Annotated in this window: 52 protein-coding genes (2 of these 52 running past the window's edge); 17 read left to right on the top strand and 35 right to left on the bottom strand. The window is 69.6% G+C overall.

The features are described 5' to 3' along the window. The 5 genes from OG241_RS37250 to OG241_RS37230 all read left to right on the top strand — a co-directional run. Nucleotides 1–1688 carry the 3' portion of a prolyl oligopeptidase family serine peptidase gene (locus tag OG241_RS37250; protein ID WP_405821804.1) on the top strand. Its footprint begins 430 nt before the window's first position, so 1688 of the gene's 2118 nt are visible here — the last part of the coding sequence; the start codon falls outside the window, past its left edge; it ends in the stop codon at nt 1686–1688. A 389-nt stretch (nt 1689–2077) separates the two neighbouring features. Next, nucleotides 2078–3106 carry an ABC transporter permease gene (locus OG241_RS37245; protein WP_405821802.1) on the top strand — a complete coding sequence of 343 codons (1029 nt, stop codon included), beginning with the start codon at nt 2078–2080 and terminating at the stop codon, nt 3104–3106. Nucleotides 3107–3269: 163 nt separating this feature from the next. Beyond that, complete coding sequence (locus OG241_RS37240; RefSeq protein WP_405821800.1) at nt 3270–5054, top strand: ABC transporter substrate-binding protein; 1785 nt, start codon at nt 3270–3272, stop codon at nt 5052–5054. Between the two features lie 144 nt (nt 5055–5198). Continuing rightward, entirely contained in the window at nt 5199–6182 is a 984-nt protein-coding gene (locus OG241_RS37235; RefSeq protein WP_405821798.1) for an ABC transporter permease, read from the top strand. An 18-nt stretch (nt 6183–6200) separates the two neighbouring features. Further along, on the top strand, nt 6201–7265 hold the full coding sequence (locus tag OG241_RS37230; protein WP_405821796.1) for an ABC transporter ATP-binding protein: 1065 nt from the start codon (nt 6201–6203) through the stop codon (nt 7263–7265). Here OG241_RS37230 and OG241_RS37225 read toward each other — a convergent pair whose 3' ends face one another. The 8 genes from OG241_RS37225 to OG241_RS37190 form a co-directional block, all read right to left on the bottom strand. Further along, nucleotides 7266–7643: a VOC family protein gene (locus OG241_RS37225; protein ID WP_405821794.1), complete on the bottom strand. Its 378-nt coding sequence runs from the start codon at nt 7641–7643 to the stop codon at nt 7266–7268. It lies immediately after the preceding gene. A 154-nt stretch (nt 7644–7797) separates the two neighbouring features. After that, nucleotides 7798–8916 carry an ABC transporter ATP-binding protein gene (locus tag OG241_RS37220; RefSeq protein ID WP_405821793.1) on the bottom strand — a complete coding sequence of 373 codons (1119 nt, stop codon included), beginning with the start codon at nt 8914–8916 and terminating at the stop codon, nt 7798–7800. 13 nt (nt 8917–8929) lie between these two features. Then, the gene (locus tag OG241_RS37215; RefSeq protein WP_405821791.1) at nt 8930–9991 is read right to left on the bottom strand and encodes an ABC transporter ATP-binding protein; all 1062 of its coding nucleotides are present in this window, start codon (nt 9989–9991) and stop codon (nt 8930–8932) included. A 16-nt stretch (nt 9992–10007) separates the two neighbouring features. After that, entirely contained in the window at nt 10008–10985 is a 978-nt protein-coding gene (locus tag OG241_RS37210; RefSeq protein ID WP_405821789.1) for an ABC transporter permease, read from the bottom strand. Between the two features lie 111 nt (nt 10986–11096). Continuing rightward, entirely contained in the window at nt 11097–12890 is a 1794-nt protein-coding gene (locus OG241_RS37205) for an ABC transporter substrate-binding protein (RefSeq protein ID WP_405821787.1), read from the bottom strand. Between the two features lie 102 nt (nt 12891–12992). After that, nucleotides 12993–14039, bottom strand: a complete 1047-nt coding sequence (locus OG241_RS37200) for an ABC transporter permease (RefSeq protein WP_405821785.1) — start codon at nt 14037–14039, stop codon at nt 12993–12995. Between the two features lie 406 nt (nt 14040–14445). Further along, the gene (typA, locus tag OG241_RS37195) at nt 14446–16353 is read right to left on the bottom strand and encodes a translational GTPase TypA (RefSeq protein ID WP_405821783.1); all 1908 of its coding nucleotides are present in this window, start codon (nt 16351–16353) and stop codon (nt 14446–14448) included. Between the two features lie 147 nt (nt 16354–16500). Beyond that, entirely contained in the window at nt 16501–18825 is a 2325-nt protein-coding gene (locus tag OG241_RS37190; RefSeq protein ID WP_405821781.1) for an ABC transporter substrate-binding protein, read from the bottom strand. Between the two features lie 284 nt (nt 18826–19109). Here OG241_RS37190 and OG241_RS37185 point away from each other — a divergent pair, with 284 nt between their 5' ends. From OG241_RS37185 to OG241_RS37170, 4 genes are read left to right on the top strand one after another with little or no spacing between them, the layout of a single operon-like run. After that, complete coding sequence (locus OG241_RS37185) at nt 19110–19400, top strand: hypothetical protein (RefSeq protein WP_405821780.1); 291 nt, start codon at nt 19110–19112, stop codon at nt 19398–19400. A gap of 20 nt (nt 19401–19420) precedes the next feature. Continuing rightward, entirely contained in the window at nt 19421–20257 is an 837-nt protein-coding gene (locus OG241_RS37180; RefSeq protein ID WP_405821778.1) for a hypothetical protein, read from the top strand. Further along, on the top strand, nt 20257–22221 hold the full coding sequence (locus OG241_RS37175; protein ID WP_405821776.1) for a fumarate reductase/succinate dehydrogenase flavoprotein subunit: 1965 nt from the start codon (nt 20257–20259) through the stop codon (nt 22219–22221). The genes OG241_RS37180 and OG241_RS37175 overlap by 1 nt, the downstream gene beginning before the upstream one ends. 8 nt (nt 22222–22229) lie before the next feature. Beyond that, the gene (locus OG241_RS37170) at nt 22230–23021 is read left to right on the top strand and encodes a succinate dehydrogenase/fumarate reductase iron-sulfur subunit (RefSeq protein WP_405826649.1); all 792 of its coding nucleotides are present in this window, start codon (nt 22230–22232) and stop codon (nt 23019–23021) included. 9 nt (nt 23022–23030) lie between these two features. On the opposite strand, the gene OG241_RS37165 is transcribed toward OG241_RS37170, so the two are convergent. Together OG241_RS37165 and OG241_RS37160 are read right to left on the bottom strand one after the other, a co-directional pair. Beyond that, nucleotides 23031–24053 (bottom strand): phosphotransferase family protein, encoded by a 1023-nt coding sequence (locus tag OG241_RS37165; protein ID WP_405821774.1) that lies wholly within the window; start codon nt 24051–24053, stop codon nt 23031–23033. Continuing rightward, complete coding sequence (locus tag OG241_RS37160) at nt 24050–24358, bottom strand: hypothetical protein (RefSeq protein ID WP_405821772.1); 309 nt, start codon at nt 24356–24358, stop codon at nt 24050–24052. The genes OG241_RS37165 and OG241_RS37160 overlap by 4 nt, the downstream gene beginning before the upstream one ends. Before the next feature lie 171 nt (nt 24359–24529). Between OG241_RS37160 and OG241_RS37155 the strand changes: the two genes are divergently transcribed. Next, on the top strand, nt 24530–26089 hold the full coding sequence (locus tag OG241_RS37155; RefSeq protein ID WP_405821770.1) for a hypothetical protein: 1560 nt from the start codon (nt 24530–24532) through the stop codon (nt 26087–26089). Between the two features lie 63 nt (nt 26090–26152). Here OG241_RS37155 and OG241_RS37150 read toward each other — a convergent pair whose 3' ends face one another. The 6 genes from OG241_RS37150 to OG241_RS37125 all read right to left on the bottom strand — a co-directional run bounded on the left by OG241_RS37150 (nt 26153) and on the right by OG241_RS37125 (nt 33040). Beyond that, nucleotides 26153–28891 carry a SpoIIE family protein phosphatase gene (locus OG241_RS37150; RefSeq protein ID WP_405821768.1) on the bottom strand — a complete coding sequence of 913 codons (2739 nt, stop codon included), beginning with the start codon at nt 28889–28891 and terminating at the stop codon, nt 26153–26155. Nucleotides 28892–29201: 310 nt separating this feature from the next. Continuing rightward, nucleotides 29202–29633: an ATP-binding protein gene (locus OG241_RS37145; protein ID WP_405821766.1), complete on the bottom strand. Its 432-nt coding sequence runs from the start codon at nt 29631–29633 to the stop codon at nt 29202–29204. Between the two features lie 178 nt (nt 29634–29811). Further along, complete coding sequence (locus OG241_RS37140; RefSeq protein ID WP_405826647.1) at nt 29812–30210, bottom strand: (deoxy)nucleoside triphosphate pyrophosphohydrolase; 399 nt, start codon at nt 30208–30210, stop codon at nt 29812–29814. A 98-nt stretch (nt 30211–30308) separates the two neighbouring features. After that, nucleotides 30309–30491: an SPOR domain-containing protein gene (locus OG241_RS37135; protein ID WP_405821764.1), complete on the bottom strand. Its 183-nt coding sequence runs from the start codon at nt 30489–30491 to the stop codon at nt 30309–30311. 355 nt (nt 30492–30846) lie between these two features. Continuing rightward, the gene (locus OG241_RS37130; protein WP_405821762.1) at nt 30847–31599 is read right to left on the bottom strand and encodes a GntR family transcriptional regulator; all 753 of its coding nucleotides are present in this window, start codon (nt 31597–31599) and stop codon (nt 30847–30849) included. A 175-nt stretch (nt 31600–31774) separates the two neighbouring features. Further along, nucleotides 31775–33040, bottom strand: coding sequence for a DUF4190 domain-containing protein (locus tag OG241_RS37125; RefSeq protein WP_405821760.1), 1266 nt, complete (start codon nt 33038–33040; stop codon nt 31775–31777). 133 nt (nt 33041–33173) lie between these two features. Here OG241_RS37125 and OG241_RS37120 point away from each other — a divergent pair, with 133 nt between their 5' ends. Next, complete coding sequence (locus OG241_RS37120; RefSeq protein ID WP_405821758.1) at nt 33174–34289, top strand: threonine synthase; 1116 nt, start codon at nt 33174–33176, stop codon at nt 34287–34289. A 48-nt stretch (nt 34290–34337) separates the two neighbouring features. On the opposite strand, the gene OG241_RS37115 is transcribed toward OG241_RS37120, so the two are convergent. The 13 genes from OG241_RS37115 to OG241_RS37055 form a co-directional block, all read right to left on the bottom strand. Beyond that, nucleotides 34338–35180 (bottom strand): SDR family NAD(P)-dependent oxidoreductase, encoded by an 843-nt coding sequence (locus tag OG241_RS37115; RefSeq protein WP_405821756.1) that lies wholly within the window; start codon nt 35178–35180, stop codon nt 34338–34340. 152 nt (nt 35181–35332) lie between these two features. Further along, nucleotides 35333–35563, bottom strand: coding sequence for a DUF5133 domain-containing protein (locus tag OG241_RS37110; RefSeq protein WP_405821754.1), 231 nt, complete (start codon nt 35561–35563; stop codon nt 35333–35335). Between the two features lie 195 nt (nt 35564–35758). Beyond that, on the bottom strand, nt 35759–37150 hold the full coding sequence (locus tag OG241_RS37105; RefSeq protein WP_405821752.1) for an alpha/beta hydrolase: 1392 nt from the start codon (nt 37148–37150) through the stop codon (nt 35759–35761). 280 nt (nt 37151–37430) lie between these two features. Beyond that, nucleotides 37431–37931 carry a flavin reductase family protein gene (locus tag OG241_RS37100; RefSeq protein ID WP_405821750.1) on the bottom strand — a complete coding sequence of 167 codons (501 nt, stop codon included), beginning with the start codon at nt 37929–37931 and terminating at the stop codon, nt 37431–37433. Further along, nucleotides 37928–38065: a hypothetical protein gene (locus OG241_RS37095; protein ID WP_405821748.1), complete on the bottom strand. Its 138-nt coding sequence runs from the start codon at nt 38063–38065 to the stop codon at nt 37928–37930. The genes OG241_RS37100 and OG241_RS37095 overlap by 4 nt, the downstream gene beginning before the upstream one ends. Then, on the bottom strand, nt 38062–39480 hold the full coding sequence (locus tag OG241_RS37090; RefSeq protein WP_405821746.1) for an MFS transporter: 1419 nt from the start codon (nt 39478–39480) through the stop codon (nt 38062–38064). The genes OG241_RS37095 and OG241_RS37090 overlap by 4 nt, the downstream gene beginning before the upstream one ends. 1 nt (nt 39481) lies before the next feature. Then, the gene (locus OG241_RS37085) at nt 39482–40807 is read right to left on the bottom strand and encodes an NtaA/DmoA family FMN-dependent monooxygenase (protein WP_405826645.1); all 1326 of its coding nucleotides are present in this window, start codon (nt 40805–40807) and stop codon (nt 39482–39484) included. A gap of 5 nt (nt 40808–40812) precedes the next feature. Beyond that, entirely contained in the window at nt 40813–41472 is a 660-nt protein-coding gene (locus OG241_RS37080; RefSeq protein WP_405821744.1) for a cysteine hydrolase family protein, read from the bottom strand. Then, nucleotides 41472–42533 carry an LLM class flavin-dependent oxidoreductase gene (locus tag OG241_RS37075; protein WP_405821743.1) on the bottom strand — a complete coding sequence of 354 codons (1062 nt, stop codon included), beginning with the start codon at nt 42531–42533 and terminating at the stop codon, nt 41472–41474. The genes OG241_RS37080 and OG241_RS37075 overlap by 1 nt, the downstream gene beginning before the upstream one ends. A 77-nt stretch (nt 42534–42610) precedes the next feature. Then, the gene (locus tag OG241_RS37070; RefSeq protein WP_405821741.1) at nt 42611–43726 is read right to left on the bottom strand and encodes an ABC transporter substrate-binding protein; all 1116 of its coding nucleotides are present in this window, start codon (nt 43724–43726) and stop codon (nt 42611–42613) included. A gap of 159 nt (nt 43727–43885) precedes the next feature. Further along, complete coding sequence (locus tag OG241_RS37065) at nt 43886–44803, bottom strand: ABC transporter permease (RefSeq protein WP_405821739.1); 918 nt, start codon at nt 44801–44803, stop codon at nt 43886–43888. A gap of 14 nt (nt 44804–44817) precedes the next feature. Further along, a complete protein-coding gene (locus OG241_RS37060) occupies nt 44818–45639 on the bottom strand; it encodes an ABC transporter ATP-binding protein (protein ID WP_405821737.1) in 822 nt (273 codons plus the stop codon). A 160-nt stretch (nt 45640–45799) separates the two neighbouring features. Next, the gene (locus tag OG241_RS37055) at nt 45800–46828 is read right to left on the bottom strand and encodes an ROK family protein (RefSeq protein WP_405821735.1); all 1029 of its coding nucleotides are present in this window, start codon (nt 46826–46828) and stop codon (nt 45800–45802) included. Between the two features lie 437 nt (nt 46829–47265). On the opposite strand from OG241_RS37055, the gene OG241_RS37050 reads away from it, so the two are divergent. Further along, nucleotides 47266–48117, top strand: coding sequence for an alpha/beta fold hydrolase (locus tag OG241_RS37050; RefSeq protein WP_405821733.1), 852 nt, complete (start codon nt 47266–47268; stop codon nt 48115–48117). Here the strand turns inward: OG241_RS37050 and OG241_RS37045 are convergent. Further along, nucleotides 48033–49169 (bottom strand): Fic family protein, encoded by a 1137-nt coding sequence (locus OG241_RS37045; protein WP_405821731.1) that lies wholly within the window; start codon nt 49167–49169, stop codon nt 48033–48035. The two genes, OG241_RS37050 and OG241_RS37045, sit on opposite strands and share 85 nt — an antisense overlap. 163 nt (nt 49170–49332) lie before the next feature. Continuing rightward, nucleotides 49333–50421 carry a redox-regulated ATPase YchF gene (ychF, locus tag OG241_RS37040; protein WP_405821729.1) on the bottom strand — a complete coding sequence of 363 codons (1089 nt, stop codon included), beginning with the start codon at nt 50419–50421 and terminating at the stop codon, nt 49333–49335. A 177-nt stretch (nt 50422–50598) separates the two neighbouring features. On the opposite strand from ychF, the gene OG241_RS37035 reads away from it, so the two are divergent. Then, entirely contained in the window at nt 50599–51168 is a 570-nt protein-coding gene (locus OG241_RS37035; RefSeq protein WP_405821727.1) for a DUF6542 domain-containing protein, read from the top strand. 22 nt (nt 51169–51190) lie between these two features. On the opposite strand, the gene ppgK is transcribed toward OG241_RS37035, so the two are convergent. Both ppgK and OG241_RS37025 read right to left on the bottom strand, forming a co-directional pair. Then, complete coding sequence (gene ppgK, locus OG241_RS37030; protein ID WP_405821725.1) at nt 51191–51937, bottom strand: polyphosphate--glucose phosphotransferase; 747 nt, start codon at nt 51935–51937, stop codon at nt 51191–51193. Between the two features lie 29 nt (nt 51938–51966). Continuing rightward, nucleotides 51967–53007 carry a 4-hydroxy-3-methylbut-2-enyl diphosphate reductase gene (locus OG241_RS37025; RefSeq protein ID WP_405821723.1) on the bottom strand — a complete coding sequence of 347 codons (1041 nt, stop codon included), beginning with the start codon at nt 53005–53007 and terminating at the stop codon, nt 51967–51969. A 146-nt stretch (nt 53008–53153) separates the two neighbouring features. Between OG241_RS37025 and xseA the strand changes: the two genes are divergently transcribed. The 3 genes from xseA (at nt 53154) to OG241_RS37010 (ending at nt 55382) form a co-directional block, all read left to right on the top strand. Further along, complete coding sequence (xseA, locus tag OG241_RS37020; protein WP_405821721.1) at nt 53154–54380, top strand: exodeoxyribonuclease VII large subunit; 1227 nt, start codon at nt 53154–53156, stop codon at nt 54378–54380. Between the two features lie 9 nt (nt 54381–54389). Next, on the top strand, nt 54390–54647 hold the full coding sequence (locus OG241_RS37015; protein ID WP_405821719.1) for an exodeoxyribonuclease VII small subunit: 258 nt from the start codon (nt 54390–54392) through the stop codon (nt 54645–54647). A gap of 144 nt (nt 54648–54791) precedes the next feature. After that, nucleotides 54792–55382, top strand: coding sequence for a malonic semialdehyde reductase (locus OG241_RS37010; RefSeq protein WP_405821717.1), 591 nt, complete (start codon nt 54792–54794; stop codon nt 55380–55382). A 110-nt stretch (nt 55383–55492) separates the two neighbouring features. Here OG241_RS37010 and OG241_RS37005 read toward each other — a convergent pair whose 3' ends face one another. After that, nucleotides 55493–56023, bottom strand: coding sequence for a DUF4245 domain-containing protein (locus OG241_RS37005; RefSeq protein WP_405821715.1), 531 nt, complete (start codon nt 56021–56023; stop codon nt 55493–55495). A 128-nt stretch (nt 56024–56151) separates the two neighbouring features. Here OG241_RS37005 and glpX point away from each other — a divergent pair, with 128 nt between their 5' ends. Continuing rightward, a complete protein-coding gene (glpX, locus tag OG241_RS37000) occupies nt 56152–57186 on the top strand; it encodes a class II fructose-bisphosphatase (RefSeq protein WP_405821713.1) in 1035 nt (344 codons plus the stop codon). Nucleotides 57187–57328: 142 nt separating this feature from the next. On the opposite strand, the gene OG241_RS36995 is transcribed toward glpX, so the two are convergent. Then, on the bottom strand, nt 57329–57671 hold the 3' portion of the coding sequence (locus OG241_RS36995; RefSeq protein WP_059072941.1) for a WhiB family transcriptional regulator. Its footprint extends 29 nt past the window's final position; the window shows 343 of its 372 coding nt (coding positions 30–372); the start codon falls outside the window, past its right edge — the gene reads right to left on this strand; it ends in the stop codon at nt 57329–57331.

Below are 57671 nucleotides of genomic sequence, written 5' to 3'. Positions count from 1 at the left end.
GGCTCGTCGCGTACGTCGCGGACGGCGCCCTGCGCCTCGCCGACCTGGCCGGCGAGCAGTCACGCGTACTCGCGGAGCCCGAGTCGGAGACGGTGACGTACGGGCTGGCCGAGTTCATCGCGGCCGAGGAGATGGACCGTTCACGCGGCTTCTGGTGGTCCCCGGAGTCGGACCGGCTGCTGGTCGCGCGGGCCGACGACGCGCCCGTGGACCGGTGGTGGATCGCCGATCCGGCGCATCCGGAACGGGAACCGCAGCGGGTCGCGTATCCGGCGGCGGGCACCCTGAACGCGGATGTGCGGCTCTTCGTACTCACCCTTGAGGGGGTGCGCACCGAGGTTGTCTGGGATCGGAAGACGTATCCGTATTTGGCGCGTGTGCACTGGTCAGGGGCGGGGGCGCCGCTGATTCTGGTGCAGTCGCGGGACCAGCGCGGGCAGCTCTTCCTGGCCGTGGACCCGGACACGGGGGCGACCCGGATGGTGCACGCCGAGGAAGATCCACATTGGCTTGATCTTTTCCCTGGTGTGCCCTGCTGGAGCCCCTCCGGACAGCTCGTGCGGATCGCCGACGAGGGCGGCGCCAGGGTGCTGGCGGTCGGTGAACGGCCCCTGACAGGCGCCCAGTTGCACATCCGGGCGGTGCTGGACGTCACCGCCGACGACGTCCTCGTGTCGGCGTCGGCAGGTGAGGCGGCGGTCGGCACCGAGATCGGCGAAGTTCACGTCTATCGAGTGAACGAGCTCGGACTGGAGCGCGTCTCGCAAGAGCCCGGCGTGCACTCGGCAGTTCGCGCCGGGGGCGTGACCGTGCTCGTGTCGGCGGCGCCCGACCGGCCGGGGGCCCAGGTACAGGTGCTGCGCGACGGGAAGAAAGCGGCGACCGTCACCTCGTACGCCGAAGATCCCGGTTTGTCCCCGCGCATCACCCTCACCGAGGGGGGCGCACGACGAATTCCATGCGCCCTGCTTATGCCGACCGACTACGACGGCGTCACACCCCTCCCTGTCCTCATGGACCCCTACGGTGGCCCGCACGGCCCCCGTGTGGTCGCCGCGCACAACGCGCACCTCACCTCGCAGTGGTTCGCCGACCAGGGTTTCGCGGTGGTCGTCGCGGACGGCCGGGGCACCCCGGGACGCTCGCCGGCCTGGGAGAAGGCGCTGCACGGGGACTTCACCGTCTCCCTCGACGACCAGATCGAGGCCCTGCACAGCCTCGCCGAACGCCACCCGCTCGACCTCTCCCGGGTGGCGATCCGGGGCTGGTCGTACGGCGGCTGGCTCGCGGGGCTGGCGGTGCTGCGGCGCCCTGACGTCTTCCACGCGGGCATCGCGGGCGCCCCGGTGACGGACTGGCGGCTGTACGACACGCACTACACGGAGCGGTACCTGGGCGACCCGGCCACGGCACCGGAGGCGTACGCCAACAGCTCACTGGTGACGGAGGCCGGGCTGTCCTCGCCCGCCGAGCCGCACCGCCCGCTGATGGTCGTCCACGGCACCGCCGACGACAACGTGGTCTTCGCACACGCCCTGCGCCTGTCCTCGGCCCTGCTGGCCGCGGGCCGCCCGCACGAGGTACTCCCGCTGTCCGGTGTCACCCACATGACCCCGCAGGAACAGGTCGCGGAGAACCTGTTGCTGCTTCAAGTCGACTTCCTGAAGCGGGCGTTGGGACTCGCGTAGCTCTCACGCGGATCCGGTGCGGGCACGGCAACGGGCCGGGGCTACATGGCGAGCCCCGGCCCGTTTACGGCACCCGCACGGCCGTACGTTCCTCAGAGTGGCCCGTCCATATATCGAGACCGGGTCGGCCAAGTTGCTTGCGTGTTAACGCGGTTCGTGTGTGTTTGTGCGGTTATTTCTACCCGTCGGTAAGATCGTCCTGGATTCCTGAACCACCTCGCCCCCAAGGCCTCGCTCCGCCCCCACTCCGACTTCCCTCCCGCTTTGGTCATGGCCGTCCAAAGCTGGCCCAAGTGGCGCCCCACCCCTGAGTCAAAGGGCAAAAGTCCAGATCAAAGGCGTCAACAAAACATTGACGGCGACTGAAGCGGCGCTGAAAAGTCCCCAATGTGACCTCGCCTATACCTTCCGCCACCGCACCCCAGGTGGCGGCCGATTCCGGAGCCGTACCGCCGACGCCCACCGCGCCGGCCCGCGGCGGCACCGGCCGCTCGCCGGGCCGGATCGCCTGGCTGCGCTTCCGCCGTGACCGCACCGGTGTCGTCTCGGCCGTCGTGGTCGTGGTGTTCTTCCTCGCGGGCATCGGAGCCCCGCTGATCTCCAAGCTCTACGGCAAGGACCCGTACACCACGTACGGCCAGAACGGCACCGGCCTGCTCAACGAGTTCGGCTTCCCGATCCGGCCCAACGGCGGTATCAGCGGCGACTTCTGGTTCGGGGTCGAGCCCCAACTCGGCCGGGACGTCTTCACCCTGCTGCTCTACGGAATCCGCAACTCGCTGCTCATCGCCACGGTGACGACCCTGCTGGTCACCCTGTTCGGCATCGCCGTCGGTCTCACGGCCGGGTATCTGGGCGGGCGGATCGACGGTTTCGTCGGCCGGGTCATCGACATCCTGCTGGCGTTCCCCTCCACCCTGTTCTTCATCGCCTTCTGGCCGGTGATGATCTCGATCTTCGTGTCGCCGGAGGAGAACACCCCGACCTGGCTGACCGTCGTCAGCCTCGTCTCCGTGATGACCGCGTTCGGCTGGGCGCCCCTCGCCCGGCTGCTGCGCGGTGAGGTACTCGCCCTGCGCGAACGGGAGTTCGTCGAGTCCGCCAAGGTCACCGGCGCCTCGCCGGCCCGGATCGTCTTCCGGGAACTGCTGCCCAACCTCTGGACGCCGATCCTCATCCAGGCCACCCTCGCGCTGCCCATGTACGTGACCACCGAGGCGGCGCTCGCCTTCCTCGGGGTCGGGCTCAGCGACCCCACGCCCGACTGGGGCGTGATGATCCAGCGCGGGGCGCAGGTCTACCAGAACGACATCACGTACATGCTCTTCCCCGGCCTCTCGATGGTGATCTTCGTGATCGCCTTCAACCTCCTCGGCGACTCCGTGCGCGACGCACTGGACCCGAAGATCAGGCGCTGAACAGCGGCCCGGCCACCGGCCGACCTGCTGTCCCCCGCACCGGCACCACCCCGTACTCCATAACCCGCATCCCCCCGCACCCCGCACCGCAGAAATCCGGAAACACCGGAACAACCGGAACCACCGGGAACACCCCTTCTCCCTGATTCAGGCAGGACAACCCATGTCTCTCTCCCGCAGAAACTTCGTCATCGCCACCTCGGTAGCCGCCGGCGGCTCCATGGTCCTGTCCGCGTGCAGCAGCGGTGGTGGGGGCGGTGGCGGCACGTCGGGGGGCGGCGCGGCCGGGACCAGCAAGTTCGCGTCGGTCAGCATCGGCACCGCGAAGGACTCCACGGGACCCGCGCCGGAGATCCCGGGGGCGAAGAAGGGCGGCACGATCCGGCCGATCGGCCCCCAGGACTTCTCGCACCTCGACCCGCAGCGCATCTACTACTCGTGGAACTCCGAGATCGGCAACCTCTACATCCGCTGTCTGACCGGCTACCGCATCGACGGCGGCGCGATGAAGCTCGTCGGCGACCTCGCCACCGACACCGGCACCATGTCGGACGGCGGCAAGACCTGGACGTACACCCTGAAGGACGGGCTGAAGTGGGAGGACGGCAGTGAGCTGACCGTCGAGGACGTACGGCACGGCATCGAGCGCGGCTTCGCCAGCTTCACCACCGAGGGCGCCACCTACCTCCAGGCCGCGCTGACCGGCACCAACGACTTCCGCTCGGTCTACAAGGGCCCGTACGACGGCAAGCACCTCGACTCGGTCGTCACGGACACCGCGAAGAAGACGATCACCTTCCACCTCAAGACGGCCCGCCCGGACCTCAACTGGACGCTGGCCATGCAGTCGTACGGCGCGGTGTCCGCCAAGCACGACACCAAGGAGAAGTACGACAAGGACCCGTTCTCCTGCGGGCCCTACCGGCTCTCCGCGCACTCCGTCGACAAGTCGCTGACGATGGTCCGCAACACCCACTGGGACCCGGCGACCGACCCGATCCGCAACGCCTACCCGGACTCGTTCGCCTTCGAGTTCGGCCCCGAGTCGCTGCAGAGCACCGACCGGCTGATCGCGGACTCCGGGACCGACCAGTACGCGGTGATGGCGTACAGCGGGGTCCCGGCCGAGCGCATCCAGAAGGTGCTGACGACGCCCGCGCTGAAGAGCCGTACCGTCGACGGGCTGCTCACGGGGCTGTATTACTACGCCATCAACTGCAAGCGGATCACCGACGTGAGGGTCCGTCAGGCGCTCAACTACGCCTGGCCGTTGCAGCAGATCCGGACGATCTACGGCGGCCCGTCCGCCGGTGACTACGCGACCACGATCCTCGGTCCGGACATGGCCGGCCGGGTGAAGTTCGACATCTACGGCAAGCTCACCAAGCCGCAGGGCGACACCGCGAAGGCCAAGGCGCTGCTGAAGGAGGCCGGCAAGCTCGGCCAGAAGATCGTCTACACCTACCCGCAGGGCGGCAACGACGCCTACGAGAAGACCAAGGTCGTCATCGCCAACGCCCTGAAGGAGGCGGGCTTCGACCCGGTGATCAAGCCGGTGGAGTCGACCAGCTACTACGACCAGATCCAGCAGATCGACAACTCGTTCGACGTGATGTGGTTCGGCTGGTCCCCGGACTGGCCCACCGGCTACACCATGCTCCAGCCCCTCTTCGACGGCCGGGTGATCGCCAACGGCGCCAACAACGTCTCCCAGCTGAAGGTGAACTGGGTGGACGCCGCGATCGACAAGGCCGCCGCCATCACCGACCCGACGAAGGCCGACGCGGCCTGGGCGGCGCTGGATCGCCAGCTCATGGAGAAGGAGGCGCCGATCATTCCCGAGACGTACCAGCGGCGCTTCTACCTCTACGGCAGCAAGGTTGGCGGCACCGAGTACGACCCCCTGAACTCGTCGTTCGTGCTTTACAAGTTGTACGCGAAGTCGTAGGTCGTTCTTCTTCTGCGGGCCCGTGGGGGCTGGTCGCGCAGTTCCCCGCGCCCCTGTCGGGGCGCCCCCCAGGGGCGCCCCTCACCCGCATACCCGACCACCCCGGCACCGGTGTCGGGGATTCCGCCAGGGAATCCGATCGCCATGTACCGCTTCATCCTCCGCCGGACACTCAGCGCGCTGATGATCCTCCTCGTCATCAGCGCGATCACGTTCGTCCTCTTCTACGTCGCCCCGCGCGACCCGGCCCGCAGCGCCTGCGGCAAGCTCTGCACCCCGGAGACGCTCGCGCTCGTCCGACGCAACCTCGGCATCGACGACCCGCTGCCGGTGCAGTACTGGCACTGGCTGGCGGGCGTGTTCGTGGGCCGCGACTACGCCGGCCTCGGTCACTGTTCGGCGCCCTGCCTGGGCTACTCCTTCACCAACCACGAGCCGGTCCTCGGCCTGATCACCAACCGCTTCCCCACCACCCTGTCCCTCACGCTGGGCAGCGCGGTGGTGTTCGTGGTCCTCGGTGTCGGTACGGGCATGCTGGCGGCGGTGAAGCAGGGCAAGGCGCTGGACAAGATCGCCTCGTCGGTGTCGCTGATCGGCTCGTCCCTGCAGATCTACATCGTCGGTGTGGTGGCCATGTACTACCTCTCCGACCAGTGGGGCATCCTCCCCCGCCCGCAGGACAGCGTCGGCTTCAGCCAGGACCCGGTGGCCTGGTTCAAGGGCCTGCTGCTGCCCTGGTTCGTCCTCGCGATCATCTTCACCGCCAACTACACCCGGATGACCCGCTCCCAGCTCGTGGAGACCCTCGCCGAGGACTACGTCCGTACGGCCCGCGCCAAGGGCCTGTCCCGCCGCACGGTGTTCTTCCGGTTCGCCTGGCGGGGCGCGATGGGCCCGATCGTCACGATCCTGGGCCTCGACATCGGCTATCTGCTCGGCGGCGCGATCATCACGGAGGAGACCTTCGGCCTGCACGGCATCGGCGCGCTGTCCATCAAGGCGGTACGGGACAACGACCTGCCGCTGCTGCTGGGGGTGGTCCTGGTGGCCGCGGCGGCGATCGTCGTGGCGAACATCGTGGTGGACGCGGTGTACGCGCTGATCGACCCGCGGATCAGGCTCGCGTAGAAATGTCCTGTGACCTCGATGCCTGAGCCGACCGCCGACGCCGCCACCACCGCCATCGCAGCCGAACCCTTCCTGTCCGTACGGGACCTGAAGGTGCACTTCGCCACCGACGACGGGGTGGTACGGGCGGTCGACGGCCTCTCCTTCGACGTCGAGCGCGGCCGGACCCTGGGCATCGTCGGCGAGTCCGGCTCGGGCAAGTCGGTGACGAACCTGGCGATCCTGGGCCTGCACGACCGTCGGCGCACGACGCTGGCCGGGGAGATCGTGCTGGACGGCAAGGAGTTGCTGTCGGCGCGGGAACGGGAGCTGGAGAAGCTGCGTGGCAGCAAGATGGCGATGATCTTCCAGGACTCGCTGGCGTCCCTGTCACCGTTCCACACGGTGGGCCGGCAGATCGCCGAGACGTACACCAAGCACAAGGGCGCGTCCCGCAGGGAGTCCAGGGCCCGTGCGGTGGAGATGCTGAGACGCGTGGGCATCCCGCAGCCGGCGCTCCGGGCGGACGACTACCCCCACCAGTTCTCGGGCGGCATGCGCCAACGGGTCGTGATCGCCATGGCGTTGGTCTGCGACCCCGAACTCCTCATCGCCGACGAACCGACGACCTCCCTGGACGTCACCGTCCAGGCCCAGATCATGGACCTGCTGGGGGACCTCCAGCAGGAGTTCGGCACGTCGATCGTCTTCATCACGCACGACCTGGGCGTCATCTCCCGTATGGCGGACGACATCCTGGTGATGTACGGGGGCCGGGCGGTGGAGCGAGGCACCCGCAGCGAGGTACTGCGGGCGCCTGAACACCCGTACACCTGGGGCCTGTTGGACTCGGCGCCCTCCCTGACCGCCCCGGTCGACGTCCCGTTGTCCCCGATCCCGGGCACACCCCCGTCACTCCTCGACCCACCCCCGGGCTGCGGCTTCGAGCCCCGCTGCGCATTCCGGGAACAGGTCCCGACGGGCCGCTGCGCAACCAAGCGCCCACTCCTGCCCCGCACACCCGCCCACGGCGCGGCCTGCCATCTGACGCCGGCGCAGCGCCGGGAGTTCCACGCGGACTACGTCACCGCGCAGGTCGTCTGATCAGCCCAGCTCTCCGCGTTCCACGCAGAACTCGTTGCCCTCCGGGTCGGACATGAGGGCCCAGCCGCCGCCGTCGGGTCGGCGGTGGTCGGCGACGAGGCGGGCGCCGAGGGAGATCAGGCGCTCGACCTCCTCGTCCCTGGTGCGGCCGTGCGGTCGCAGGTCGAGATGCAGGCGGTTCTTCACCGACTTGCCCTCCGGGACCTGGATGAACAGGAGCGTGGGGCCGCCTGCCGGGTCCTTGAGCACCGCCTCCGGGTCGCCGGGCTTGTCGTCGTCGGCCAGTGGGCGGCCGAACACCGCGCTCCAGAAGAGGCCGAGGTCGTAGGGGTCACCGGTGCAGTCGAAGGTGATGTTGTGGATCGTGGGGAAGGACAACGAGGCCTCCGGGCCATGTGAGGGACAGCAGCTGTGAGGGTCCCGGACCGGGCAGCCGTCTGTCGAACGAATAAACGCCGTCGCACGCGTGACAGGGGCCGGGGTGAGGAGCATCAGCTCCTCACCCCGGCCCCTGTCACGGCTGTTCGCGGTCTCAGCCCTCCGTGGCGTCCGTCTCCAGCGCCTTCAGCGCCGGGTCCAGGACGACGTCGGCGTCGCGGGCCTCCGTCGTCGGGTCCTCCGGGAAGTGGCAGGCCGTCAGGTGCTTGTCACGGTTGCCGGAGATCTGGACCAGCGGCGGCTCTTCGCTCGCGCACTTGTCCTGCGCCTTCCAGCAGCGCGTACGGAAACGGCAGCCGGACGGCGGGTGGATCGGCGAGGGGACGTCACCGGCGAGCCTTATGCGCTCGCGGGGCTCCGTCTCGTCGTCCATCGCCACCTCGGGGACGGCGGACAGCAGAGCGTGCGTGTACGGGTGACGCGGGCGGTTGTAGATCGAGTCCCGGTCGCCGACCTCGACGATCTTGCCGAGGTACATCACCGCGACGCGCTGCGAGAAGTGCCGCACGATGGCCAGGTCGTGGGCGATGAACAGGAACGCGATGCCCATCTCCTCCTGGACCTTCTTGAGGAGGTTCACCACCTGGGCCTGGATGGAGACGTCCAGCGCGGAGACCGGCTCGTCCGCCACGATCAGCTTCGGCTTCAGGGCGAGCGCGCGGGCCACCCCGATGCGCTGGCGCTGGCCGCCGGAGAACTCGTGCGGGAAGCGGTTGTAGTGCTCGGGGTTGAGCCCGACCAGCTCCAGCAGCTCCCGGACCCGGTTCTCCCGGCCGCCCGCCGGCTCGATCCCGTTGACCTCCATCGGCGACTTGATGATCGTGCCGACGGTCTGGCGCGGGTTCAGCGAGCTGTACGGGTCCTGGAAGATCATCTGGATCTCGGAGCGGACCGGCGCCAGCTGCTTGCGCGAGGCGTGCGTGATCTCCTGACCGGAGTACGTGATCTTGCCGCCGGTCGGCTCCAGGAGGCGGGTGATGAGCCGGCCCGCGGTCGACTTGCCGCAGCCCGACTCGCCCACCATGCCGACGCTCTCGGCGACACCGATGCTCAGATCGATGCCGTCGACCGCCTGGACGGCGCCGACCTTCCGCTTGATCGGGAAGCCGCCGTAGATCGGGAAGTGCTTCGTGAGTCCCTCGACCTTGAGCAGTTCCTCGGTCGACGTACCGGTGGAACCCTGCTGTGTGGGGAGGGTGAGGTTGTCGCTCATGTCTCGGTGCTCCCTAGCGCAGCCGGGGCTGGATCTTGTCGATGAAGATGGTCTGCTTCTGCTCCGCCGACAGATGGCACGCGGAGTCGCGCCCGTCTCCCAGCGACGGCCGTACGTCGGTGCAGAGGCTGCCCGACACCTCGCCCGTGAACGAGCAGCGCGGGTGGAAGGCGCAGCCCGAGGGCGGGTTGAGCAGCGAGGGCGGCGAGCCGGGGATCGGCGTCAGCGCCTCGTCGATGTCACCGTCCAGGCGCGGCATGGAGGTGAGCAGACCCCAGGCGTACGGGTGCTGCGGCGTGCGCAGGACTTCCTTCACGGAGCCGCGTTCCACGGCCCGGCCCGCGTACATCACCAGCAGGTCGTCGGCCATGTTCGAGATGACGCCGAGGTCGTGCGTGATGAAGATGATCGCGGAGCCGAACTCCTGCTGGAGGTCCTTGAGCAGGTCCAGGATCTGGGCCTGCACCGTCACATCCAGCGCGGTGGTGGGCTCGTCGGCGATCAAGAGGTCGGGGTCGCACATCAGCGCCATGGCGATCATCGCGCGCTGGCGCATACCGCCGGAGAACTGGTGCGGATAGTCGTCGAAGCGCGTCTTGGGCTGCGGGATGCCGACCTTCTCCAGCATCTGTACGGCCCGGTCCTTGGCCTCCTTCTTGGAGGCGCCGGTGTGCTTCATGAACGGCTCGGACAGCTGGCGGCCCACCGTGTAGTACGGGGAGAGCGCGGTCAGCGGGTCCTGGAAGATCATCGCCATCTTGTTGCCGCGGAGCTGCTCGAGCTCCTTCTCCGTGGCGGTGACGAGCTCCTTGCCGTCGAGGATGATCTCCCCGTCGACGGTCGTGCTCACCGGGTTGTGCAGGCCGAGGATCGTCAGGTTCGTGACGGACTTGCCCGATCCGGACTCGCCCACGATGCCCAGGGTCTTGCCGCGCTCGACGTCGAAGGAGAGTCCGTCGACCGCCTTGACGATGCCGTCCTCGGTGGAGAACTGCACCTTGAGATCGCGGACCGAGAGAAAGCTGTCCGGACCGGTCGGGGCCGGTGCGCCCTCGGGCTTGGTCAGTGTGGTCACGGTGGTTCGTTTCTTCCTAGGAGAGCCGGACGCGCGGGTCGATATAGGCGTACGCGATGTCGGTAAGAATGTTCAGGACCAGGATGAAGAAGGCCCCGAACAGCATGACGCCCATCGTCAGCGGAAGGTCCTTGGTGACCGCGCCGTTCACGGCGAGGCGGCCGATTCCCTGGAGGGAGAAGGTCAGTTCGGTGACGACACCGCCGCCGAGCAGGGCGCTGATGTCGATGCCGAGCACGGTGACGATCGGGATGAGCGAACCGCGCCAGGCGTAGCGGAAGAAGACGTACTTCTGTGACATGCCCTTGGCGCGGGCGGTACGGACGTGTTCCTCGGCGAGCTGCTCGATCATCGAGGCGCGGGCCATACGCGTGTACTGCGCGGTGAAGATGGTGGCCATGACGACCATGGGGATGGACAGTCCGACGAGCCAGCCCACCGGGTCCTGAGTGAACGGAACGTACTTGGGGTCTTCCATCCAGCCGGTCTGGTAGACGAGGACGATCAGCGCGATCGGGCCGAGGAAGTAGATCTGGAACGAGCTGAGCACCATCGACGTGCCGGTGGCGACCTTGTCGATCAGGGTGCCGCGCTTGTAGGCGGCGATCATGCCGGCGCCGAGTCCCACGACCAGGAAGACGACCAGCGCGCCGACCGTCAGGGACAGGGTCAGCGGGAAGCGGTCCATGATCGTGGACCAGACCATGTCACCCGAGTAGAACGACTGTCCGAGGCAGGGGGCGGAGCAGTGGCCGGTCGGGAAGTCACGGCCCATCACGATGCCGGACATGAAGTCCCAGAACTGCTGCGCGATGGGCAGATTGAGCCCGAGCGCCGTGCGGATGTCTTCGAGTCTCGCGGGCGAGCAGTCCTTGCCACAGGCCAGTGAGGCGTAGTCGGAGGGCGCGGCGACGAACAGGAAGAACGTGGCGGCGCCGATCAGGAACAGAGTGACGACGGCACCGACCGTGCGCCGGAGAATGAACTGAAACATGGCGGGGGGCTGCTCTCTGCGGAGACGTGCGGAGTCGGGATGGGACCGGGTTCACGGAACCGCGGGGGTGCGCTCCGCCTGGTGCGCACCCCCGCGATCAGCCGTAGCGAGTTACGACTTCAGGAACAGTCGGGTGACGTCGATGTAGCTCGACTCGGTGCTGTAACGGGCACCGCCGATGTTCGAACCGTAGAGCTGGAACTGCTTGGTGTACCAGAGCGGAGCGGCCGGGTTGACCTTCTCCAGGATGTAGTGGTGCGCTTCCGTCCAGGTCGCGGCAGCCTCGGTCGGCTGCTGCGTCAGGGCCTTCTTGATGAGCTCCTGGACCTTGGGGTCGTTGATGTGCGAGTAGTTCGGCGCACCGTCGGCGACCTGGTCACCGTCGTAGATGGGCGTGACGACCGTGGCCGCCGACGGCCAGTCCTGGCCCCAGCCGGAGATGTAGATGTCGTACGGGTTCTTGACCTTGCCGATCTGCTCGTAGTAGCTCGCGGAGTCGATCTCCTTGGCCACCACGTCGATGCCGATCTTGGTCAGCGCGTCCTCGATCGCGACCTTGCGCTTCTGGCCGGCCTCGCTGTTGGAGTAGGCGAAGACGAGCTTCTTCTCGGCGGCCGGAACGTCCTTGAGGAGCTCCTTGGCCTTCGCGATGTTGCCCTGCGGCGTCTTCAGACGGCCGTACGGGTCGTAGCTGGCCTCGTAGCCGGGCAGGGTCGGGGCGAACAGGTTCGGGGCCGGGTCGCCACCGTAGACGCCGCCCTCACCCGCGATGAGCGACTTGGAGTTCACGCCGTAGGTGATCGCGTCGCGGACCGCCTTGTTCTTCACCCGGTCCAGGTTGAACGTCAGCGTCATGACGTAGGGCTGGTAGCCCTTGATCGTGCGCTTGTTGACGGCCGGGTTGCTGATGACGTCCTGGATCTGGGTGGCGTCGACGGAGCCGGTGAACTGGATCGCGCTCTTGGAGTCACCCTGGTCGGCGATGAGCCGGCTGGTCTGGGTGGACTCGGTGACGCCGAAGTCGAAGTTGAAGCCGTCGACGTACTGGTGCCGGACCGGGTCGGTCTTCGCGTCCCAGTTCGTGTTCTTGACGAGCTTCATGGACTTGCCGACCTTGTACTCGGCGATCTTGTACGGGCCGGTGGAGACGGGGGCCGTGTCGTACTTCGCCTTGGTGTCGCCCTTCGCGGGGACGACCGAGTAGCCGGGCATGGCCAGCGTCTGCGGCAGGTCCGGACGCGGCGTGTCGAAGTGGAAGATGACCGTCTTCGGGTCCGGGGTGTCCAGAACCGAGGACGGCAGGTGCTTGGAGCCGAAGCCGCCGTCCTTCAGCGCGTCACGGTACTTCGGGCCGCTCAGCCAGGTCTGCAGGTAGGTCGGCCCGTCGAAGATGAACGCGGCGTACTGGCGCTCGACCGTGTGACGGATGTCGGCGGACGTGATCACGTTGCCGTTCTGGTCCTTCACGCCGTCCTTCAGCGTGTACGTCCAGGTCTTGCCGCCGTCCGAGGACTTGCCCGAGTCGGTCGCGAGGTCACCGACGACGGACGTGCCGCCCTTGCCGTCCTCCTCGAAGTTGGTCAGACCGCGGAAGAGCAGGTTCGCGGCCTGGCCGGCGTCCGAGACGTAGATCTGGCCCGGGTCCAGGTGCGAGAGGCCCGCCTCCTGGTAGACCTGGATGGTGCCGCCGCTCTTGGCACCGGGCACCTCCTCGGCAGGGCCGGTCGACGCGGCGGCGTCGGCGTAGACGACCGCCTTCGACTGCTCGGAGGCCTCCGCCTGGTCCTTCTTGGAGTCCTTGCCGGAGCTGCCGCCCTTGTTGTCGGAGCAGCCGGTGAGCGCGAGAGACCCGGCCGCGATGGCGACCACGATGGCCTGCGTTCTGCGCGAGTTGAACGACTTCATGAGGCTGAAGCACCTACCTGTCGGTTGTTATCCATGAGTACTGCCTGACGCCCGGCTGGTAGGCCGACGCGGGGGCGGCAGTCACCCCCCACCAATGGACGATCAGCGTCCGGACTTGGGGTCGAACGCGTCCCGAACGGAGTCTCCGAGGAGGTTGAAGCACAGGACGAAGATCACCAGTGCCGTGCCCGGGAAGAACATGAACGCCGGATCCTGCTTGGCGTAGCGGGCGGCGGCTGCGAACAGCCGCCCCCAGTCCGGGGTCGGCTCGACGAACCCGACACCGGCGAACGAGAGGAACGCGATGGTCAGAATGGTGCTGGGCAGCTGGTAAGTGAACTGCACCAGGATCGGTGAGACCACGTTCGGCAGGATCTCCTTGCGGACGATCCGCCACGGCGAGGCCCCGGAGACCTTGGCGGCCTCCACGAACTCGCGCTCACGCAGCGACAGCACGGTCGAACGGACCAGTCGGGCCATGCCCATCCAGCCCAGCACCCAGAGCACGATGAGAATCGCCAGCGCGCGGAAGTACGTGGGGGTCTCTTCCTGCGGGTCGACGAAGAATGCCGTGACCACCGGCATGAACGCGATGAAGAACAGCTGTGAGGGGAAGGAGAGGAAGAAGTCCGTGACCCGGCCGACCCAGTAGTCGACCCGGCCGCCGAAGTAGCCGCCGATCATGCCGATGAGCACACCGGTGACCATCACCAGCACGGTCACGGCCACCGCCATGAACAGCGAGGTGCGCATGCCGTACATGAGCATGGCGAACAGGTCACGGCCCAGCTGCGGCTCGACACCGAACCAGTGGGCCCCCGAGACACCGCCGAAGTAGCCGAGCGGCAGCCCGAACTCGTCGAGGACGGGCTTGTCCGCGTACGTGGGGTCCTGGCCGTACAGCGTGTAGGGGTCCGTCCCGCTCAGCTTGACGAGCAGCGGTGCCGCGAGAGCGATGACGAAGTACAAAATCACTACCACGGCACAGATCACACCGGTACGGTCACGCTTGAAGCGCTGCCACATCAGCTGCCCGGGAGAACGACCCTCAAGCTGCTTCGGGCCCTTGACGGGCTCGGTGTTCGTATCGAGCTCGGGGTCCAAGGCGATCGAGGGCCCGGAGCCTTCAGCCTTGGCTGGACTGGTCATGTGTGTTCTTCCCCCGGGGGGTTGGAGAGCTGAGCGCAGCACAGATACCGGCGGGTTCTGTGGTTTGGGGGAACTTTCGCCAAGTAAGTCAACGCGCGTCAAGGCCGGAAGGCATAGGGATCTCCCTACCGTCGAAATTTTGAGCAAAAATTGCAAAGATTGACACCTGCGCGCGCTTGACACGTCAAACAGTAAATCCACCAAACGGACATAAAGGGATGGTTTTCTGTTTACATGTCCGAAACTTGATCGTTGGTTCACCGGTATGCGAACAGCGTTGCACGGCGCACGGACAGGGACACCGGCAGGGGGGCGAACCTGTACACGGCGGGGCAACGCGGACATGCCTGAGGCCCGGCCCCCGCCTGCGGGGACCGGGTCCTCATGACATCACGTCAGCGGCGCGTCAGCCGTGCTTGGCGCGGCTCGCGGAGCGACCGCGCTCCTTCTGGTCCAGCACGACCTTGCGGATACGCACGGCCTCCGGAGTCACCTCGACGCACTCGTCGTCGCGGCAGAACTCCAGGGACTGCTCCAGGGAGAGCTTGCGCGGCGGCACGATCGCCTCGAACGAGTCGGCGGCGGCCGAGCGCATGTTGGTGAGCTTCTTCTCCTTGGTGATGTTCACGTCCATGTCGTCGGAGCGGGAGTTCTCGCCGACGATCATGCCCTCGTACACCTCGGTGCCGGGGTCGGTGAACAGCACACCGCGCTCCTGGAGGTTCGTCATCGCGAAGGCGGTGACGGCGCCCGAGCGGTCGGCGACCAGCGAACCGTTGTTACGGGTCGTCAGCACGCCGAACCACGGCTCGTGGCCCTCGTGGATGGAGTGGGCGATGCCCGTGCCGCGCGTACCGGTGAGGAACTCGGTACGGAAGCCGATGAGACCGCGGGAGGGCACGACGAACTCCAGACGGACCCAGCCGGAGCCGTGGTTCGACATGTTGTCCATGCGGCCCTTGCGGACGCCCATGAGCTGCGTGACCGCGCCCATGTGCTCCTCGGGCACGTCGATCGTCATGCGCTCGACGGGCTCGTGGACCTTGCCGTCGATCACCTGGGTGACGACCTGCGGCTTGCCGATGGTCAGCTCGAAGCCCTCACGGCGCATCTGCTCGACCAGGATGGCGAGCGCCAGCTCACCACGGCCCTGGACCTCCCAGGCGTCGGGACGCTCGGTGTCGAGGACCCGCAGCGAGACGTTACCGATCAGCTCGCGGTCGAGACGGTCCTTGACCTGGCGGGCCGTGACCTTGCGGTCCTTGACGACGGCCTTGGCGTCCGCGCCCTTGCCGGTCGCGCCGCGGCCGACCATCGGCGAGGTGTTCGTACCGATGGTCATGGAGATCGCCGGCTCGTCGACCGTGATGAGCGGCAGCGCGATCGGGTTCTCGGGGTCGGCGAGGGTCTCACCGATCATGATGTCCGGGATACCGGCGACGGCACAGATGTCACCGGGGCCGGCCTTCTCGGCGGGCTTGCGGGTGAGCGCCTCGGTCATCAGCAGCTCGGTGATGCGGACGTTGGACATCGTGCCGTCACGCTTGATCCACGTGACGGTCTGGCCCTTGCGCAGCTCGCCCTGCTCGACCCGGAGCAGCGCGATACGGCCGAGGAAGTTGTCGGCGTCCAGGTTGGTGACGTGCGCCTGGAGCGGGGCCTCCTCGTCGTACGACGGGGCCGGGACATGCGACAGGATCGTGGAGAAGAACGGCTCCAGGCTGTCGCTGTCCGCCGGGACCGTGCCGTTCTCCGGCTTGGTCAGCGAGGCGACACCGTCACGCGCACACGCGTAGACGATGGGGAACTCGATCTGCTCCTCGTCCGCGTCCAGGTCCAGGAAGAGGTCGTAGGTCTCGTTGACGACCTCGTCGATCCGGGAGTCCGGGCGGTCCGTCTTGTTGATGCACAGGATGACCGGCAGACGCTGCTGGAGCGCCTTGCGCAGCACGAACCGGGTCTGCGGCAACGGCCCCTCGGAGGCGTCGACGAGCAGCACGACGGCGTCCACCATCGACAGACCGCGCTCGACCTCGCCGCCGAAGTCGGCGTGGCCGGGGGTGTCGATGATGTTGATGGTGATGACATCGCTGCCATCCTTCGGGTGGTACTTGACGGCCGTGTTCTTGGCCAGGATCGTGATGCCCTTCTCACGCTCCAGGTCGTTCGAGTCCATCATGCGGTCGTCGAGCGACTCGGCGGCGTGCGCGGCGAAGGCACCGGCCTGCTTCAGCATGGCGTCGACGAGGGTCGTCTTCCCGTGGTCGACGTGGGCGACGATGGCGACGTTGCGGATGTCGTGGCGCGTGGCCATATTGCGGCGTACTCCCGGCTTGAGTGGATGGCCTGCGCGTACATCTGTGTTACGCGGACCCTGCCGGGCTGGACATGCCACGGCCTTACCCCATCGTACGGGCCCGGCGCGGTAGGGGCTCGCCGGGCCGTCCGGGTGAGGCGACCGTCACGATCGGGGAGAGGGACTGCCGCCCGACGTGCTGCCCGACTTGCTGCCCGAAGTGACACCCTTCTTCAGGAAACCCATGTCCTCGTACAGGGGGGTCTGGAAACCGAAGGCTCCCACGTTGGCGACGTTCTTCCGCACGGCCGTGAGCTGGGGCCGCTGGAAGAGCGGAATGGAACCGCCGGCCGCCCAGATCCGGGCGTCGGCCTTCCGCACCAGCGAGGCCGACTTGCCCTCGTCCAGGGTGGAGATGGCCTGGTCGAAGAGCTGGTCCACCTGGTCGGTGCCGACGCGGGTGTAGTTCTGCTCGACATTGAGGGATCCGTCGGCGGCGGGCACCGGCTTGGCGTAGATGGGCCGCGCGTCGGTGGCGGGGAAGGCGGACGCGGGCCACGAGTACAGGGCCAGGTCGTACTGGCCGCTGGCGATGTGGTCCTTGAAGTAGCTGTCGTCGGACACCTTGGTGACGGCGGTACGGATACCGACCCGGTCCAGCATCCGCGTGATCCGGTCGCCCACGGCCCGCAGGGTGGCGGATCCCGGCCCCGAGGGCAGCACGAACCGCAGGGTCAGCGGCTTGCCGTCCTTGGCGAGCGCCCCGGCGGCCCCGGCCGGAGCGGGCGTGCCCTTGGGCGCGTAGGCACCGGGCGCACCGCCCCGCTCGGGGTGCTTCTGGAGCGACTGCTTGCCGTCCTGGGCCAGATTTTTCTTACCCGCGCTGTCCTGATGCCCCTGATGCCCTTGATTCCCCTGGTCGCCCTGATGCCCCTGGGGGTCCTGGTGGTTCTCACGGACGGGCTCGCCGTACGGCTTGTCGTCGTCGCCGACGACATAGGTTCCGTCGTCGGCGCCACTGTCCTTGCCGTCGTCCTGGGAGGCCTTGGGGCTGGGCTTGGGCTTGGCCGACTGGACGCCGGCCTTCTTGCCCTCTCCCCCGGCGACCTTCTCTCCGTCCTTCTTCTTCGGCTTCCCGAGCGGGCCGCCCCGCACCCACCCCGCATCGGCGAGCAGCGCCTCGGCCTCGTCGGTGTCCTGGCCGCCGAGCGCGCCGCTGTTGTCGGCGTAGGCGGCCTGTCCGGAGAGTGCCAGATGACTGCCGACCGGTACGGCGGGCAGCCCCAGCGGCTTGAGCACGAGGCCGACGAGCTCCTCGCGGTCCAGCGCACGGGCGACGGCTCTACGGACCCGCTCGTCGGCGAGGGGGCCGTCGGCGCCGTTGAGGGCGAGCTGGGTGTAGGCCGGTTCGAGGGACTTGCGCACCTCGAACGCGCTGAGCGACCGCTGCTGCTCGGCGTACTTGGTGGCCGCGTCCCGTTGCTTGCGCCGGGCGCTGTTCTCCGCCCCGGCGGCCTGGTCGTCGGAACCGTGCGCGAGGGCCCAGGAACGCAGGGCGCGGGCCGGGGTGAGCGCGGCGCCGGGGCCCTGGAGAGGGGTGGCCTTTTTGCGTGAGGCGAGCACGATGCGCTCGGCCTCGGCGGGATCGATCTCGGCCACGTCCACCTTGCCGCCGGCGAGCGCCTCGGCGCGCTTGTCGCGCGGTACGGCGTGCAGCACGATCCCGTCGAGCCGGGGAGCACTCCCCCACCAGCGCGGGTTGCGGACGAGGACGACGTCGCCCTCCGCCTTGGCGACCTTCTTGAGGTTGAACGGCCCCGCGGTGACCTTGAGCTTGCGCCGCGCCCCGTCATTGAAGGAGTCCGGGGTCCCCATGACGTCCTTGGGATACAGGGGCGAGAACAGCGACTTCCAGTCGGCGTACGGCCGGCTGAAGGTGACCTTGACCTCGAGGTCGTTCGCGCCGCGCTGCACCTTCTCGATGCGGTCGTACCCGGCGTTGCGGGCGGTCCAGTACGCGGAGTCCTTGCCGGACAGGGCGCGCCACTGGGCGGCGAAGTCGGCGGCGCCGATCTCCCGGCCGTCGCTCCAGACGGCCTGCTGGTTCAGTTTGTAGAGGACGACCTGCTTGGGCTCGGTGTCGACGACCTTGGCGGACTCCAGGAAGTCCGCGTTGCGCTTGGCCCGCCCGTTCGCGTCGAGCCGGTACATCGACGGGAGCACGGCCTGCGCGACCCGGGTGGTCGTCGCGTCGGCGTCCGCCTGGAAGGTGTTGAGCGTCTCCGGTACGGAGTCCACGGCCCAGCGCAGGGTGCCGCCGTCGGCGAGCAGGGCGCGGTCGGCGGGCGCGATGTCCTGCCCGGCGAGCGGCTTGCTGTCTTCTTCCTGGTCGCCGCTGCACGCGGTGAGCAGGGGGACGGCGAGTACGCCGGCGGTGAGGAAGGCTACCGAGCGCGTCACCGCGCGCAGTCCGACGCCGTGATGGGACATCTCTGCTTACCTCCGAGAGCCGTGGGCGTTATGATCACTTTTGGTGGTATATGGAGCTGATCGCATGTATCCGGCTACTGAAGAGGAAAGGGTTCGGCAACCGACGGCGACACGGCGGTAACGGCGGGGAAGCCCACCCGTGCGGCGCAGCGCACCACGCGATGCACCGATGCGCCTCGGCCAATCGGTGCACATCCCTTCCCACCGACAGGTGTGACGCGCAACACTCGCAGGCGCATGAACGTTGCCGTCCAAGGCCCCGGCCTACGAAGTGAGGTCACGTCATGTCCGTGAACGACGAACTGACATCCATCCAGCGCAGCCTCGACGACCTGTTGCGGTCGATGGGCCGCCTGGAACAGCAGATCGGCAAGGGCAGCCTGGAACTGCGCCGACTGCGCAGCGACGCCAACCATCTGCGCGAAAGCCTCGCGCTGCTCCGCGAGGCCGCCCCGGGGCTCGCGGAACCCCGGCGCCCCGACCTCGTGTCCATCTCCGACACCCCGTACGACAACACGCTGTGGACGGACTCGGACGACGAAGGACTCGGCGCCCGCGACCGGCACGCCCCCTGAGAATCCGACCGGAGCTCTCCTTGGCCACTGGTACCGAACCACCGGACACGGACCACCATCCGAAGGGCGGCGGCGTACGGACCCCCACGCGCGCCGCCATCGACGCCCCGCATCTGCGGACCGACCGCTGGTGGCTGGCGCCCGCCGCCACCGCCGCCGGTCTGCTGGCGTTCATCGCGTACTCGACCTGGCGGGCGTTCGCGAACGCCGACTACTACTCGGCCCCGTACGTCTCGCCGTTCTACTCGCCCTGTCTGGCGGACAACTGCGCGCCCATGCGGCACGGCCCCAACGCCGACCTGTTCGGCTCCTGGTGGGGCATCTCCCCGGCGATCATCATCCTGATCTTCCCGCTGGGCTTCCGTCTGACCTGCTACTACTACCGCAAGGCCTACTACCGCGGCTTCTGGGCGTCCCCGCCCGCCTGCGCGGTGGCCGAGCCGCACAAGAAGTACACGGGTGAGACGCGCTTCCCGCTCGTCCTGCAGAACATCCACCGCTACTTCTTCTACGCGGCACTGCTGGTCGCCTGCGTCCTCACCTACGACACGGTGCTCTCCTTCCGCGACGAGCACTACGAGTGGGGCCACATGGGCCTCGGCACCCTCGTCTTCCTGCTCAACATCACGCTGATCTGGGCGTACACGCTCTCCTGCCACTCCTGCCGGCACATCGTCGGCGGCAAGCTCAAGCACTTCTCCAAGCATCCCGTGCGGTACCGCGCCTGGCAGTGGGTCGGAAAGCTGAACGCCCGTCATATGCAGCTCGCCTGGGCGTCGTTGGTGAGCGTCGGGCTCGCCGACTTCTACGTGTACCTGGTCGCCTCCGGCGCTTTCGACGATCCGAGGTTGTTCTGATGTCCGTGGTCGACCGCCAGGAGTGGGACGTTGTCGTGGTGGGCGCCGGTGGCGCCGGGCTGCGCGCCGCCATCGAGGCACGCGAGCGTGGCGCCCGTACGGCGGTGATCTGCAAGTCCCTGTTCGGCAAGGCGCACACGGTGATGGCCGAGGGCGGGATCGCCGCCGCCATGGCCAATGTGAACGAGCACGACAACTGGCAGGTCCACTTCCGCGACACCATGCGCGGCGGCAAGTTCCTCAACCAGTGGCGGATGGCCGAACTGCACGCCCAGGAGGCCCCCGACCGGGTCTGGGAGCTGGAGACCTGGGGCGCTCTCTTCGACCGCACCCGCGACGGCCGGATCTCCCAGCGCAACTTCGGCGGCCACGAGTACCCGCGTCTCGCGCATGTCGGCGACCGCACCGGACTCGAACTCATCCGCACCCTCCAGCAGAAGATCGTCTCCCTCCAGCAGCAGGACAAGAAGGAGACCGGCGACTACGAGTCCCGGCTGAAGGTCTTCCAGGAGTGCACGGTCACCAGGGTGATGAAGAACACTGCATCCAACAGCGGCTCCGCCGCGGGCCGCGTCTCCGGTGTCTTCGCCTACGAGCGTGAGTCGGGCCGCTTCTTCGTCCTGGAGGCCCCGTCCGTGGTCATCGCGACCGGCGGGATCGGCAAGTCCTTCAAGGTGACGTCGAACTCGTGGGAGTACACCGGCGACGGCCACGCGCTGGCGCTGCTCGCCGGGGCGCCGCTGCTCAACATGGAGTTCGTGCAGTTCCATCCCACGGGCATGGTCTGGCCGCCGTCCGTGAAGGGCATCCTCGTCACCGAGTCCGTACGCGGCGACGGCGGGGTGCTGCGCAACTCCGAGGGCAAGCGGTTCATGTTCGACTACATCCCGGACGTCTTCAAGGAGAAGTACGCCCAGTCGGAGGCCGAGGGCGACCGCTGGTACGAGGACCCGGACCACAACCGCCGACCCCCCGAACTGCTCCCCCGGGACGAGGTGGCCCGCGCCATCAACTCCGAGGTAAAGGCGGGCCGGGGCTCCCCGCACGGCGGTGTCTTCCTGGACGTCTCGACGCGGATGCCGGCCGAGGTGATCCGGCGCCGACTGCCGTCCATGTACCACCAGTTCAAGGAGCTGGCGGACGTCGACATCACCGCCGAGGCGATGGAGGTCGGGCCGACCTGCCACTACGTGATGGGCGGTATCGCGGTCGACTCCGAGTCCGCTGCCGCACGCGGGGTACCGGGCCTCTTCGCCGCCGGTGAGGTCGCGGGCGGGATGCACGGCTCCAACCGGCTCGGCGGCAACTCCCTCTCCGACCTGCTGGTGTTCGGCCGCCGGGCGGGCCTGCACGCCGCCGAGTACGCGAACTCGGCGGCCGCCCGCTCCCCCGTGGACGACGACCAGATCGACACGGCCGCGGCGGAGGCCCTGCGCCCCTTCTCGGCGGAGGAACCGACCCCGGGCGGGGAGGCCAGCCGCCCGGCGGAGAACCCGTACACCCTCCACCAGGAGCTCCAGCAGACCATGAACGACCTGGTCGGCATCATCCGCCGCGAGGGCGAGATGGAGCAGGCGCTGGAGAAGCTGGCGGAGCTGCGGGTACGGGCCCACCGGGCCGGAGTCGAGGGCCATCGCCAGTTCAACCCGGGCTGGCATCTCGCCCTGGACCTGCGGAACATGCTGCTGGTCAGCGAGTGCGTGGCTCTGGCGGCGCTGGAGCGCACCGAGTCGCGGGGCGGCCACACCCGTGAGGACCATCCGGTGATGGACCGCCAGTGGCGCAACGTGAACCTGCTGTGCCAACTCTCCGATCCCGCCGGCGGGTTGGTGGCCGGCGACCCGGCGAGCGGCCTGATCGCCCTCACCCGTGAGACCACCGACCCCGTCCGCCCCGACCTGCTCGCCCTCTTCGAGAAAGAGGAGCTGGTCAAGTACCTCACCGACGAGGAGCTGTACGAGTGAGCAGCAGTGTGAGCAGTGGCGTGAGCAGCAGTTACGAGGCCCGCTTCAAGGTGTGGCGCGGTGATGTGAAGGGCGGCGGGCTGAAGGACTTCACCGTCGAAGTGAACGACGGCGAGGTCGTCCTAGACATCATCCACCGGCTCCAGGCGACCCAGGCTCCCGACCTCGCCGTCCGCTGGAACTGCAAGGCGGGCAAGTGCGGTTCGTGCTCGGCGGAGATCAACGGGCGTCCCCGGTTGCTGTGCATGACCCGGATGTCGGTGTTCACCCGCGAGGAGACGATCACGGTGACTCCCCTGCGGGCCTTCCCCGTGGTCCGCGACCTCGTCACCGACGTCGGGTTCAACTACGCCAAGGCCCGCGAGGTGCCCTCCTTCGTCCCGCCGGACGGGGTGGGCCCCGGCGAGTACCGGATGATGCAGGAGGACGTGGACCGGTCGCAGGAGTTCCGCAAGTGCATCGAGTGCTTCCTGTGCCAGGACACCTGCCATGTGGTCCGCGACCACGAGGAGAACAAGCCCGCGTTCGCCGGTCCGCGCTTCCTGATGCGGGTCGCGGAGCTGGACATGCATCCCCTGGACGCGGCGGCGGAGTCGGGCCTGGACCGCAAGCGCACCGCCCAGGACGAACACGGCCTCGGCTACTGCAACATCACCAAGTGCTGCACCGAGGTGTGCCCGGAGGGCATCCACATCACGGACAACGCGCTGATCCCCCTGAAGGAGCGCGCGGTCGACCGCAAGTACGACCCGCTGGTGTGGCTGGGTTCGAAGATCAGGAGGCGGTCGGACAGTTCATGAGCTGAGGGCTCATGAGTGCCGCGGGGTCATCAGAAGGCCGATGACCTGTTCGAGGCTGTGCTCGGCGATCCCGCGCATGAAGGCGGGGTCGGGGAACGCGCCGACGTCGAGCAGCCGCAGCGGGCCGGTGGCCAGGGAGAGGTGCATGGCGAGCCGGTAGAGGCGCATTCGGTTCGGGTCGAGGTCCGGGGCGGCCAGGCTCTCGTACAGCGTCCCGAACCGCTGGCGCAGGAACACGTGCTCCCACTCGGCGTCGAAGTACAGCAGGCCTTCGATGTCGATGAGCGCCGGCTCGCCGTCCGGGGTCACCAGGACGTGGTCCGGGCCGAGTTCGCCGTGGATGAGGGACAGCGGGCCGGTCCGGGGGCGGACCTCGGCGGCCAGGTGCCGTACCAGCGCGGCCAGTTCGCCGTGCAGGGCGGCGGCTCGCGGCTGCCGTACGACGAGGTCGTCGAGGTCGTGCAGCGCGCGGTCCGTGATGACACCCTCGCACGAACTCCCCTGGGACACCCCGCCCCTGTCGACGAGGCCGACCTTGCCGAGGCGGGGCCCGGTGGCGCTGTGCAGGGCGCCGAGCAGGTCACCGAGGCGGGCCAGGACCTGGGCCCCGGTCTCCGGGTCGCGTTCGAGGAGCACCTCCAGGTCGCCGCCGCCCGGGTGTCCCCGTACGTCCTCGACGACCGCCGCGTCCGCCGGGAGGTGGGTGTGCGCGGGGTCGGCGTACAGGAGGCGCGGGGTGCGGACGCCGACGGCCGCGAGTCGGTCGTGGGATGCCGTGAACAGGTCGAGGCCGGTGGCGTGGGCGAGGGGGTCCCGGTGGTCGATCGGGCCGGCGTCCCAGAGGTCCTCGTCCGGTGACCAGACGTACGCGATCGCCGTCGTGCCGTCGTCGAGGGCGAGCCGGTAGACGCCCTTCTTGCTGCCGCCGCGCAGCCGGGTGACCCCGGTCAGCGAACGGTTTCGGCCGAGGGCGGCCCGGGCCAGGGGGGCCAGGTCGGTGCGGGCGAGTTCTCTGCGGGTCGTGGCGGTCATACGTCCAGGCGCTCGCGCGCGGACAGCAGCTGGAAGTAGGCGCCCGCCGCCATCAGCAGCAGACCGGTGACGGCGACGGCGCCGCCTAGGTGAGGGAGGCCGTCCAACACATTCAGCTCCCCCCACGACATGAGCAGGAACATGCCCGTGCCGAAGGACATCGCTCCGTAGCCCCACAGTTCGGGGCGCAGAGTCCTGCGTCGCAGCCAGGGCAGCAGCCAGCCGCTTCTGACCGCCATCGCACCGCATGCGACCAGGCCGCCCTGCAACAGTGCGGCCGTCCCCCACAGGAACCAGCGCAGCATCCTTGCTCCCCCCTCGAACAATCCTGCGGGGACCTTACCCATTCCTTCCCTCCCGCCACCCCTGCCCCGCCCCGGTCGCGCGCCCGCGATCACCCCCATACGCTCACAAATGTGACGCCCTCTCTTACCAGGGGCCGGCCTCGGCGAGCCGCGTCCCACATACCCGTGCGCGTGGCCCACACCGCCCTGGGCGGGGTGATCGGCGTGCTGTGGCTGGTGCTGCCCGGCGTGACGGCTGACCCCGAGGGGTACGAGGTGCCCGTGTCGGTGGTCGGCAGCGCACCGGCCGTGTCCCCCGCCTCGGCCGCCCCGGTCCCTTCGGTCGTCGCCGCCCCTGAGGAGGGGAGTTCCACCGGCGATCTGGTCCTGCCCCTCGTGGTGGCGGGTGCCGCGGTCGCGGTGGCCGCGTACGGCTACGCCCGCCGCAGGCGCCGTGCCGGAACCCCTACGACGCCCGCCGCCCTGGCTCCGGTCGCGCGGCCCACGACGCCCGAACTCGACCGGCAGGCCCGCAAGTCGCTGGTCGCCGCCGACGACTGTGTACGCACCAGCCGGGAGGAACTCGGCTTCGTGGAGGGGCTGCACGGCAGCGACGCGGTCGCGCCGTTCACGGAGGCCGTGCGCTACGCCGAGGCCGAGCTGTCGGCCGCCTTCCAACTGCGCCAGGCGTACGACGACAACCCGAAGGACGTCTCCACGGCCACCCTCGACGAGATCGTCGCCCGCTGTGTGGACGCGGGACGGCGACTGGACGCGGAGGCCGCCGGGTTCGACCAACTGCGCGCTCTGGAGCGGGACATGAGCGGCGCGCTCCGGCACGCCGAGGTGCGCTTCCGGGAGCTGACCGGTCGTACGAGCGCCGCGGAGGCGACCCTTACCGACCTCGGCGAGCGGTACGCGCCGACCACCTCGCTCCTCGTCGCCGGCCAGGTCGAACAGGCCAAGGACCGGCTGGTGTTCGCCACGACCGGACTCAACCGGGCCCGGCAGTCCGCCGACCTGGCCCACCTCGACAGGGCTGTGCTGCAACTGCGCGCCGCCGAGGGCGCGATCGCGCAGGCCGAGGTGTTCGTGGACGGCGTCGACCGCCTCGCGTCCGCGCTGGCCGCCGCCGCACAGGCGCTGCCCGAGGCGCTGGACGAGGCGGAGGCGGCCGTCGTAGAGGCGCGGGAGCGGCTGGCCGAGGGTACGTCGGAGGAGGTGCCCGTCGGCGCCCTGGAGGGTCATGTCAGCCGCGCCCGGGCCGCACTGGCCGCCGTACGGGAAGAGGCCGCCGCCGGGCCCTACGACCCCCTGGAGGCCCTGCACCGGGTCGCGGTGGTGTCCGCGCCCCTCGGGACGGTGCCCGGCGCCGTCCGGCTCGTCGCACGCCGGGCCACCGACGCCGCCGACGGCTTCGTGGGCACGCACCGGGGCGCGGTGGGCGCCGAGGCCCGGACCCGGCTGGCCGAGGCCCGCCGGTTGCTGGACCGGGACCCCGCGGAGGCCGACGCCTTCGCGCGGCAGGCCCGCGAACTGGCCGAGCGGGACGTCCGCGCGCACGGCAATCCGTACGGCGGGCGGCCCGAGCACACGAACGGGGTCGCCGGAGCGGTGCTCGGCGGGATCCTGCTCGGCGATCTGCCGGACGCGGCGGCCGAGGCGCTGACCGGCGGCGCGCCGGGTTCGTTCGGCGGGCCCGCCACCCGTGTGCGGCGGGGCCTGGCGTCCCGCCGTAAGAACGCACCGTAAGAACTCGACGTGAATCGGGTAAGAGAGCGTCGCCGCCGGAGCGGGGTCCCTGCGGCGGGCTCGTCAGAACAGGCTCAGGAGTGCCTCCGCCGGGTCCGCGAGGACCGTTCCGCCGTCCGGCAGCGGGAGTTCGAACCACACCGTCTTGCCGCGCGGGGTCCGGCGGGAGCCCCACGCCGCGCTGAGCAGGCCGACCAGCTGGAGGCCGCGTCCGCCCTCGTCGGTGTCGCGGGCTCGGCGGCGGCGGGGCTGGACGAGACCGGCGTCCCACACCTCGCACACCAGCATGCGGTCGAGCAGGAGCCGGAGCCGGATCTCACCCTCGCCGTAGCGCAGGGCGTTGGTGACCAGCTCGCTGACCAGCAACTCGGTGGTGTCGATGAGGGGTTCGAGGCCCCAGGCGGTGAGCTGGGTGCGGGTGTACTCGCGGGCGCGGCCCACGCTGCGCGGTTCGCGCGGCAGCGTCCAGTCGCCGACGGAATCGGCGGGCAGACCCTGGACCCGGGCCATCAGCAGGGCGATGTCGTCCTCGCCGTGGTGGGTGTCGAGGGTGCTGAGGACGTGGTCGCAGACGTCCTCCAGCTGCGGGGAGGGGTCACGGAGGGCGCCGACGAACGCCTGCAGCCCCTCGTCGAGGGGGTGGTCGCGGGATTCGACCAGTCCATCCGTGTAGAGCGCCAACAGCGAACCTTCGGGTAGTTCGACCTCCACCTCCTCGAAGGGCTCACCGCCGACGCCGAGCGGCATGCCCGGCGGCACGTCGAGCATCAGCGCGTCCTCGCCCGGTTCGACGAGTACGGGCGGCAGATGCCCGGCGTTGGCGAAGGTGCACCTGCGGGTCACCGAGTCGTAGACCGCGTAGATGCAGGTCGCGAGGTACACCTCGGACAGGTCGGCGTCGCGGGGCTGGCGGGCGGCGCGGGTGGCCTGCTGGACGCCGCCCGGGGTGCCGAGGCCGCGCGCGATCTCGTCCAACGCGGAGAGGACCTCCGCCGGTTCGAGGTCGAGCAGCGCCAGGGTGCGGACGGCGGTACGGAGTTCACCCATGGCGACGGCGGCGCGCAGCCCTCGTCCCATCACGTCGCCGACCACCAACGCGGTGCGGTTGCCGGGGAGTTCGATGACGTCGAACCAGTCGCCGCCGACCTCGGTGGCCGCGTTGCCGGGCAGGTAGCGGCAGGCGATGTCGAGGCCGGAGGCCTCCGGGTCGCCCGGCGGCAGCAGCGAGCGCTGGAGGATCAGCGCGCGCTCGTGCTCACGCCGGTACAGCCGGGCGTTGTCGATGCTGACGGCGGTCCGCGCGGCCAACTCCCAGGCCAGCGCCCGGTCCCGCTCCCCGAACGGCTCGCTGCCCTTCGTACGGGAGAACTGCGCGAGGCCCACCACGGTGTCGTGGGCGACCATCGGGACGGCCAGCGTGGACTGGATGGCGCCGTTGTCCTCGGCGGGGACCAGCTGCGGGCGGGCGGTGCGCAGGGCGTCCGCACAGGGCGAGTTGAACGGGAAGTGGTGCACGGCGCCCATGGAGACCGGATCCCCGCCGCCCGCGAAGGGCGCGTCGGAGACGGCGCTGGCGAAGGCGACGCGGCGCAGTTCGGCGCTGCCGTCGGCGAGCCCCGGCGGGGTCTCGTCGCCGGCCAGCAGCCCCTGGTAGAGGTCGACGGTCGCGAGGTCGCAGAAGCCGGGGACGACGACGTCGAGGAGTTCGCGCGCCGTCGTCTCCAGGTCCAGGGAGTTCCCGATGCGGGACCCGGCCTCGTTCAGAAGGGCGAGATTGCGCCGTGCGGCGGCGGCCTCGCGGGCGGCGGCGCGGCGGGCGGTGATGTCGAGGCCGAGCCAGGCGACACCGATGGGGCGGCCGGAGCCGCTGTGCACGCGGTACAGGTTGATCGACCAGTGCCGGCGCTCGTCGGAGCCGGGCACGAGGCCGGTGATGTGCATGTCCGTTATCGAGTCACCGGTCTCCAGGACCCGGCGGAGCGTCGCGGACACCCGCTCGGCCTCGGGAGAGATCAGGTAGTCGTAGACACCTTTGCCCCGGTGGTCGTCGACCGTGCCGCCGTAGATGGAGGCGAAGCGCTCGTTGGCGCGCCGGACCCGGAGATCGGTGTCGATCAGCAGGAAACCGAACGGCGATTGGCCGAAAACCGCCTGCGAAGCGGCAAGGTCGGTCTCGATCTGACGCAGCGTACGGACATCGACGACGATGCATACGGCGGCCTTCTCGCCCTCCTCCGTCCGCGTCGGCATCACATAGACCTCGGCGAGCCCCTCCCGCCGGCCCTCCTCGCCCAGCTCGGGCGCGTGGATACGGAAGGGGACCACGCCGGTCCACTCCCGGCCGTCGAGGATCTCCGCCATCTTCCGCTGGCCGCGCTCACGCAGATCGGGGTCGATGAAGGCTTCGATGGGATCCATGCCCACGGCCCGCGCGGCGGAGATGCCGAAGATCTTCTCGGCACGCAGGCTCCACTGGTCGACGAGACCGTCGGCGCCGATGGAGAACGACGCCACCTTGATGTAGTCGTAGATCGAGCCGGGTGGGCTGCTCTGCCACATGGGGTCACCTGTCACATCACGCGCGTGGTCCTGCGCGGTGTCACGTGTCGTATCGCGCACCGAATCGCCCATGGTGCCACGCGCGGTTTCACGTGTCGCATCGCGTATCGCGTCCCCGTCGGCGGGACCCCTGACACCCGACGCACGGCGTGGCACCCCGGCCGCGGAGTCACCCGTGGCCCTCGCACTCGCGCCGCCCGACGGGTCCTTGGACTCCGTGGCCTTCGCTGGTATCTCGCTCACGCGAACCGTCCCCTCCAGCTCACCGCGTCCGGCACCAGTCACCGGGGGCGGCTGCCCGCAGTATCCAGCACTACGGCGCCCCACAACACGGTGTTCACGATCACAGGACGATCCCGATGGTTTTCGGACCGGCCCGCGACAACACTCCCAGTCTTCTAACCAGGGGACCACCGGTCGAACCCCGATCCTTTGCAACTGCCAGTGGCCTGAACCACATGGTCGACAGAGCGGGGGCGGACGTACAGCGGCAGTTCACTCCGGCGCACGGTCCACGGTCGTCACCACGCCGGGTTCCCCGCCCGGTCGGATCTCATCCTGGCACCGACAGTTCGAACCACACCGTCTTACCCGCGTCGGCCGGGCGGGTGCCCCAGCGGCTGGACGAGTGGGCGACCAGCTGGAGTCCCCGGCCGCACTCCTCGTCGGGGCTGGCGGCGCGCTCACGGGGTGGGTCGGGCAGCGGGTCGGAGACCTCCACCAGGAGCGTGGCCGCGATCCCGACGGGCCGCACCAGCCGTACCCCGATGGGCCCTGTGGCGTGTCTCAGTGAGTTGGTCACCAGCTCGCTGACCAGCAGCGCTGCGAGATCACCGAGGGAGTCGAGCCCCCAGCCGCTCAGTTGTCCGCGGACGACCGCGCGGGCTCCACGGACCGCGCCGGGCTCAGCGGGAAAGCTCCACTCGGCACAGTCACCTTCGGTGTCGATCACGCCGATCACTTCCCAGGCCAGCGACCCACACATGTCCGTTTTCGTGGGGTTAATGGGCACATACCCGATATTCGGTGCCGATTACCGCTCTTGAGGGCGCACTGTGGCACGAACGGCGTACGGGGCGCGCACACCAGGCGCCTCACGGACCACCACACGCCTCACGAGCCCGCACTTCATCCGCTTCGGCTCCCGCATCGACCCGCGAGCTTCACCCCAGCCGGAGGGCCGCTTCCCGCACCGCCGGTACGTCCTGATCCAGCCAGTCCACGTCCCAGATCTCGGCCGGGGTAAGCCAGCGCAGTTCGTCGTGGTCCTGGAGGGGCTTCGGCTCGGCCGTGCCGGCCGGGAGCCGCGCGGTCCAGACCCACAGGACGTACGGCGCCCGCAGCGGCCACTCCCCGGGGATGCGTTCGACGGGTTCCGCGTCGACGCCCAGCTCCTCGCGCAACTCGCGCACGAGGGCGTCCTCCGGAGCCTCACCCGGTTCGACCTTGCCGCCGGGCAGCTCCCAGCGGCCGGCCAGCTCGGGGGGCGCGCTGCGGCGGGCGGCGAGGAGGAGTCCGTCGCGCAGCAGGGCGGCGCCCACGACCACGACCCGCTCGGCCACGCGCTCCGGCTCAGCCGCCGTTTCCGCCACCGATTCCGGCGCCGCTTCCGCCGCCGGTTCCGTCCGTTCCGTCATGGCCGGAGCCTACGGGAGCCGGATCACCGGGTTCCGTTCTGCCCGATCCGCTCGACCCAGTAGAGCTGTTTGTGGCCGCGCGCATCGAGGCTGTCGGCGATCTTCTGGGCCTCCGCACGGGTCGCGTACCGGCCCACGCGGTAGCGATTGCCGTTGTCGTCCTGCCGTATGACGAGCCAGGGAAGAGTGATCGTCCCGTCGCTCATGGCGCCCCTCCACTTCCCGCCCCCGGCTTGCGCCGCGCCCCGCCCGCTAAGGAAACCGCAATCCGCATATGCCCGACCCTACGCCTAACCTTTACGCAGCGAATACGGCTTTTCACAAAGAGGTACGCCAACCGGCCAGGGGTGAGGGGCGCACGAAGTCGAACGCGCCGTCGAAAGAGCACGGTGTGTCCGGTCAGTGGCACACCGCGCCCCTTGGGACGACCTGCGAGAACGGCCAGAATCCACCGGCCCGGCGGGCTGCGGTGGTCGGCGGGGCGGCAGTGCGGAGGGGAGCGCTCGGGAGATCAACCGCCCCCGGGTGTGGGCTACTTCACCAAGTCCGGGGGCGGCGGGGTCACTTCACCGGCAGGTGGTACGCCACCTGGTAGCGGTCCGCGGGGATCACGACGTCGGCCGTCTCGACCGGGCGCCCCGAGGCGTAGTACGTGCGCTGTACGACGATCACCACATGCCCGGGCACACCGCCCAGCGCGTGCAGTTCCTCGGCGAGGCCGGGGCGGGCGCCGACCTCCTCCGTGACGTTGTCGACGATCACGTCGATGGCCGCCATGCGCTCGACGACGCCCATCCCGCCGAGCGGGCCCTCCTCGGGCAGCATCACCGGCGTACGACCCGTGACGGCCAGGGGCTCCCAGGAGGTGGACAGCATCATCACCTCGCCGGCGTCCCGGAAGACGTACTTCGTGCACATCACGCGGTCGCCGGGCAGGAGAGAGAGCCGCTCGGCGACGGCGGCGCTCGCCGCGGTCTGCGCGCTGCTGGACTCCCAGGTGCCGCGCGCCTCGGCGTCGGCCTGCTCCTGGCGGAACGGTGTGGCGCCGCCGTCCGGACGGAAGCCGGAGCGGGCGATCCGGCGCGGCACGGGCCGCTCACGCACATAGGTGCCCGACCCGGAGCGGCCCTCGACGAGACCCTCGGCCATGAGCACCTTGCGCGCCTCCAGCGCGACCGTGTCCGAAACGCCGTACTCCTCACGGATCCTGGCCTGGGAGGGGAGGCGGGTGTGTGGTGGGAGTGAACCGTCGACGATCTGCTTTCGTAGATCACCCGCGACACGCAGGTAGGCCGGCTGCTCACCGAATGTCACGGGCCGCTCCCATCAGGTTGTACAGACAGCAACAGCCTGGCAACCATGGGTTGTGACATGCAAGCAAAGGCCAGAGAATCACTCGAAGTGATGACGCGTCCCGCCGGAGGACATCAAGCAGGCACGGGGCAGGCAGATACGCAGGTTACGGCGCGAGCACGTTCTCCCGCCGTCATCACACCTCGATCCCGGCGTCCCCTTCCCCGCCGCCCCCGCCGCCTCCGGTACCTCCGGTGCCTCCGTCGCTGCCGTCGTTCTGCTCGTACGGGGGCGGGGTCGTCGCCAGTCCCAGAGCCTTGCGCGGGGTGACCGTGCGGTCCACGTCGAGCAGCTCGCTGCCGGTGTCGTAGTGGTCGTAGAAGGTGTCGGCGTCGGTGGCCCGGGCTGCCGCGGCCCACTCCTTGCGTGCGCCGCGCAGGTCCTTCACGAGCGCCGCGACGCTCGGTGAGGCGGTGGCGGCGAACCGGTGTGCGGTGAGCAGACGCGTCTGCTCGTCGAGGGCGACCGTCACCCGCTGGGCCCACTTCTTGTGCCCCGGCAGGTCGTCCTCGACGAACTCCGCGTCGGGCGCCGTGTCCATCGCCGCGTTGAGGATGTGGGCGGCCTTGAGGTACGTCAGCTGATCGGCGTCGAGCGTCGTCTCGTCCTTGCGCAGCGAGCCGGTGAGGCTGCCGTTCGTGTCGACGTTGCCGAAGACGCAGGTGATCTCGTGGTCGCCGAGGCGCCAGCTCTGGCGGGTCGGGGTGAGGTAGTAGACGTCGACGTCGTCGGGCACGGCCCAGGCATCCATCGCGTACCGGTCCTCAAGGGCGTAGCACCTGTCGTCGGCGACCTCGGTGACGCGGTCGTCGCCCGGGTAGGCACCGGCCGGCATCCGGAAACTGGCGAACACCTCGCCGTCGTGCGCGCCGGAGCAGGGGACTGGGTCGACGTCGTACGCCAGGCCCTCCAGGGAGCCGTCCAGGGAGTCGAAGCAGTCGCCCTTGGCGAGGGAGAAGCTGCTGTTGTCCTCCTTCGCGGCGTCCTTGAAGCCGTCCCAGGCGGAGGACAGGCCGCCGGTGCCGAGCAGCAGGGCCCAGAGCACCAGCCCGACGGTCGACAGCGCGGATCCGGTTATCGCCATGCCCTTTCCGCGCTCGCCCTTCTTCCGGATCTGCACAAGCGCGACGATCCCGAGGATCAGGCCGACGGCGGGCAGGAAGCAGAGGATGCCGAGGACGAGGGAGGCGATGGCGACGCCGTTGACGGGGGTCGGTCGGTTGTACGGGGAGTAGCCCTGAGGCCAGGAGGCGTAGGGGCCTTGGGGATATTGCTGGGGATACTCGGGGTGAGCTTGGGGGTATTGCTGGGGGTGATTCTGGGATTGGCCCGGATACGAGGGATTCGAGGGGTACGAGGGATACGACGGCTGATCGGGCCCAGGGGGCGGGGGTATGGCCACGAGTGCCGGGCTCCTCGTCGGGTGATGTGAACTGGCGTGCGACTTGGCGCATGGTAAGGGAGTTTCGCCCCCGCCGTCCCTACCCGTCCCGTCCCCTGGGGTGGGAAACCCCGTACCCAACTACTCTGCGTACATGACCCCACTGCCGGACTGTTACTGCCCCGTGGACGGCACCCGCGTCCCCGCAGGCACCCTCGCCTGGTGCTGCCCTCTGTGCCGAGGTCCCCTGGACCTCGACTTCGCACCCACCCCGGCGCCCCTCAAGTCCCTCACCGGCAGGGTCAACTCCCTCTGGCGCTACGCCGAGACACTCCCCCTCGCCGCCCCCACCACCACGCTCGGCGAGGGCCGCACCCCCCTCGTGGAGCTGCGCGACGGCGTCTCGGCCAAGCTCGACTTCCTGATGCCGACCCTCTCCTTCAAGGACCGGGGCGCGGTGCTCCTGGCCGAGCTGGCTCTCCGGCTGAAGCCGGACCAGGTCGTCGCCGACAGCAGCGGCAACGCGGGTACGGCGATCGCCGCGTACTGTGCCCGCGCCCGGCTGCCCTGCACGGTGTACGTCCCCGAGGGCACCTCCGCGAAGAAGCTGGAGCAGATCGAGGCCCACGGGGCGAGGGTCCGGGTGATCGACGGTGACCGGGAGGCAGCGGCGGCGGCAGCGCGTGAGGCGGCGGACGCGCCGGGCACGTTCTACGCCTCCCACGTCTACAACCCGTACTTCCTGCACGGCACGAAGACGTACGTCCACGAGCTGTGGGAGGACATGGGAGGCCGCCTCCCGGAAGTCGTCGTCGTACCGGTCGGCAACGGCACCCTGCTGCTGGGCGCGGCGCTCGCCGTCGCCGAGCTGCACTCGGCGGGGCTGATCGACCGACGGCCCGCGCTGTACGCCGTCCAGTCGGCGGCGGTCGCCCCGCTGGCGCACGCCTGGGAGGAGGGCTCCCCCGATCTGACCGGGGTCGCCCTGCCTCCCGTGTCCCCCACCCTCGCGGAGGGCATCGCGATCCCCGACCCGCCCCGGGCCCGCCAGATCCTGCGCGCGGTCCGTGACTCGGGCGGCACCTTCCTGACGGTGACGGAGGATCAGCTCCGGCACGCGCAGCGGGACCTGGCGTCCCAGGGGCTGTACGTGGAGTCGACCGGGGTGGCCTGCTGGGCGGCGGTACGGGACGGGGCGCTCGGGACACGGACGGCGGTGGTGCCGTTGTGCGGGGCGGGACTCAAGACGGGCCTGGCGTCACCGGCCTGACAACCGGTCACCGCCGGTCGCCATCGGTCCCGTCCGGTTCAGTCGTCTTCAGTCGCCGTCGAAGCCCGTCGCCCGCGCGCGCTTCTCCCAGCCGACGACATCACCCCGTACCTGCTCCAGATGACCGAGTACGCCGGTGACCGCGTCGTCGCCGAGTGGCAGCCTCAGCGGGGTGTGCTCGGCGTCGGCGTCCAGGGCGGCGAGGATCAGGGCCGCCGCCTTCGCCGGGTCGCCGCTCTGGGCCCCGTCGTCCGCCGCGATCATCCGGCGGGTCGCGCCGACCGTACCGGTGTAGACGCCGAGGTCCCGGCTGGCGCCCGCTCGGCCGCGGTCGAACAACTCGGTCCGGAAAGCGCCCGGTTCGACGATCAGCACCTTGATCCCGAACTGCCTCACCTCCGCCGCGAGCGCCTCGGACATGCCTTCCAGGGCGAACTTCGTCGCGCTGTACGCCCCGAAGCCCGGGGCGGAGAGCTGCCCGCCCACGCTGCTCATCTGCACGATCGCGCCCGACCCCCGCTGTCGCATGTGCGGCAGCACGGCCCGTACGAGTGCGGCGGGCCCGAACACATGCAGGGCGAACAGGTCGCGCAGTTCGGCGTCGGTGGTCTCCTCGACGGCTCCGACGTGCGTACGTCCCGCGTTGTTGACGAGCACGTCGATCCGCCCGTGCCACGCGAGGACGTCCTCCACGGCGGTCTCGACCGCCGCCAGATTGGTCACGTCCAGGCGCAGCGCCTGGACCTGCCTGGGGTGGGCGGCGACGAAGGCGTCCAGCGCGCCCGTCCGCCGCGCGGCGCCGACGACCACGTCGCCCGCGGCTACCGCCGCCTCGGCGATCGCCCGCCCGAAGCCACTGCTCGCACCGGTGATGAACCAGACCCTGCTCATGAGGTCAGCCCTCCCGTAGACCGCTGTCCGTCACTGCGCCAACCCGCTCGGATGCGCGGGCAGCAGCCTAGACGGACAGCGACTTCCACCGGGCGACGTACACCCGCACGAGGCCGAAAGGAAACTACGGCCCGTCGTAGGGTGCCGCCCTGTCAGGTGTCGGCTCCGACGGCCTGCACCTCGGCCCGGGTGCCCGAGAGCCGGCGGCGGGCGGCTGTCAGGGCGTCGTCGACGTCGCGGGTGCCGGTGGCGACGCACAGGGTGTACGAGACGTCGTTCAGCCGCTGAAGCAGCTGGGCGCCGCCCTCCTGGGCGTGGCGGGCCCGCAGGGCTTCGTACTGCTGAAGCAGGTCGGCGAGGACGGTGGGGTGGGCCATCAGCACGAGAGCTCTCCCTTGACGAGGCGGGGGTTACTGCGGGAGGGCTCCGGGTGACACGCACCCGAGGGCAACCGCTTGTCGGCCGCTCCCGCGGTGGGCCTGTGATCCCAAGCACCTGCGAAACCAGGTGCCCGGGGCCGCAGCTCTCAAACAGGCCCGAGGAAACCAGGTGCTGTCACCACGCAACTGAGGGCGTCGTCAGTGCCGAGCTGTCGGGTGGGCCGAGCCGTCGCGGCCGACCGACAGTTGTGCCGGGCGGTACGGGACGTACGCGGCCCCGTCCAGTCCGAGCGCGGCGGCCGACTTCTGGAGTGCGGCCGGGGTCGCCACGTCGTCCCAGCGGCCGGTGTCGACGCGGTGTTCGAGGGCGTGCAGGGCGGCCACGGTCTCGGCGGTGGTGAACGTGCAGTGGCCCTGCCGCTCGACGTAGGCCTGCCGCAGCAGCGCACCGTCGCCCGAGGCGCGCACCCGGGCGGCGAAGCGGGTCTCCTGTTCCACCGGCACGAGGTTGTCGGCGGTGGTGTGGATGTCGAGCAGCGGCACGTCGAGCCCCTGGCCGGCGGAGGACGTCCGCTGCGCGGTGTGGACGGCGGCGGGATCGGCGGCGGTGGTGGCCCCCCGGGTCAGTGCGCGCAGGTCCGCGCGCAGATCGAGGCCGGCCGCCTGATAGAGGGCTCGGACCTGGGGCGCGTGCTGGGAGTCGGCGAGCAGGTCGGCGTAGTCGACGCCCCGGTTCCAGGAGTTGTTGCCGCCGACGGACTGCTCGATGGCGTACCGGCCGCCCTCGACGAACGACAGGATGCCCTGCGCGAACCACGCGTACTGCTGCTCTTCTTGCCCCGCCCAGTCGGTCGCGGCGGGCCGGTCCTTCCCGGGCGCCCACGCGGGCAGGTTGAGGAAGGCGGCGGCCAGCGCGATCCTGGCTCGGCCCTGCGGGGTGGCCTGGGCGGCGGTGACCGCCTTGGTGAGCAGGTCGGCGGTGGCGGCCGCCTCTGCAGCCGTGCCGAACCGTACGAGTTTCACGTCCTGTTCGGGCAGCAGCAGACGGGCGATCGTGTATTCGGCGTCCAGCTGGTAGTTGTCCAGGTCCGTGGCGCCGGCGACCAGCCCGCACTGTCCGAGCGCGCCGTCGATACGCCCGCCGCCGTCCCTGGCCAGCTGGGCGTTGACGAGCCCGCCCATCGAGCTGCCGATGGCCAGCGTGCGCGAGGGCTTGCCGATCTTCTCGGTGACGGCGTCGATGGTGGCGAACTGGTCCCGTTCGGCACTGTTCAGGGCCCACATCGAGCCGCTGGGGTCGTACGACGACCCGGCCAGCGCGTAGCCCTTGGCGAGCAGTTCGACACGTACGGCCTCGGTGGGGGCGTTCCTGGCGACGGTGGGCCCGAAGCCGTGACTGAACACCAGCAGGGTGCCGTTCCAGTCGTCGGGCACGTCCGCGATCCAGGTAGCGCCGTCGGCAAGGGTGCCGGTGAGGTGCCCGGCGACAGCCGCGTCCGGCTGGGCGGCCGAGGAGGGGAGGGTGGTGAGCGCCGCGGACGTCAGCGTGGCGAGAACGGCGAGGGCGATGCGCGAGCGGGTGCCGGGCATGGGCGGGCTCCTTGCGTGGGGGGAGGCGGCGTACGGAGCGGGAGCGGAAGTCGGCGAACAGATACTCAGTGCACTGAACGAGGACGTGCAGGAATGTAGGGCCGATTTCTTGCGGCCGTCAAGATATTGCACAACCTTGTGGGGCGGTTGGCTCGAATACGTCGAGACAACCGCTGTACGCCGGTCCGCCGGTACGCCGAGGCAGGGAAACAGCAAGGGGTCGGCCCGTGGGTGGGCCGACCCCTTCTGACGTGCGCGTTCACCAGTAGCCGGAAGTGCCTCAGCCTTCCAGCATCTTCAGTGTCTGACGGTGCCAGACGAGCGGTCTGTGGTCGTCGTCCGTCATCAGGGCCAGTACGCGCAGCACGATGATGTCGTGGTCGCCTGCCGGGTAGCGGTGTTCCACCGCACACTCCAGCCAGACCGGCGCACCGTCGAGGAAGATCGCGCCGGACGGCGCCTGGACCGTCTCGACGCCGGTGAACCGGCCCTCCTTGACGGGGGACGCGAGTTGCCGGGTCTTGTCGCTGTGGTTCTCGCCCAGGATCGAGACTCCCACCGTCTGCGCGCGGGACAGCACGGGCCAGGTCGTCGACGTGTGCTGCACGGCGAAGGAGACCATGGGCGGGCTGAGGGAGACGCCCACGGTGAAGGAGGAGACCACGATCACGGCGGGTTCACCGTGGACGTGTGCCGAGACGGCCGCGACTCCGGAGGGGAACGCGGCGAACGCCCTCTTCACCTCGGCGTGATCCGTGGTGAGGTCACTCGGTGCGGTCATCGTTCTGCTCCCGTCTTCGCTGCGTCGATGACGATCCGGCCCCACTGCGCTGCCGAGTGAGCCGGCGAGTCGTCCGTCGTGTAGGTGGAGTGTGAGCCGGGCTTGGGGTTTCCGACGGCGGCGATGGCCTTCATCGGGCGACTCCTGTGGGTAGTGGGGGCAGTGGGGGTAGCAAGGCGGACTCCGTCGAAGACTCCGCTTCCGGACGGCCGACCCGGAGGAAGGCGGAGGCCAGGAGGCAGAGCAGGCCTACGGCGGCGAGACCGCCGAGGGTGACCGCGTAGCCGTATCCGGCCAGGAGGACCGCGCAGACCGCGCTGCCCAGTACCGCGCCGAGTTGCTTGACGGCGTTGAAGGTTCCCGATGCCGCCCCGACCTCGTCGGGGGCGACCTCGGTCACCGCCGCGATCGACAGAGGTGACCAGACGAACGAGTTGGACACCCCGTACACGGCGAAGACGGCGGCCAGCGCGGGGACCGGTGCGTCGGTCGCGACGAGCACCGCCGACGCTCCGATGGACAGGACCAGTGCGGCCGAGCCGATGACGGCGACCGCCCGCGGGCCGATCGTGTTGTTGAGCCGGGCCGAGACCGGAGCGCCCAACAGGCACACCACGCCCATCGGTACGAGGGTGTAGGCCGCCGTTCCGGGAGCCAGCCCGCGCTCCTGCTGGAGGTAGAGCATCAGGGGGATCATCGCCGAGCCCGCGCAGAAGGACGCGGCGGCGCCTCCCGCCGCGGCGGTGACGAACCCCCGGCTGCGCAGCAGGGTGACCGGCACCAGGGCGCGTGGCCCGTCGCGTCGCTGCAGCCGGACCACGGCCGCGACGACCAGCGCACCGGCGACGGCCAGCAGCCAGCGGGGGATCCCCCACGCGCTGGGGCTCGCGGCGTCCGTGCCCTGCACGCCGATCACGAGGGCGCCGATGCCGGCGGCGTTGGCGCAGATGGCCCACACCGGGATGCTCGCCTCCTGTCGGGGCAGGGTGGGTACGAACGCGATCACGGCGGCCGTCGTGACGATGCCGACGGGAACGTTGACCCAGAACACGGCGGGCCAGCCGCCGGCGGCGACGAGCAGGCCGCCGAGCAGCGGGCCGGCGGCGACCGCGGCTCCGCCGACCGCGCCCCACACGCCGAGCGCGGTGGCGAGACGCGGTGGCTGGAACAGCGCCTTGATGATGGTGAGGCTCTGCGGCGTCATCAGCGCCGCACCGACGCCCTGGGCGACCCGCCATCCGACGAGTGCCTCGACGGAGGTGGCCAGCGCGCACAGCAGCGACCCGAGGGTGAAGACCGCGAGTCCGATCAGGAGGATCCGCCGGTGGCCGTAGCGGTCGCCCAGCCGTCCCGCGACGATCAGCGGGACGGCGTAGGCGATGAGGTAGCCGCTGTTGACCCAGATCGCGACGGTTTCGCCGGTGTGCAGGCCGGTGGCCAGCGCGGGCAGCGCGACCGAGGTGACGGTGCTGTCCACCAGCAGCATGAAGAACCCCGCGCACAGGCTGCCGAGGGCGAGCCAGTGGCGTCGCCGGCTCCCTGCGGTCATCTCACACCGCCAGGTTCTCGCGCAGTGTGGCACCGGGGTAGGCCGGGGCGAGGGCGCCGCGACGGCGCAGCTCGGGCAGGAGCAGTTCGCTGATGTCGCCGAAGCCGGAGGGCATGGCCACCGGGCTGGAGAACATGTAGCCGCCGCGCGATCCGGTGGCGGCGAAGTTCTCCTCCAGTGCGTCGGCGACCGTGGCGGGGTCGCCGACGATGCTGTGGTCGAGGCCCGTCGCGTGACCGCGGCCGTGCTCGAAGAACTCGGCGCGGCTCATCGCGTGGTCCGCGCCGAACTCCGCGACGAGCGAGCCGACGAGGCCCGAGGGGGACGCGTTCGCCGCGAGGATCTCGTCGCGCAGTTCGCTCAGCCGGAAGGTGTCCGGCAGCGTCGAGAAGTCGTAACCGGCGTTGTGCGACAGGTAGGTGGCGACGGCTTCCTCGTTCCAGAACTCGTGCACCGAGTCCCGCCGGGCCAGCGCCTCGGCCCTGGTACGGCCGACTATCAGCTGGGTGGCCCAGAGGATGCCCACGTGCGCGGGGTCGCGGCCCTCGGCGAGGAGTGCCTCGTCGAGCAGCTTGCGGTGACGCTGCTGACCCCCGAGGCTGCCGCCGAAGCCGAAGACGAGATCGGCGAGCCGGGCCGACGCGGTGATACCGCGGGGCGAGTTGCCGGCCTGGACGATGAGCGGGTGGTGCTGCGGGCTGGGTACGGAGGCCAGGGGGCCCTTGACGGTGAAGAACTGGCCCTGGTGGTCGATCGGGTGCACCTTCGACGGGTCGGCGAACCGGCCTGTGCTCCGGTCGCGCACGATGGCGTCGGGTGCCACCGAGTCCCACAGCGCGCGGCAGACCCCGACGAACTCCTCCATCCGCTCGTACCGCAGACCGTGGTCCATCAGCTCGTTGAAGCCGTAGTTCGCCGCGTCGGCGCCGCGGGTGGAGGCGACCACGTTGAAGGCGACGCGTCCGCTCGTCACGTGGTCCAGCGAGTTGAGCAGCCGGGCGACGTAGAAGGGGTGCATGAACGTCGAGGAGTAGGTCAGCCCGAAGCCGATCTTCTCGGTCACGGTGGACATGGCCGCGATGACCGGTGACATGTCGTGGCGCGGCCACTGGATGCCCCACTCCACGGCCGGTTCGATGCTCCCCCGCCAGGTGCTGGGGATGCCGCTGCCGTCGCCGAAGAACAGCATCCCGACTCCGGCGCGCTCGGCGGTCCGCGCCAGCTCCATGTACAGGCGGACGTCGGGGAAGTGCGTCCCGGTCCAGGAGCCCTGGCGGGCCCACGCGCCCTCGGTGTGGGCGAAGGAGAGGTCGTAGCCGATGTGCATGCCGGTCACAGCGCCGCCTTCTTCCACAGTTCGACGACCTCGTCCGTGTCACTGAGCAGGGCCACGTTGAGGCCCAGCTGGACGAGGGCCGCGGCGTTGACGTCGAGGTCGTACGCGGCCGTGGCGTCCCGGGGCACGACGACGGGCCAGTCGAGCTGCACGGCGTCCAGCGCGGTCGCCTGGACGCAGCACTCGCTCGTCAGGCCCACGACGGTGAGCCAGTCGCAGCCGGCCGCGCGCAGCCGGGCGTCGAGATCGGTGCCGAGGAATCCGCTGTAACCGCGCTTGACCACGCGCGGCTCGCCCTCGGCCGGGCGCATCCGGTACCACTCGGCTCCGGGGGTACCGAGGACACACGGCTCCTCCGGGCTCATAGGGGCGTCGTACTCGCCCCCGCGCAGCCAGTTGCTCGCCCGCCAGGGACGGGCCGGATCACTGCCCAGCTCGACCCAGACGACGGGTACCCGGGATGCCCGAGCGGCGTCGACGAGGGCTCCTACGCGGGTGACGGCCCGGTCGAGTGCCGTGAGGGCGTCATCCGTCAGGCCGTATCCCGACAGGCGGCCGGGGTCGGCGAAGTCGTGCTGTACGTCGACCACGACCAGCGCGGGCCTGCCGCCGGGGCGGACGAGGTGGGCGAGTTGTCTGTCGCGCAGGTCGGACATCAGGCCGCCACCTCGTCGTGGGCGCGCAGCGCGGGCAGCACGGTCTCACCGAACAGCAGCATGTCCTCGTCGTACTCCGGGAAGATCAGCATGAGCCCGTCCAGGTCCGCCTCGCGCACGATGTACTCGATGTGCTCGGTGACCGTCCGCGCCGATCCGGCGACGTACGGGGTCTGGAACGCCGCCTCGCCGTCCGCACCGTCGGCCCACGCGCGGGCCTGGTCCTCGGGGATGCCCCAGGTGCTGCGCATCCGGGCGAGCGCCTCCCGGTCGAGACCGGCGCCCCACTCCCGCACCTTCTTGGCCGCCAGTTCGTCGGTCTCGTCCTGGACCACGGTGAGCATCGAGTAGGTCTTGCAGACCCGGCCGTTGGCCTTCGCCCGCCCGTGGACGTCCGCCGAGAGCGTGCGCATCTCGTCGAGGCTCTCGGCCGCGAGGAAGGCGCCGTCGGCGTACTTGGCCTGGAAGCGCCGGGCGTCCTCCGACCGGCCCGCGTTGATGAGGGTGGGCGGGGTGGCGGGATGCGGGCGGGACTCGCAGTCGACGAGGTCGAAGTACGGCGTGCGCATGGTCACGGAGTCCTCGGTCCACAGCCGGGTGACGGCCTCCGTCCACAGCTCCGTCATCCGGTAGCGCTCCGCGTGGCCGAGTCGCGCGTCCCACTCACCGAACTGTTCGAACTCGCCCGCGTAGGAGCCGTTGACGATGTTCATGCCGGCCCGGCCGCCGGAGATGTCCTGGAGCGTGGCGTACATCTTCGCGGCGACGGCGGGGTTGTGGACGTTCGCGTGCAACGTCGCCCAGATCTTGACCCGGCTGGTCGCCTCGGCGAGGGCGGCCATCATCGTCATCGACTCGAGCGAGCGGCCCCAGTGGTCGGTGCTGCCGCCGAAGCCGCGCCATTTCGCCATCGACATGACGAAGTCGAGGCCGATGGTCTCCGCGTGCACGGCGGCGCGCCTGTTCCACTCGTAACTCGCCTCGGGGTGGGGTGCGGTCGTGGACAGCATCCAGCCGCCGTTCCCGATGGGGAGGAAGATTCCGTACTCTTTCGTGGGCACGTTGCGGGCCTTTCGTGGGTTCTGCGATACAGCTACGGGTGCGGGTGCAGTGCGGGTGCGATATGTGCGACGGCTGGCTACGGTGCGGGCCAGATCAGGGTGTCGCCGTTGTAGACGTTCCTGACGAAGGACCCGTCGAACCACGCCCCGGCCTTCGCACCGGTCACCGAGGCGGGGACGATGCCGAACCGGTGCAGCATGTCGACGATCCCCTTGACGTTGGCGAGGTCGAGGCCGCCCAGCGGCTGACCGGAGACCGGGTTGTCCTTGACGACCTGTGTCTCGGTGTTCCAGATGGTCGTGTTGAGCTTCTTGTCGTAGGTCGGACCGGACAGCGCGGCTGCCTGGCCGACGCACTCGGAGGTGTGCGCCGGACTCGCCGTGCAGTAGGCGTAGGCGTGCAGCGCCGCGCGCAGGATGTCCTCGACGGCGTGCGGGTGGGCCTTGGCGAAGGCCGGGTTCACCGCCATGGCCCCGAGGGAGCTGGGGACGCCGTAGTCGACCGGCTTCCACACCGTGACGTCGTGACCGGCCGCCTTGAGCTGGTTGGGCTCGTTGGAGACGAATCCGGTGAGCGCTTCGAGGCCGCTCTGCTTACGGGGCAGCACGGAGGGGTCGTAGCCCTGTTTGACCAGCTTGAGCGACTTCCAGTCCACTCCGGCCTTGACCAGCATCGCCTCGACGGTGGCGGGGACGTAGCCCTTGTGTCCTACGACCTTGCCGTCGAGCTGGGTCAGCTTGGTGATGTCCTTGTTCGTCATCAGGATCTCCAGGCCCGCGTTCGAGTACGAGGAGATGCCGGTGATGTCGATGCCGTTGGCCCGCGCCTGGATGACGTCCTGTTCGGCGACCGGACTGACGGTCGCCTGTCCGCTGGCGAGCAGCTTGGTGTTCTGTGCCGTGTCGCCGGTGCCGGGCTTGAGGGAGACGTCGAGGCAGAGGTCCTTGAAGTAGCCGAGCTTGGCGGCCGCGATGTACTCCAGGATCGACGCGGAGGACTGGTACTGGTAGCCGGACAGGTAGGTGATCCGGCCGGCGGCCTTGTTCTCGGCGCAGCGCGCGGCGGAGATCGCGGAGCCCGCGGAGCCGGCCGAATCGCTGTCGGAGGAGCCCGAACCACAGCCCGCGACAACGGTCGTCAGTGCGAGGGCGGCGAAGGAGGCGAGGCCGGATCTGATGAGGCGAGAACGCATGGGTGGGACTCCAGACTGGCGAGGGCCATCGGGGGAGGGTGTGCCGAGGCGGCAGGGCAGCTCTGTGCGGATCTGTGCGGACCGGGGCAGGAGTCGCCGAGCGCCCCGCCGAAGCGGGCCACCCGTGGACGACGTGCGAGTGGACGACGTGCGAGTGGGTCAGTCGTGCGCGCTGTCGTGCCAGCGCAGGACGCGGCGTTCCACCAGCGTCACGACGAACAGCAGCAGCAGACCCAGGAGCGCGAGGACGAAGATCGAGGCGTACACGACCGGCAGCTGGTTCATCGACGACGCCACGCTGATCGCGGTGCCGAGGCCACGGGCCGATCCGGACGCCGACATCTCGGCCACCACCGCGCCGACGATCGACAGCGGGAAGACGATCCGCAGCGCCGCGAACACGAACGGCAGCGCGTTGGGGATGCGCACGTGCCGCAGCAGTTCGAAGCGGCCGGCGTCCATCGTCCGGTAGACGTGCAGCACCTGCTGCGGCACCGATCGCAGACCCGCCGCGGTGTTGATGAGGATCGGGAAGAAGCAGATCAGGCCGGCGATGACGAGCTTGGGCAGCGGGCCGAAGCCGAAGGCCACGACCAGCGCCGGTGCGATCGCCACGAGCGGCGTGACGTTCAGGACGACCGCGATCGGCATGACCGCCCGGCGTACCAGGGGAAGTTCACTCGTCAGCACCGCGAGGACGAACGCGGCGACGAACCCGATGGCGAGGCCGCCCATCGCCTCCCCCAGGGTGACGAGGGCGTTGTCGACGTAGTAGCCGGACTGCGCGCTGAGCGAGTCGCCGATCTTCGGCAGCGGCGGCAGCAGGTAGGGCAGTTTCGCGGCCCCCCACTGCCACAGGACGGCGAGCACCGCCAGCATCACGGCGAGGGGCAGCCACATGGAGGGCCGGACCCACGCGGTCAGGGACCGCGGATGCCGGGGGCTGAAGCGCGACGGTTCAGACGTCTCTGATGGTTCCGACGTCTCTGACGGTTCTGACGCGTCTACGGGCTTGTCCGCGCCGGTCGCCGGGACGATGCCGGTGCTGGTGGTGGTGCGTTCGTCGGCCATGGTCATCTGTCGCGTCCCCTTCACGCGGCCGCGCCGTGCCAGGCGTGGCGCAGCCGGTCCCGGATCAGGTCCTCGTACTCGTGGAAGCGCTGTTCCCGGAAGAGGTGTGCGTTGCGTGGCCGGGGCAGGTCGATGTCGACGCTCTCCACGATGCGGCCCGGGTTCGGGGCCATGACGACCACGGTGTCGGAGAGCCGGACGGCCTCGGAGACCGAGTGGGTGACGAAGAGAACGGTCGTCTTCAGCTCGTCCCACAGGTCGAGCAGCTGGTCCTGCAGGCTCTCGCGGGTGAATTCGTCGAGGGCCGAGAAGGGCTCGTCCATGAGGAGCACGTCGGGTTGCAGGCCGAAGGCGCGCACGATCGCCGCGCGCTGCTGCATACCGCCGGACAGCTGCGCCGGGAGCTTGTGCTTGGCCTCGCCGAGACCTGCCTTGACGAGCAGTTCCCCCATGTCCGGCGCCGGTTGCCGCTTCCCGGAGCCGGCGATGCGTGCACGGCGTCCGACGGCACCCTTGTTGATCTTCTGCGGCAGGGTGACGTTCCGCAGCACGGACAGCCACGGCAGCAGTGCCGGGCTCTGCGGTACGAGGCCGATCATCTTGGCGGCGCACGCCTGCGCCGGTGTGACGCCGTGCACCCGCGTCTCACCCCGGTCGGGCTGCTCGAGGCCGGCCACCATACGAAGCAGAGTCGACTTGCCGCAGCCGCTGGGCCCGATGAGGCTGACGAAGCGGCCGGAGGCCACCGTCAGGTCGACGCCGTCAAGGGCGTTCGTGGCGGACGGCCCGTATCCGTAGACGCGGTGCACCGACCGCAGTTCCAGCGCTGGCGTACCAGTCACCTTCACGCTCCCATCCATCTCGCGAGCACGAAGGCCCGATCCTGGAAGTCGGAGAGCGTGCGTAGCGAGTGCGGTGACTGCGACGCGGAAATCCGCTTAGCTGCCTTCGACCGTAGGAGCCCCGTGTTTCACTCGGCCGCGGCCTTCCGTTTCGCGGCGGTTACGCTAGCGGCAGTGGCGTCACGGAACCGGCTCCGGCTCCGTCGAAGACGTAGATCTCGATGCCGAGGTCGGCCGCCGCGCACGCCACCCAGCCACCGAGGGCCTGCACGATCAGCTCGGTGACCACGAGTACCGCACGCTCGGCGGTCGGCACCGCGTCACGCAACCAGATCAGCTTGAACATGTCCGCCATGACCTTGTTGCGGTAAGCGGGTTTGTAGGCGCCCTGGTTGGCGACGAGTTGGACGAGCACCCGGCCCTCGACGTCCATCCCCTCGACCTCGACACGGTTGCCGTCCGGCAGCATCAGCGGCTTCGGGCGCAGAGAATTGCCGAGCCGGTCCCCGAGGGCGAGCAGCATACGGCGTTCGACGGAGCCTTCGGAGAGGCGGCTCCACTCGGTGGGGGCCTCAAGGGCGGTCACATGGCGCATCTTCCCGAGTGTAGAAAACACCCGTTTCCCACGTGTTTCCCATGGGTTGGCGCCTACCGGACGGGGCTGGCCGGCACCATGCGCCACCGACTCGTCGCCGAGTTCTGATACCTCTGTCCGGGGTGCGGTCAGGCACAGTTCGTTCACCCGGTCGCGCAGCGGTTGCAGAAGCTGGTCGCCCGCGCGGGAGAGTCCGCCGCCGATGACGACGAGGTCTGGGTCGAGGGTGAGGACGCGGGCCGAGATGCCGTTGGCGAGGGCGGACACGTAGGCGCGTACGGTGTCGGCGGCCTCGAGGTCGCTCGGCGCGGCGCTGAACACGGCCTCGGCGTCGGCACCGCGGGCCTCCAGGTCGCCGGGGGCGTCGCACCAGCCCAGCAGGCGCAGGTTCCCGATCTCGCCGGCGGCGCCGTTCGGACCCCGGTGCAGCCGTCCGCCGACGATCATCCCGGCACCGGTGCGCCGGCCGGCGAGGATGTACACGACATCGTCGATGTGGCGGGCGCAGCCGCGCCAGTGCTCGGCGAGGGTGGCGTCATTCTCGGCGTTCACCTGGCAGCCGAAGCGGCTGGCGAAGTAGCCGCTGAGGTTCACTCAGCTTCACGTACTACCCGGCCGGCCGCCCGTCGTCGCCGAGTTCGTGGAGTCGTCCTTCGACGTCGTGCGCGCCAAGCGATTGGGTCGGCACCGGCAGCTTCCACCTGACCGGCCTCTCCGACCGCGACCCGAAGCACCTCTGCGTGCGGCGCGGGCCAGGGCCTGTCGTCGGATTCCCGTCTGCCTGGCGACGCCATGCGCGCACTCTCACCGCACCGGGCACACTGCCGGTCATCGGGTAGCCGGAGGCCGCGCTCTGCACCGACGCCCTGGTCACCCTCGCCGCCACGCGCACCTTCCCGGTGAAGCAGCCGCCCTCGGGGACGCTGATGAGCGCCATGCATCACGGCGTCCCCAACCGGCATTGGACCGCCCCGGAGCCGGTCACCAATAGTGCTGGGCATGGGCGCAGACGCCATGACGGAGGTTCACCGATGACCATCTCCCCACCACCCGGAACCGCCGAGCCGGCCCGTGCCGCCTCGCCGTTGACGATCAGCGAGCAAGGCGCGTTCTGGGTCGGTGTCGGGCGCAAGCCGACCGAGGCCGGGACCGCCGCCGAGGCCGCGATGCACGTCCAGTACCAGATCCCGGCCGATCTCCGGCATCCGCTGCCTGTGGTGATGGTCCACGGGGGCGGCGGCCAGGGCACGGACTACCTGTCGACGCCGGACGGCCGCCCCGGCTGGGCCACCCGGTTCCTCCAGGCCGGTTACGCCGTGTACGTGGTCGACCGTCCAGGTCACGGGCGCTCCCCGTACCACCCCGATGTCCTCGGGCCCATCGAGGGCGCGGCGCCGACGTACGAGTTCATCCGCTGGCTGTTCTGCGACGGGGCGGGACGACCCGGCAGCCAGTGGCCCGGCAGCGGCGAGATCGGCGACGACTCCGCGCTGGACCAGTTGATGGCGAGCCAGGGCCCGACGCTGCCCACCTTCGCCGAGAACGAGGAGCAGATGCGGCGCTGCGGGGCCGAGTTGCTGGACCGTATCGGACCGGCCGTGCTGATCACCCACTCCATGGGGGCGCCGTTCGGCTGGCTGGTCGCCGATGCCCGGCCCGGTCTGGTAAAGGCCGTCGTCTCCATCGAGCCGATAGGACCCCCGTTCATCGAACTGCCCGGCCTCGGAAAGCTGCAACCTGCGCAGTCGCGAACTCCGGACAGTTCCGCCATATCGCGGGACCTGACCGCGCGACGCCCTCAACGTGTGTACGGATCGGCCAGCGGCAGCGGCGTCCGAGCCGCTTCCAGGGCTGGCTCCGGAAAGGCGGGGCCGGCGGTGTAGAAGCGGGCACGGGTACGACCGACCGGTGTCAGGACGCCTGCCGCGACCAGGTCCCGCAGGTCGCGTTGAGCCCGCTGCAGGCTCAGATCCTCCGCTCGTTCGTAGCGTGTACGACGTACCCGCCCCGACATCGCCACGTCATGCAGAGCGGAAACCACCCTCTCCTCCAGCCCACGGACCTCCGCGAACTCACCGAGCAGAAGCCACACCCGACTCGAACGATCCAGGCGGCTACGTACGGTCTGCGCCTGCTGATGGTAGGCGGTGAGGTTGAAACGGACCCAGTCGGAGACGTCCTGGTCGGGGCGGTAGGTGGCCCCCCGGCGCTGCAACTCGCGGTAGTACTCCCAGGTGTTGCCAGGGCGCCCCAGCCAAGCCTCGATCGAGGAGAACTCGGGGGCCAGTTCTCCTTCTCTCGCGATCATGAGTGTTTGGAGGGACCGGGACATGCGGCCGTTTCCATCCGCCCACGGGTGGATGGAAACGAGGTGCAGATGCGCCATGGCGGCCCGTACCAGCGGGTGAGTGCCGTCGTCCGTGTTCAGCCACTCGACCAGTTCGCCCGTCAACGCAGGCACATCGACTGCGTCCGGCGCCGTGTATGCCGCGATGCTGGGGTCGCGGACGTCCGTCACGTACACCGCTCCGCGCCGCCACTGCCCGGCCGGCTTCCGCGAGGTGTGCCGGTGCCCCTGCAACATCCAGTGGAGCGCGTTGAGCAACTCCTTGCCGTAACGGAAGTCAGAGGCATCGTGCAGCGTCTGGATGTACGTCATCATCCGCTGGTAAGCGAGGGTCTCCTCGCGATCCTCCTCGGAGACGTCGACATCCTTCTCGCCCTCCAGAAGGTCCTCGACGTCGACCGTGGACACTTTGAAGCCCTCGATCGAGTTGGAGGCCGCCACCGCGTCGGCAGTCAAGAACTTACGCAGCCCTTCGGTCCACTTCGTCGGAGTGGACCGGACCTGCAGGCGCAATGAGTGACGAAGGTCTTCGATCTCACCGAGCACACGCTGGTCCTCGGCGTCGAGAGCAGGCGTGGGGAAGAGCATGCCCACACCATAGAATGACGCAAACATTACGTCAATGCGTCAGCCCCCGTCGGCGGCCGGCATCAAGCCCGCACGAGAGCGACGAAGGGGCCGAGCCCACGAGGAGGCTCGGCCCCGGATCCACACGTCAAACCAATCACATCAACGCACAGTAACCCGTCGATCACACATTGAAACGGAACTCCACCACGTCCCCGTCCTGCATCACGTACTCCTTGCCCTCCATGCGGGCCTTGCCCTTGGCGCGGGCCTCGGCGACCGAGCCCGTTTCCACCAGGTCCTCGAAGGAGATGACCTCCGCCTTGATGAAGCCCTTCTGGAAGTCGGTGTGGATGACTCCGGCGGCCTCGGGGGCGGTGGCGCCCTTCTTGATGGTCCAGGCGCGGGATTCCTTGGGGCCGGCCGTCAGGTAGGTCTGCAGGCCCAGGGTGTCGAAGCCGACGCGGGCCAGAGTGGCCATACCGGGCTCCTCGACACCCACCGACTCCAGAAGCTCCATCGCCTCCTCCTCGTCGAGCTCGGCGAGGTCCGCCTCCAGCTTGGCGTTGAGGAAGATCGCCTCGGCGGGGGCGACCAGGGCGCGCTGCTCGGCCTTGAAGTCCTCGTCGACCAGTTCGTCCTCGTCGACGTTGAAGACGTAGAGGAAGGGCTTGGTGGTGAGCAGGTGCAGGTCGTGGAGGAGTTCCTCGTTGCCGGAGCCCTGGACGATGCCCTGCGAGAAGAGCGTGTCGCCCTTCTCCAGGACCTCCTTCGCCGCCTCGACCGCGGCGACCTTCGGCCCGATGTCCTTCTTGATGCGTGACTCCCGCTGGAGGCGCGGCAGGACCTTCTCGATCGTCTGGAGGTCCGCGAGGATCAGCTCGGTGTTGATCGTCTCGATGTCGTCCTTCGGCGAGACCTTGCCGTCGACGTGTACGACGTTCTCGTCCTGGAAGGCGCGGATCACCTGGCAGATCGCGTCCGACTCGCGGATGTTCGCGAGGAACTTGTTGCCCAGGCCCTCGCCCTCCGAGGCGCCCTTCACGATGCCCGCGATGTCGACGAAGTCGACGGTCGCCGGAAGGATCTTCTGCGAACCGAAGATCTCGGCCAACTTCGCGAGACGCGCGTCCGGGACACCGACCACGCCGACGTTCGGTTCGATCGTGGCGAACGGGTAGTTGGCCGCCAGCACGTCGTTCTTGGTCAGGGCGTTGAACATGGTCGACTTGCCGACATTCGGCAGACCGACGATTCCGATCGTGAGCGACACGTTGCGACTTCCCGTACGAGAGGAGGGTGAGGAGGGTGGAGACGATCCCTCAGTCTACGGGCTGACTCACCCCCCGCCCGGCGCCGTATCGAACGCTTGGACAAGGTCTGTCCGAGAGTCTCTCTGTCGGCGTGTCTGAGGGGCTGTTCCGTGTACGGGCCGACCTAGGTTGGTCCAGTGGAGCAACACAGGATCCGACACCGTCCCCCGAACTCCGGCCCCGCCCGCCCCGGCCCCGGCGCCTCGGCGGCCCCGCGCGGCGGTCGTGTCGGCGGGCAGGCGACGGCCGGATCCCGGCGTCCGCCGGCCACCGCGCGGCGGTCCGCCCCGCCGGTCGTGCGGGCTCTGCGCCGGATGCCCGACCCCCGGCTCACCGGGCTCGGCGGCGGGCTGTTCTGCGCCGCGGTGATGTTCGCGCTCGGCTGCCTCGACCAGTTGCTGTTCGGGGCGTCCCTGACGGCGTACGGAGTGCTGTTCCTGCCGGTGTGCGCGCTGACCGCGGCATGGGTACGGGGCGCCGACCTGGTGATCGCGCCAGTCGTCGTACCCATCGCCTTCACCGTGGGCCTGCTGCCCGTGGCCGACGGCGACGGCGGGCTCTTCTCCCACCTGATGAGCATCGTCACCGCGCTCGCCACCGAGGCCGGCTGGCTGTACGGGGGGACACTCGTCGCGGGTGTCATCGCGACCGTACGGAAGATCCGCCTGATGAACCGGCGACCGCGACGGACCCGTATGCCGGCGTGAGCCGCCCCCGTCACAACTCCGTCTACGACTCCTTGGCCGCCCGCATCGCCGCGCCCACGATCCCGGCGTTGTTCTGCAGCTGCGCCGGGACGATCTCCGCCTTGATGCCCTCGATCAGCGGCAGGAACTTCTGCGACTTGCGGCTGACCCCGCCGCCGATGATGAAGAGCTCGGGTGAGAACAGCATCTCCACATGAGCCAGGTACTTCTGGACGCGGTGGGCCCAGTGCTCCCAGGTCAGTTCGTTGTCGTCCTTGGCCTTGGTGGACGCCCGGGTCTCCGCGTCGTGGCCGTGCAGTTCCAGGTGGCCCAGTTCCGTGTTCGGGACCAGGACGCCCTCGACGAAGAGGGCGCTGCCGATGCCCGTGCCGAAGGTGAGGAGGGCGACCGTGCCTCTGCGGTCGCGGCCCGCGCCGAACTGCATCTCGGCGACGCCCGCCGCGTCCGCGTCGTTCAGCACCGTCACCGGGAGGCCGCCCAGGCGGTCGCTCAGCAACGCGCGCGCGTCCGTGTCGATCCAGTTCTTGTCGACGTTCGCCGCCGTACGGATCGTCGAGCCGCCCGTGACCACGCCCGGGAACGTGATCCCGACCGGGCCCGTCCACCCGAAGTGGTCGACGACCTCCTTCACGCCGTCCGCCACCGCGTCGGGGGTGGCCGGGTGCGGGGTCAGCACCTTGAAGCGCTCCTCCGTGAGGTCGCCCCTGTCCAGGTCCACAGGGGCGCCCTTGATCCCTGACCCACCGATGTCCACGCCGAAGATGTGCATGGCTCTACGTTACGGCGTACGACTGACAGTCACTCACTCGAGGGGGTGCTTGCGGCAGTACCGGCGGGCGCCACGCCCGTGCGCCGGGCCACCAGCTCGGCAGCCTCCGCGCGCAGGTCGCGGCGCAGCTCCTTCGGCAGCGAGAACGTGATGGACTCCTCGGCCGCCTTGACGAGCTCCACGTCCTCGAAGCCACGCGTCGACAGCCACTCCAGGACCTGCTCGACGAGGATCTCGGGAACCGACGCGCCCGAGGTGACGCCGACCGTCGACACGCCGTCCAGCCAGGCCTCGTCGATCTCGTCGGCGAAGTCAACGAGGTATGCCTCGCGGGCGCCGGCGAGCTTCGCGACCTCGACCAGCCGGACCGAGTTCGAGGAGTTCTTGGAGCCGACGACGATCACCAGCTCCGCCTCCTCGCCCATCTGCTTCACCGCGAGCTGACGGTTCTGGGTGGCGTAGCAGATGTCGTCGCTGGGCGGGGAGATGAGCTGCGGGAACTTCTCCTTGAGGGCGTCGACGGTCTCCATCGTCTCGTCCACGGAGAGGGTGGTCTGGGACAGCCAGACGACCCTCGACGGGTCGCGGACCTCGACCTTGGCGACGTCCTTCGGTCCGTCGACCAGCGTGATGTGGTCGGGGGCCTCGCCGGAGGTGCCGATGACCTCCTCGTGGCCCTCGTGCCCGATCAGGAGGATGTCGTAGTCCTCGTCCGCGAATCGGACGGCTTCCTTGTGGACCTTGGTGACGAGGGGGCAGGTCGCGTCGATGGTCGCGAGCTTGCCGGCGGCGGCCTCGTCGTGGACGACAGGGGCGACGCCGTGCGCGGAGAACATGACGATGGACCCCTCGGGGACCTCCGCGGTCCGCTCGACGAAGATCGCGCCCTTCTTCTCGAGGGTCTGCACGACGTATTTGTTGTGCACGATCTCGTGCCGGACGTAGATGGGCGCCCCGTACTGTTCGATGGCTTTCTCGACGGCGATCACGGCGCGGTCCACGCCCGCGCAGTAGCCCCGGGGGGCGGCGAGCAGGACACGGCGGCCAGGCGAAGCGGTCATGGGAACCATCGTAAGGCCGCGCTGCGCGCGGCAACGATGCTGCACCCGGGGGCTGCGCCCCCGGACCCCCCTTTCGCGCTGAACACGCTCGCCCTCAATCGCCGGACGGGCTGGAGGGGCCCGGCGTTGTCAGTAGTGGCCGTTAGTCTCGCGGTATGGGTCTCAATACGTCCGCTGACGCTCCGCTGCCTGTCGGTGAGGTGTCGCGGCTCATCGGGAGGTGGATCGACCGGCTCGGCGCCGTGTGGGTCGAGGGGCAGATCACCCAGTTGTCGCGGCGCCCGGGCGCCGGCGTGGTGTTTCTGACGCTGCGTGACCCCTCGCACGACATCTCCGTCGCCGTCACCTGCTATCGGCAGGTGTTCGACAGCATCGCCGACGTGGTGAGCGAAGGGGCCCGAGTCGTCGTACTCGCCAAGCCCGAGTGGTACGCGCCGCGAGGGCAGTTGTCGCTGCGGGCCACCGAGATAAGGCCGGTCGGGGTCGGGGAACTGCTCGTCCGGCTGGAGCAGTTGAAGAAGGCCCTGGGCAACGAGGGGCTGTTCGCCGCCGACCGGAAGAAGGCGCTGCCCTTTCTGCCCCACCTCGTCGGGCTCGTGTGCGGGCGCGCCTCCGCCGCCGAGCGGGACGTCCTGGAGAACGCACGCCGGCGCTGGCCCGCCGTCCGTTTCGAGGTGCGCAACGTCGCCGTGCAGGGCGTGCACGCCGTGTCGCAGGTCGTCCAGGCCGTGAAGGAGCTGGACGATCTCGACGACGTGGATGTGATCGTCGTGGCTCGCGGTGGCGGGAGCGTGGAGGATCTCCTGCCCTTCTCCGACGAGCAGCTCGTCCGGGCGGTCGCCGCCTGTCGTACGCCCGTCGTCTCCGCCATCGGGCACGAACCCGACCATCCGCTCCTCGACTACGTGGCGGATCTGCGGGCCTCCACTCCCACGGACGCCGCCAAGAAGGTCGTACCCGACGTGGGCGAGGAGTACGAGCGGGTGCGGTTGCTGCTCGATCGGGCCCGGCGGTCCGTCCACGCCTTCGTCGAGCGGGAGGAGCGCGGGCTGGCGCACGCCCTTGCCCGGCCCGCCATGGAGGATCCGCACCGGATGATCGACGAACGGGCCGACCACGTCGCCTCCCTCGTCGAACGGGCGCGGCGCACCCTCGGCCATCTCCTCGACCGCGCCGATTCCGAGCTGTCGCACACCCACGCGCGCGTGGTGGGCCTCTCCCCCGCCGCGACCCTGCGGCGCGGGTACGCGGTGCTGCAACAGGCCGACGGACACGTGGTCCGGGATCCGGGTGGGGTGGCGGCCGACGAGACCTTGCGGGCACGGGTCGCCGAGGGTGAGTTCACTGTTCGAGTCGAGGTTGCCGATGTTGTCGATGTTTAGGGTGTGCCCATGACCAGCAACGTGAGTGAGGCGCTCGGCTACGAGCAGGCGCGGGACGAGCTGATCGAGGTCGTACGGCGGCTGGAGGTGGGCGGTACGACGCTGGAGGAGTCCCTCGCCCTCTGGGAGCGCGGCGAGGAGCTCGCCAAGGTGTGCCGGCAGTGGCTGGAGGGGGCGCGCAAGCGGCTCGACGCGGCACTGGCCGAGAGCTCGACGGCGGGAGACGACGAGGAGGACGAGGGGGGCGACGCTGCCTCCGGCTCCTAGTGATCCGCTGGCAGTGCCGGCTCGTTTTCTGTGAAGAGGGTCACCATTCACCCCTCTTTTGTTGAACCTTGAACTTCTTCTTTGTACTGTCGACGACGTCAGCCGATCCCGCCGGATCCGACGCACGTCTACAGAAGGTCTGCCATGTCTCTCGTTCTTGACCCCGCCGCCCAGGACCTCCTCTTCCGCGAGGCCCGCACCGCGAACACCTTCACCGACGAGCCGGTGTCGGACGAGCAGGTGCAGGCGATCTACGACCTGGTCAAGTACGGCCCGACCGCGTTCAACCAGACCCCGCTGCGCATCACCCTGGTCCGGTCCGCCGAGGCCCGCGAGCGCCTCGTGCAGCACATGGCCGAGGGCAACCAGGCGAAGACCGCCACGGCGCCGCTGGTCGCGATCCTCTCCGCGGACAACGAGTTCCACGAGGAGCTGCCGGCCCTCCTCCCGGCCTTCCCCCAGGCCAAGGACCTCTTCTTCAGCGAGCGTTCCGCCCGTGAGGGTGCCGCCGGCCTCAACGCCGCGCTGCAGGCCGCGTACTTCATCATCGGTGTGCGTGCCGCCGGCCTCGCCGCCGGCCCGATGACCGGTGTCGACTTCGCGGGCCTCCAGAAGGAGTTCCTGGACGGCGACCACACCCCGCTGATGGTCGTCAACATCGGCAAGCCGGGCGCCGACGCCTGGTACCCGCGCTCCCCCCGTCTGGCGTACGACGAGGTCATCACCACCGTCTGACGTCCGACACCGACGCACCGGCCCACAACGGCGCGTTCATGACCGAGGCCCCCGGCTCAAGCCGGGGGCCTCGGTCATGCCTGCCTGGTCTGCCTGGCGTGCCCGGTCTGCTACGTCGTCTTCAGAGCCTGGGCCATCCGCGTCAGGCGGTCGAACGGGGCCGTGCCCGCCACCACCGTGGTGGAACCCTTCTCGCGCAGCACCAGCGCGTCGTACTTCTCGCCCTCGTACCGCGTCCACGTCGCGTCACCGATGCGCTGGGTGACCTTTGTCTCCCTGGCCTTCTGGGTGGCTTCGTCGATGAAGACGGACGGCTTCTGAGCGGACTGCTCCACCGCCACGTACTCACCCTCGGAGTCGTGGAAACCCAGGTGCCACGCGTCGAAGTTGTCGCCGGAGAAACGCACCGACGTCGCCTTCCAGTCGGCCGGCAGGCCCTGGGGCGCGGCCACCGGGTAGCTCGCCGCGCGGCGGGCCGTCAGCAACTCGACGCGGTAGTCGACCCTTTTGAGGTCGGGAGCGGAGTCGTCGTGCGGGACGAAGACATAGATCACTCCCGCCGCGAGACTGATGAGGCCCAGGGAAAGAATCATGTCCCGGGCCGACTTCTGCTTGCCGGTCTTGCCGTTCGAACCTGCCACGCCCCCCATCGTCGCAGGTGCACCCGCCCGCTCATCCGTGGGGCCCCCTGCTCATTTTGTCTGCCTGGCGATAGAGTCGGGAGCCACACCCTCATCCGGCCGTCGCCGTATCAGAAAGGTGCGTCTCGATGACCGAGCATCATCATCTGCCGTCCGAACTCGAAGTCCCCTCCGAGGCCCCCGACCGCAACCTCGCCCTGGAACTCGTCCGCGTGACCGAGGCCGCCGCGATGGCCGCGGGCCGCTGGGTCGGCCGCGGTGACAAGAACGGCGCCGATGGTGCCGCCGTGCGCGCCATGCGGACCCTCGTCTCGACCGTCTCGATGAACGGCGTCGTCGTCATCGGAGAGGGCGAGAAGGACGAGGCGCCCATGCTGTTCAACGGTGAGCAGGTCGGCGACGGGACCGGGCCCGAGTGCGACATCGCCGTCGACCCGATCGACGGTACGACCCTGACCGCCAACGGCATGACGAACGCCATCGCGGTCCTCGCGGCGGCCGACCGCGGGTCGATGTTCGACCCGTCCGCGGTCTTCTACATGGACAAGCTGGTCACCGGACCGGAAGCCGCCGACTTCGTCGACATCAACGCCCCCGTGTCCGTGAACATCCGCCGGGTCGCCAAGGCCAAGCGGGTCACGCCCGAGGACGTCACCGTCGTCATCCTCGACCGGCCGCGCCACGTCGGCATCATCAAGGAGATCCGGGAGACCGGCGCTCGTATGAAGCTGATCTCCGACGGCGATGTCGCCGGTTCGATCCTCGCCCTGCGCGAGGGCACCGGCGTCGATCTGCTGCTGGGCATCGGCGGTACGCCCGAGGGCATCATCTCGGCCTGTGCCGTGAAGTGCCTCGGCGGCACCATCCAGGGCAAGCTGTGGCCGAAGGACGACGCGGAGCGGCAGCGGGCGGTGGACGCCGGGCACGATCTCGACCGCGTGCTGACGACCGACGACCTGGTCTCCGGCGAGAACGTGTTCTTCGTCGCCACCGGCATCACCGACGGTGAGTTGCTGCGAGGGGTTCGTTATCGGTCGGAGACGGCGACGACGGAGTCGATCGTGATGCGGTCGAAGTCCGGGACGGTGCGGCAGATCTCGTCCGAGCATCGGCTCAGCAAGCTGAGGGCTTACAGCGCGATCGACTTCGATCGCGCCAAGTAGCCAGGTAGGTACGCCGTAGGTATGACGTCGGTACGGCGAGAACACCCCGCGCGTGAATGGGGCGCCCTCTGTGCGGAGAGGGCGCCCTTCTTCATGACCAGGGCAAGCGGCGTGAGCAGGGCCGGCCGGGGTACCCGGTGGGTCAGCCCGCTGCCGCTATCGGGCCGCGGGCGGCCTTGTTGAGTTCCATTTCGCGGCGGCGGCGCCTGGCCAGGACCACGCGGCGTTCGGCGGCGGTGAGGCCGCCCCAGACGCCGTACGGCTCGGGCTGCAGCAGTGCGTGTTCCCGGCACTCGACCATGACCGGACAGCCACCGCACACCCGCTTGGCCGCCTGCTCCCGGGAGAGCCGGGCCGCGGTCGGTTCCTTGGACGGGGCGAAGAAGAGACCCGCCTCGTCGCGCCGGCACACCGCCTCGGTGTGCCACGGGGCGTCCTGGTCCCTCTCCCGCACTGGCACCCGCTGGGGCGGAACGGCGGCGACC

It is taken from the genome of Streptomyces sp. NBC_01390 (assembly GCF_045040105.1).
Classification (GTDB): domain Bacteria; phylum Actinomycetota; class Actinomycetes; order Streptomycetales; family Streptomycetaceae; genus Streptomyces.
The sequence above is the reverse complement of the archived record's forward strand: the minus strand, read 5'-3'. Positions and strand labels throughout refer to the sequence as shown.

What these genes read in the sequence shown, in the direction of transcription:
- OG241_RS37100 (WP_405821750.1), bottom strand. Translation starts at nt 37,931, where the DNA reads ATGACCGCACCGAGTGACCTCACCACGGATCACGCCGAGGTGAAGAGG.
- OG241_RS37090 (WP_405821746.1), bottom strand. Translation starts at nt 39,480, where the DNA reads ATGACCGCAGGGAGCCGGCGACGCCACTGGCTCGCCCTCGGCAGCCTG.
- OG241_RS37200 (WP_405821785.1), bottom strand. Translation starts at nt 14,039, where the DNA reads ATGACCAGTCCAGCCAAGGCTGAAGGCTCCGGGCCCTCGATCGCCTTG.
- OG241_RS37240 (WP_405821800.1), top strand. Translation starts at nt 3,270, where the DNA reads ATGTCTCTCTCCCGCAGAAACTTCGTCATCGCCACCTCGGTAGCCGCC.
- OG241_RS37015 (WP_405821719.1), top strand. Translation starts at nt 54,390, where the DNA reads ATGACCAGCAACGTGAGTGAGGCGCTCGGCTACGAGCAGGCGCGGGAC.
- OG241_RS37235 (WP_405821798.1), top strand. Translation starts at nt 5,199, where the DNA reads ATGTACCGCTTCATCCTCCGCCGGACACTCAGCGCGCTGATGATCCTC.
- OG241_RS37010 (WP_405821717.1), top strand. Translation starts at nt 54,792, where the DNA reads ATGTCTCTCGTTCTTGACCCCGCCGCCCAGGACCTCCTCTTCCGCGAG.
- OG241_RS37165 (WP_405821774.1), bottom strand. Translation starts at nt 24,053, where the DNA reads ATGACCGCCACGACCCGCAGAGAACTCGCCCGCACCGACCTGGCCCCC.
- OG241_RS37210 (WP_405821789.1), bottom strand. Translation starts at nt 10,985, where the DNA reads ATGTTTCAGTTCATTCTCCGGCGCACGGTCGGTGCCGTCGTCACTCTG.
- OG241_RS37080 (WP_405821744.1), bottom strand. Translation starts at nt 41,472, where the DNA reads ATGTCCGACCTGCGCGACAGACAACTCGCCCACCTCGTCCGCCCCGGC.
- OG241_RS37135 (WP_405821764.1), bottom strand. Translation starts at nt 30,491, where the DNA reads ATGAGCGACGGGACGATCACTCTTCCCTGGCTCGTCATACGGCAGGAC.
- OG241_RS37025 (WP_405821723.1), bottom strand. Translation starts at nt 53,007, where the DNA reads ATGGTTCCCATGACCGCTTCGCCTGGCCGCCGTGTCCTGCTCGCCGCC.
- OG241_RS37145 (WP_405821766.1), bottom strand. Translation starts at nt 29,633, where the DNA reads ATGTGTGGGTCGCTGGCCTGGGAAGTGATCGGCGTGATCGACACCGAA.
- OG241_RS37185 (WP_405821780.1), top strand. Translation starts at nt 19,110, where the DNA reads ATGTCCGTGAACGACGAACTGACATCCATCCAGCGCAGCCTCGACGAC.
- OG241_RS37205 (WP_405821787.1), bottom strand. Translation starts at nt 12,890, where the DNA reads ATGAAGTCGTTCAACTCGCGCAGAACGCAGGCCATCGTGGTCGCCATC.
- typA (WP_405821783.1), bottom strand. Translation starts at nt 16,353, where the DNA reads ATGGCCACGCGCCACGACATCCGCAACGTCGCCATCGTCGCCCACGTC.
- OG241_RS37175 (WP_405821776.1), top strand. Translation starts at nt 20,257, where the DNA reads ATGTCCGTGGTCGACCGCCAGGAGTGGGACGTTGTCGTGGTGGGCGCC.
- xseA (WP_405821721.1), top strand. Translation starts at nt 53,154, where the DNA reads ATGGGTCTCAATACGTCCGCTGACGCTCCGCTGCCTGTCGGTGAGGTG.
- OG241_RS37050 (WP_405821733.1), top strand. Translation starts at nt 47,266, where the DNA reads ATGACCATCTCCCCACCACCCGGAACCGCCGAGCCGGCCCGTGCCGCC.
- OG241_RS37230 (WP_405821796.1), top strand. Translation starts at nt 6,201, where the DNA reads ATGCCTGAGCCGACCGCCGACGCCGCCACCACCGCCATCGCAGCCGAA.
- OG241_RS37045 (WP_405821731.1), bottom strand. Translation starts at nt 49,169, where the DNA reads ATGCTCTTCCCCACGCCTGCTCTCGACGCCGAGGACCAGCGTGTGCTC.
- OG241_RS37095 (WP_405821748.1), bottom strand. Translation starts at nt 38,065, where the DNA reads ATGAAGGCCATCGCCGCCGTCGGAAACCCCAAGCCCGGCTCACACTCC.
- OG241_RS37160 (WP_405821772.1), bottom strand. Translation starts at nt 24,358, where the DNA reads ATGCTGCGCTGGTTCCTGTGGGGGACGGCCGCACTGTTGCAGGGCGGC.
- OG241_RS37220 (WP_405821793.1), bottom strand. Translation starts at nt 8,916, where the DNA reads ATGAGCGACAACCTCACCCTCCCCACACAGCAGGGTTCCACCGGTACG.
- OG241_RS37190 (WP_405821781.1), bottom strand. Translation starts at nt 18,825, where the DNA reads ATGTCCCATCACGGCGTCGGACTGCGCGCGGTGACGCGCTCGGTAGCC.
- OG241_RS37120 (WP_405821758.1), top strand. Translation starts at nt 33,174, where the DNA reads ATGACCCCACTGCCGGACTGTTACTGCCCCGTGGACGGCACCCGCGTC.
- ppgK (WP_405821725.1), bottom strand. Translation starts at nt 51,937, where the DNA reads ATGCACATCTTCGGCGTGGACATCGGTGGGTCAGGGATCAAGGGCGCC.
- OG241_RS37065 (WP_405821739.1), bottom strand. Translation starts at nt 44,803, where the DNA reads ATGACCATGGCCGACGAACGCACCACCACCAGCACCGGCATCGTCCCG.
- OG241_RS37085 (WP_405826645.1), bottom strand. Translation starts at nt 40,807, where the DNA reads ATGCACATCGGCTACGACCTCTCCTTCGCCCACACCGAGGGCGCGTGG.
- OG241_RS37115 (WP_405821756.1), bottom strand. Translation starts at nt 35,180, where the DNA reads ATGAGCAGGGTCTGGTTCATCACCGGTGCGAGCAGTGGCTTCGGGCGG.
- OG241_RS37105 (WP_405821752.1), bottom strand. Translation starts at nt 37,150, where the DNA reads ATGCCCGGCACCCGCTCGCGCATCGCCCTCGCCGTTCTCGCCACGCTG.
- glpX (WP_405821713.1), top strand. Translation starts at nt 56,152, where the DNA reads ATGACCGAGCATCATCATCTGCCGTCCGAACTCGAAGTCCCCTCCGAG.
- OG241_RS37070 (WP_405821741.1), bottom strand. Translation starts at nt 43,726, where the DNA reads ATGCGTTCTCGCCTCATCAGATCCGGCCTCGCCTCCTTCGCCGCCCTC.